This window comes from Achromobacter aegrifaciens (genome assembly GCF_902859735.1).
Taxonomy (GTDB): Bacteria; Pseudomonadota; Gammaproteobacteria; order Burkholderiales; family Burkholderiaceae_B; genus Achromobacter; species Achromobacter aegrifaciens.
In genome coordinates, this window is sequence record NZ_CADIJY010000005.1 from 453,278 (window position 1) to 508,600 (window position 55,323).

The window sequence follows — 55,323 nt, forward strand, 5'->3', positions numbered from 1 at the left end:
GCCGGAACTCCAGCGCCGATATCCTGTTGAAGGGAGGAGCCGAGACCGTGGTGATCTCTCAACCGGTCAGCGGCGCCTGCTGGTCCGCGCTGGTGGACAAGCTGTGCACGGCGTATCGGGATACCTTGACGTGCAGCCGGGATGGCAATCGGATTGTCATCGACCGCAAGCCCTGAAGCAGCGCACCGTATGAGCGGAAAAGGTGTGTCAGACTACGTCCATTCACGGCTATTGGGTGCGAGCACCCGCTTTCCGCATGAATCTCAGCGACCGCCTGAAAGCCTGGGCCAAGCGCATCAAGCGCGACGGCCTGACGCTATGGTTTGCCGGCAAGCACGCCCGCACGCCCTGGTACGCCAAGGCGCTCGGTGTATTCGTTGTGGCCTATGCGCTCAGCCCCATCGACCTGATCCCCGACTTCATCCCCGTGTTGGGTTACGTCGACGATGTGCTGCTGTTGCCCGGCCTGATCTGGCTGGCTATCAAGCTGTTGCCGGCCGACGTGCTGCAGGAATGCAGGGTTCAGGCGGACGCCTGGATGCAATCGCAGGGCAAGAAGCCGCGTAGTGTGGCGGGCGCGGTGATGATCGTGGCGCTATGGCTGGGGATAAGTGTTGCGGCGTGGTTCTGGCTTGCGCCGTATTTTCGCTAGCGCCCACACCGGCGGGCTTGCGCGCAGAACTACGCCGAACCTTCTTCCACGAACCCCAAGGTCCTGAGTTCCGCGATCGCGCCCTTTTCCTCGTCTCGCCGCGCCTTGGGCGCGGCCAGCGAGGCTGTCAGCAGCATGGACCGGGCGGGCGAGCTATCAAAGCCATGCAGCACGCTGGCGATGCCCGGGAACGCCTGGACGAAATCCGCTCCCAGCGCCTCGTGCCCCGGATAATTCCCCTGCTTGTCCACGATGACCTGCGTCTGCGGATCGCGCCGGATCAGGTGCAGCGGCACACCTTCGCAGCGCAGGCCCAACAGCTTGGCTTCGCTGATATCCAAGGCCCAATCCGTCTCGGCGTAGAAGGCGGCGCGCGCGGTTGCGAACTGATCGAGGATGCGCTCGTCCTTGCAGAACGCGGTGGGCGTCAGGTTTAGATTGAGCTTGCCGATCTTGCCCGCCAGTTTGACCCGGCGAAAGAACGAGGCCCACACCAGCAGGATGGGGTTGGTGGACAAGTCCTCGATCAGCACGTCTTCAAACATGCAGGGCTGGATCATCGAGTTGACCGCGCGGCATTTGGAAACGCGCACGTTCTGCACGCGCGACATGCGCTGTGGGGTCTTGACCATGGAAAGGGCGCCGTTGTCGAAGGTGCAGTCGTGGAAGTGCAGATCGCTGAAGTGCGAGCCGCCCTTGTCATACGCCATCAGGAAGGTAGCGCCTTCGGTTTTGTTCATGGACGAGGAGATGTCAGGCTGCGATGTCGCCGGGGAGTCATAGTCTGCCATTTCTAATCCCGGAACAGCAGCATTTCCTACTGCGAGATAGCTTATTTGGTATTCATGTGACATTATTAGAATCTCTTGGATACATTTACCCGTTCCCCTGCGGAGGGCAGGAAGCGGCAGATAACTAAGCTGAAGAAGATGAATCACATGAATAAAAAGATGTTGAAGTTGGCGGCCGCTGCCGCTTGCGTGATGACGGTCGCGGGATGCGCCAATGTGCCGATGGCGCCAGCGGAACAAAATAAGCAGGCCAAATCGTTCCCGGCGCCGGACGAAGGAAAGTCCGGCCTGTATGTCTACCGGGATAGCTTTGTGGGCAAGGCGTTGAAGAAGGACGTGTACGTCAACGGCAAGTGCCTGGGTGAAACCGCCGACCGCGTGTTCTTCTACACGCAGGTGGCCGGCAACGAGCAGCACAAGGTCTCCACCGAATCGGAGTTTTCGCCGAACGACCTGATGGTGATGATGGAGGCGGGCAAGAATTACTTCGTGCGCCAATTCATCAAGGTGGGCGTATTTGTGGGTGGCGCCGGCGTGGAGCAAGTTACGGAAGAGGAAGGTCAGCGGGTGATCTCCAAGTCCGAAGTGAACCTGGCGACCGAAGGCCGTTGCACGGGCTGATCGCAGTCCGCTCCCGCCGCTGTTCTTGCCTACTTGCAATGGAAATGACGATGCGTCTTGGTCTGTTGTTGGCGGCCTTGCTGTTTGCCGCGACGGCCCATGCGGCGAACTATCCCTGCTCAGGAAAGAAGGGTGGCGTGGAGCGTTGCGTCGGAGAACAGTTTTTGTGCCGCGACGGTTCGATCAGCGCATCCAAGCGCGTGTGCTCAAGTCCGGATTCCAGCGCACAGCCACTTGTTTCCAAGCCCTCGGCTTCCGGCTCGAATGGCGCATGCAGCTGCCGTGATGGCCAATACTGCACCGGGCCACGGGGCGGAACGTTTTGCTACACCGATAGCGGAAAGAAGTCCTATCTCAGGAAGTAAGCGCCGCGCTGCTTGAGGCAGTCTCAATAGCTGCCCGCAGGCAGCACGTCCGCCAAATACGCGTTGATATCCGGCGTCTCTCGCAGCGCATGCCTCATCCACGCGCCGCGCTCATGCGCGGTCACTTCCAGCTCCCACACGCAGGCAATGAACGGTCCCTGCACGGGTTGAAACTGTTCGGGCCGATCCAGCGGCGCGGAGTACATCTGTTGGCACAGGATGCCGCCGGATATCCACCAGTCAGCCAGCAGCCAGACCGCTTCTTCGCCCACGTGCACGATGCAGAAGCCCAAGCCCGTGGCGCGCGGATCGCTGGCGGCGTCTTGCAACGCCGCCATTGCGGTCTTGCGAGCGGCTGCGGCCACTTCAGCGGACAGCAGCGCAACGGCTGGATCGGGATTGCGTTGTATCGCGTAGGCCTTGATGGCCAGGCCGTCTTCGCGCCATTGTTCGATGAACGCCATGCGGCGCGGTGCGTAAGGTTCTGCAGGAATCGTTTGGAAAGACATGATGGGCAGCGAGGGTGAACCCGTCGGGGTCATGGAGGCAGGTATTCTTCCAGCAGTCCGCTAGCCCAGCAAGGACAAGGCATCGTCCAGCGACAGCACGGTGGTGCGCGATTCAAACGCCGTCGCAAACAAATGCTCATGCACGATCGGGTCCGGGTCGTAGCAGCAGTCCTTGACCGTCAGCAGGCGGTAGTCCGCGTCGCTGGCATGCGCAATCGATGACAGCATCACGCCGGTGGACGCGACGCCGGCCATGATCAGCGTGTCTATGCTCTGCGCGGAAAGCCGCACTTGCAGGTCGGTGCCGAAGAACACGCTGGCGCGGTGGGCGATGATGATGGGCTCGTCTTCGCGGCGGTCGAGTTCCGGCGAGATGCGGTCGTGGACGAAGCGGCCCAGCTGTTTGATGCCCTGCCCGTTCTTGTTCAAGGGGCTGACTTCAGGATAGCCAGGGCTGAAATGGATCTTGGCGAAATAGACGCTGACGCCGGCGCGCCGCGCGGCGTCGCACAGTTGCCGCGTGTTGCCGAGCAAGGCGGGGGCGACCGATGGGAACAGTTCCATGATGTCGGTCTGGTAGTGCATGACCAGCAAGGCGGTACGCGCCGGGACGATGGCTGGGGTCTGGGTGTTCATGCTCCGCTCCGCAAGGGGTTTGCCACGTTCGCCTTGCGAGGCTCGGCCTGCCGGCCGGGGACCGATGCGTGGCGACGTGATAGGTGCGACAGGAATGACGGCTGACTGTATCACGGCAGTCATGACCCCCATGTTCTCCTGCCTCCATCGCGTCGTGAACGGATTCTGGCCGGTGCGGACCGCGCTACAAAGGCGGAATCCCCGCCGCCTTGACGACTTGCTTCCACCGCACGATCTCGCTGGCGACCATGTCGCGCATGGCGGCCGGGCTGCTGGGCGCGGGCTGGCTTCCCAGGGTTGCGAGCGTTTGCTTCACTTCGCCCTCTTCCAGGGCTTTGCCGATGGCGGAATTCAAGGTTGCCGCGATGTTTTCGGGCAGGCCCGGGGGGCCTGCAATGCCCAACCATGACAGCACTTCGAAGCCCGGCAGGGTTTGCGCGACTGGAGCGATATCCGGAGCCTGCGGCCAGGGTATGGCGCTGGTGACGGCCAGGGCTCTGAGCTTGCCCGCCTTCAGCTGCGGCGTTGCCACGGTCAAGGTATCCACCAGGATGTCGACATCGCCGGACAGCACAGCCTCGACGGGGGCGCCGCCGCCTCGATACGGTATGTGCAGCAACTCCACCTTGCCCTCGGTGGCCAGCAGTTCGCCGGTCATGTGCTGGGTGGATCCCACGCCTACGGACGTGAACGTGATCTTGGCGGGAGCCTTGGCGGCCATGGCGAGCAGATCGGCCAGCGTCCTGGCGGGATGATCCGCCCTTACCGCGATCACGAACGGAAACTTGGACACGGTGGACAGGAAGCTGAAGTCCTTGACCGGATCGTAGGACAGCTCCCTGGAGACCGCCGCGGAGACCGTATGCGCGCCGGTCAGCATGATCAGGGTGTAGCCATCCGGCTTGGCCTTGGCGACCGCATCGCTGGCGATGCGCCCGCCAGCGCCGCTCTTGATTTCCACGACGACTGGCTGGCCCAGGGACTGTGTCAATTGCTTGCCGACCAGACGGGCAACGACGTCGGCGTTACCGCCCGCGCCAAAGCCGTGGATCAGCCGGACCGGCCGGGCCGGATAAGCGTCTTCGGCAAATCCCTGGGGCAGCCAGGCCAGCGCGGGCGCGCAGAGGCCGATCTGTATCAACTGGCGGCGTTTTGTGTTGGTCATGGCGTTGTCTCCATCTGTGGTTTAGCGCCGCTCGAAATGGCGGCTGAAGCCTTTCCAAACATCGTCGTAGTCCGGCTGCAGGTTGGGCGCCGCCAGCGCCTGCGCGGTGGGGCGAAATGCGTGACGGCTCTCGAACATGAAGGCCAGGGTGTCTTTCAGCGCATGCGGCGCGAGATCGGCCTGGCTGGCCTTTTCGAATGTGGCCGCGTCGGGGCCGTGCGGCAGCATGCAGTTGTGCAGGCTGATGCCGCCCGGCACGAAGCCTTCGGCCTTGGCGTCGTAGACGCCTCGCACCAGCCCCATCAGTTCGCTCATGACGTTGCGGTGAAACCATGGCGGACGGAACGTATCCTCGGCCACCAGCCAGCGCGGCGGGAAGATGACGAAGTCGCAGTTGGCCACGCCGGGAGTGTCGGTGTTGGAGGTGAGGACGGTGTAGATGGACGGATCGGGATGATCGAAGCTGATCGAGCCGATGGCCATGAAGTGCGCCAGATCGTACTTGTAGGGCACGAGGTTGCCGTGCCACGCGACCACGTCCAGCGGCGTATGGTCTTGCTGGCATTGCCAGAAGCGGCCGAGGAACTTGTTGACCAATTGGACCGGGCCGTCGTCTTCCTCATAGGCCGCGACCGGCGCCAGGAAATCACGCGCGTTCGCCAGGCCGTTGGAGCCTATCGGCCCCAGTTCGGGCAGGCGGAAGGGACTGCCGTAGTTTTCGCACAGATAGCCGCGTGCCAACACGTCCAGTAGCTCTACGCGAAAGCGCATGCCGCGCGGAACCAGGGCGATCTCGCCGGGGGCGATATCGAGCCTGCCCAGTTCGGTATGCAAGCGCAGCCGTCCGGACTGGGGCACCAACAGCATTTCGCCGTCGGAGTTCATGAGGTAGCGCCTGCGCATGGATTGATTGGCCACGTACACATGCGCGGCGACGCCCACCTGTGCATGCGCGTCGCCGTTGCCGGCCGCCGTTACCACGCCATCGATGAAGTCCGTGGGCGCATCCGGTTCTGCCCAGGGATTCCAGCGCAGCCGGTTGGCGGGCGTGGGCGCGTCGGTGAAAGGACCCGTCTGCCAGCGCGGCACGGGCGTTTCCGCGAATCGGCCATGCATGGCCGCCGGGCGTATGCGGTACATCCAGGTACGCAGATTGAGGTCGCGCGGCATGGTGAAGGCCGAGCCGGACAACAGCTCCGCATACAGTCCATGCGCGACCCGCTGCGGTGAGTTTCGGCCAACCGGCAGCGCGCCCGCGACGGCTTCCGATTCGAAGCGGTTGCCAAAGCCGCTCTGGTACTGCAAGGCTTCAATCTTCGTTGCATTCATGATTGACTCGCATCGTCGTGCCAGGAATGGGTGAAAAAGGGCGCCGGCTTGAGCAGCTTGGACTCCTGGTGCTGCAGCAGCGGAAGCATGCGCTGTACGTAGGCCTGCCATTGCGGATCGGCCGCAAGCCGGGCTCGTCTTGTTTCGCGCTCTTGCAGGTCTTGATAGGCCCACAGGTGCACGATCTGGTTCAAGGCGCCTGCTTCGCTGTAGTAATAGCCGACCATGCGTCCGAGTATGCGGCGCTGCACGGCCAGCCCTTCGGCCTCGTACAAGGCCAGGTAGTCCCGCCATTTGCCAGGGTGGGTGGTGTAGGTGCGTTGTTCAACGATCATGTTCGCACCTCCCGTGCCGGCAGAATGCGGGCCGTGCACTCGCCAAAGCCTATGCGGGCACATCCTGGTCGTTCGCAGTAGCCGCGCAGGATGACCTCGTCCCCGTCCGCCAGAAAGCTCCTGGTCTCGCCATTGGGCAGTCTGATGGGCTCCTTGCCGCCGTGGGTCAGTTCCAGCAGACTGCCCCAGCTGCTGGCCAGCGAACCCGAGACGGTGCCGGAACCCAGCAGGTCGCCCGCGTCCAGGGTGCTGCCATTGCTGGTGTGGTGCGCCACCATCTGTGCATAGGTCCAGTAAAGGTCTGCGGTATTGCCGCGCGAAAGCGTGACCGGCGCGATGCCTTGCCGTGCCATTGCCTCGCTTCGCAGCTGCAGTTCCATGGTGATGTCCAGCGCGCCTAGCGCCTGGTCTGCCGCGCCGTGCAGATGGGGCAGCGGCGCTGGCTCATCCGCGCTGCGAACGCGGGCGGGAATGCGGAAAGGCGCCAACGCTTCCGGTGTAACGATCCAGGGCGCGACACTGGTGGCGAAGCTCTTGGCCAGGAAGGGGCCGAGCGGCTGATATTCCCAGGATTGCATGTCGCGCGCGGACCAGTCGTTCAGCAGCGAGAAGCCGAAGATATATTCCCAGGCCTGCTCCACCGGCACCGGTTGCCAGCGCGCCGATGGCTGGCCGATGTATGCGCCCAGCTCCACTTCGTAGTCCAGCCGTTGGCAGGCTTCATAGGCGGGCGCTTCCTGTCCCGGCGGGCGGAGCTGTCCGCGCGGACGTTCGATGTCGGCACCGCACAAGATGCTGTTGGCGCGGCCGTTGTAGGCGACCGGGACGTAGCGGTAGTTTGGCAGCAAGGGCTGCTCCGGCCGGAACAGCCGGCCTGCGTTGCTGGCGTGATCGATCGAAGCGAAAAAGTCCGTGAATCCCCTGATCTGCACCGGCGTATGCAGGCGGACATCGCGTTGGGGAAAAAGCGGCAGCGTCTGCCTTGTCCTGCGCGCGTCGAGCAAGTGGGATAGCGCCGCCCTCAGCGCCCGGCGCGCCTCGCCGCCCAGCGCCATCAAGGGGTTGAGCACGGGTTCGGCGCAGGCTTGCGCAGCTTGAGCCGCCAGACCCTGCAGCAATGGCGCCGCGGCAGCGACATCAATGATGGCATCGCCTATGCCCACGCCGATGCGCGGGGTGGCGCCGTGGCAGCTGAACGCGGCGAAAGGCAAATTTTGGATCGGAAAATCCGTTCCGGCGGCATTCGCGCTTTCCACCCAGCTGTGCAGGGCCGGGTCGTGGGTATGGTCGCGTTGCGTCATAGCGTATGGCCGCCATCGATGACGATCCGCACACCGGTGCTGGTATTCAGCAGTGTTGCGGCCGCCAGAATTGCCTGGGCTACGTCCTGCGGCGAAACGACGCGTCCCAGGGCCGTGCCTGCGGCATGTTTCTCCAGGTCCGCACGGTTGCGGCCTTCGACGAATCCTGTATCCACTGCGGCAGGCGAAACGCTAAGGAACCGGATGGGGCCGAGCGCGCGGGCCAACGAACGGATCGTCGTGTCCAGGGCGGCTTTGGCGGCGCAGTAGGCGATGTTGCTGCCGGAGCCGGTATATGCGGATACGGAAGAAACGGCCACGACGACTGCCTCGTCGGCGCGCTGCAGCCAGGGTAGAAAGCTGCGCGTGATCGCATACGGTCCGCCCGCATTCGCGGTGAGGATCTCGTTGTAGAGTTCCGGCGTGAGGGTGTGCATGTCGCGGTGCGGAATGCGGCGTGTGTAGCCAGCCGAATGCACCAGTATGTTCAAGCTTCCGAACGCCGTACCCAGTTCCTCGGCCGCGCGCGTCTGGGCATTGGCGTCGTCCAGCGGCACCCGCAACACGAGATGGCCGGCTCCAGGCAGCGATGCGCAAAGCTCCCGGGCGCGGTCCTCGCCGTTCAGGTAGCCGATCGCCACGCGCGCGCCTGCATTGGCCAGCACACGTACCGTCGCTGCTCCTATGCCGCTGCTGCCGCCGGTCACCAATGCAGTTTTTCCGGTCAGCGAGGCCGGCTGGCCTTGCTGGGTGAAGCACTGATCCATGAAAGTCTCCGTTGCTCCTTCTGTCCGTTGTACAGAAAGGCATGCCTCTTTTCTTGTGGCGACTATATGATTTGGAGGAAAATTCCCTGATCGAATTTCCGTTGAGTGGACACGACTTATGCCTGCTAGACCTGCCGAGCCAGGCGTGCTTGAACGTTCCGTGCAATTGCTCAAGCTGCTTGCGACGGCGGGCCGGCGCGGCCTGGCACTCACCCAGTTATCCAAGTCCACCGATATGGCGCACTCCACGGTGCACCGTCTGCTGAGGCAGTTGATGCAGGAGCGGTTAGTTGTGCAGCGTGAAACAGGCAAGGGTTATGCGTTGGGCCCGCTGGCGTTCGAGCTGGGTCTGGCCGCGGCGCCCTCTTACGACTTGCGCGAGCATTGCCAGCCGGGCATGCGGCAATTGGCCGAGGAGCTGGGCGACACGGTCTATCTCAGTGTGCGCAGCGGCATCGAATCCGTATGTCAGGCGCGCGAGGAAGGGCCCTCGCCGATCCGCGTGAACACGCTGTCCATCGGCAGCCGCAGACCGTTAGGTCTGGGCGCCGGCGGGCTGGCCATCTTGTCGCACCTGCCGGCGGCGGAGTACGAGGAAGTGATGTCGCACATCTTGCCGCGCGTACAGACGGAGGCGGGCCTGGACGAGCGCACGTTGCGTGCGGCCGTGGCGCAAACGCGCCGCAACGGCTATTCATTCATACGCAATCGGGTAACGCTGGGCGTCACTGCCGTGGGCGTGCCGATTTTCGATTCGTTGGACCGGCCGATCGCGGCCATCAGCATTGCGGCAATAGACGAGCGGATGCGCGCCGACAGGATTGCGTTGCTGGCCGCGAATTTGCAGCAGCAGGCCCGGTTGATGGGGCGTCTGGCGCCTGTTTGACGGCCGCGTGAGGCGCGGCTTTCCGTCTGGCCTAGACCACCGGCAACTGATTCGTCACGCAGTGAATCCCGCCGCCGCCTGACGCAATGGCGTCGATATCCAGCTGCACCACCTTGCGGCCCGGATACAAACGCGCCAGCAGGTCGCGCGCCTTCGCGTCTGCTTCCGCATCGCCGAATTCCGGTGCAATGACGGCGCCGTTGATAACGAAGTAGTTGATGTAGCCCGCCGCGAAGTCGGAGTTGTCGCGCAGGAACTTGCTGCGCCGGGGCTTGAGCGGCGGGCTCATGGTGTGGATTTCCAGCGGCTTGCCGTCGGCATCCGTTGCGCGCCGGAGGATCTCCAGATGCTTGCGGGTCAGCGCGTAGTCGTAGGACTCGGGGTCCATGTCGAGGTTGGCGACGACGACGCCAGGGCGAGCGAAGCGGGCGTAGAAGTCGACGTGGGCATCGGTGATGTCCTTACCCTTGATGCCGGGCAGCCAGATGATCTTGCGCAGGCCCAGGCAGCGCTTTAGTTCTTCCTCGACTTCCGCCTTGCTCCAGCCGGGGTTGCGGTTGGAATTGATCCAGCTGCTTTCGGTCATGATGCCGGTGCCGCGGCCGTCGACTTCGATGCCGCCGCCTTCGCCGACCAGTTCGCTTTGCAGGTATTCGGTGTCCGTGACCTCGGTGGTTTCAGCGGCGATCTTGGCGTCGGCGGTGTGGCGCTGCTTGTTGCCCCAGCCGTTGAAGTTGAAGTCCACGCGGGTGGCCGCGCCCCGCCCGTCGAGCACGAAGTTGGCGCCGATGTCGCGCATCCAGATGTCATCCAGGCGGGTTTCGACGAAGCTGACGTTGTCGGCGCCGCAATGGCGTTCGGCCAGGCTGCGTTCGCGGGCGCGGCAGAACACGGTGACGGGCTGGTGGGCGGCGATGGCGCGGGCGATGCGGCCGAGCGCGGCCTGGACGTCGGCGGTGAAGTCTTCCCAGATGGCGTCCTGGGCGCCGAAGGCGATGAAGGCGCGGGCCTGGGGCGCGCCTTCGTCGGGCATGTGCCACCGGGGCGCTGGCGCCGCCCGTGCGCCGGGGGCGAGCAGACCCAGGCCCAGCGAGGCGGCGGCCTGGACGCCCATGAGCGTGGCGGTGTGTTGGATGAGTTGGCGGCGGGTGGGCACGTCGGGCTCCTGTAATTCTGGAAGATCGATAAAAAATGGTTATGTTTGAGTCAAAGGTGCGCACCTCTTGAATTGCAGTGTATTTCCCGCCTGACCGCGCGGACTAGCGATATATTTAGTGGAATTCTGATTAGCAGGGCTTATTGATATGCTCAAGCAATGGCCTCCCCTGAACGTGCTGCGCGGCTTCGAGGCGGCCGCCCGGCTGGGCAGCTTCCATAAAGCGGCTGACGAGCTGCATCTAACGCAGTCGGCGATCAGCCAGCAGGTGCGCAGCCTGGAGGACTATCTGGGCCAGCCGCTGTTTTTCCGCCAGGGCCGCGCGGTGTCGCTGACGGATGCGGGCTGGGATCTGCTGGGCACGACGCAGGCCATGCTGCAGCAGTTGGCAGCCGGCATCCGCAGGCTGGACCAGTATCGCAAGCCGAACCAGCTGATCGTGAACACCAGTCCGGCGTTTTCGCGGCACTGGCTGCTGCCCAGGCTGGAAGCCTTCCGCACCCTGCATCCCGAGGCGGACCTGTGGCTGTACACCAGCGATGCCGCGCCGGACATGGGCAAGCAGACCATAGACATCGCGCTGCGCGACGACCTGGGCCCACAGGCCGATTGCGCGTTCCGCGTGCTGGTCGAGGACCGCATGTATCCAGCCTGCCACCCTCGCCTGTTGGCGGCCGAGACGCGCGCCACGCTGCATGGCGAACGCGAGATGGATTGGAGCCATTGGGAAACGCAAGGCGGCACCGACGTGGGCCAGCGCGGCCAGGGCATGAATTTTTCCGACCCTGGCCTGTTGCTGGATGCGGCGCGCGAGGGCCTGGGCATGGCGCTGGTCAGCAGCTTGCTGGCCGACCGCTCGCGCCGCGATGGCTCGCTGGCGGCGTTGACGGAGCAGACCGTGCGCGGTCCGAAATGGGCGTTGCTGGTGCATCGGGACAGCGAGGACGATCCGCTGACGCGCGCGTTCTGCGAGTGGGTGTCCGAAGAACTGGACGCGTCGCGCGAGGACGGCGGCGCGGCAGCCTAGGCCTTGTCTCTCAGGTTGCGATTTTCATCACGGTGTTAAGTTGTAGACCCATCGCCACATGCGGCGCATTCCAGAGCAAGAGATTCCTCGATGTCCCATTTGCAATCTACGCGTCCCGTCGCGCTGGTCACGGGCTCTACCTCCGGCATAGGCGAGGCCATTGCCCGCCGCCTGTCGCGGGACGGTTATGCGGTGGTCGTGCATTCACGCCGTTCGGCTGAAGCCGGCCATGCCTTGGCGCGCGAGCTGGGCGATGCTGTCTACGTGCAGGCGGATCTGGCGAACGATGCCGACCGGGTCCGGCTGGTCCGGGAAGCCGTCGGGGCATGGGGGCGGTTGGACTTGCTGGTCAACAACGCTGGAATCAGCCAAGTCATTCCCCATGCGGACCTGGCCGCGGCCACGCCGGACATCTGGCATGCATTGCATGAGGTCAACGTGGTGGCGCCGTTTCGCCTGGTGGCCGAAGCGCAGGCCGCGTTGCAAGCGGCGGCGGCGCATGGCCGGCCGGCTTGCGTGATCAACGTGAGTTCGCACGCGGGTATCCGGCCCAAAGGCGCTTCCATTCCCTATGCGGCGACCAAGGCGGCGCTCAACCATGTGACGCGCTTGCTCGCGCTTTCGCTGGCGCCGCATATCCGCGTGAATGCGGTTGCGCCGGGCCTGGTGGACACGCCGATGACGGCCGATTGGACGCAGGCGCAAGCCTTGTGGCGCGACAAGGCGCCGATGCGCCGGGCGGCCAGTCCGGAGGATATCGCGCAGGCGGTCTCCATGCTTGCCGCGTCGGATTATCTGACCGGCGAGATCCTGCTTTCCGATGGCGGATTGAATCTCACGTAGCAGCGCAAACCGCACGGGCATCGCAGCCCTTGGGAAGCCGGCTTGCGCGCCCTGCCGGCGTCGACGCCGGCCTTACTTCTGCGCGTACTTCTTGCTGGCTGTGTCGTAGGCGTAGACGACGGCATCGCCCGCGCCCAGTTGGCGGGTCTTGTCCGGGCCGGCGATTTCCGTGCCGCTGCGTTTGACGGTCACGCGCGGCATGTCGCTGCCGCCATGCGCGGAGAAGACCAGTTCGCCCGAGCTGGCCACGCAAGGCATGACGTCGCCTTCGGCGCAGGCCGCGCTATTGTCTTCGCCGGTATTGATGCTGCCCACATAGGTCCAGCCCGCGCCTTCGTCCGGACCCGCCGGATTGAAGACCAGCAGCGCGTAGCCGCTGAAGCTGATGCCGTTGTCGAAGCCTTCGGTGGGCACGGCCAGCAGCAGCTTGCCGGCGGGCGTGCGGTACTCCACCGGCTTGCGGCGGGTGTCGACGTCTTCCGGCTTTTCGTAGGCGCCGAACTCGCCGACCGAGTGCTTCATGCCGCGGAACTTCCAGGGACGTTCGGGCGTGGCGCCGGTCAGCGTGTACGTGGCTTCGGCCAAGTTGACCGGGGTGCCGGGGCCGACCTCGTCTTCGCCCGGCTTGCCGTAGCGTTCGCGCGTGTCCCAGGTGAAGCCGGTGTAGTAGCGCGTGCCGCCCAGTTCGAAGGCGTGGCCGAACCAGAAGGTGGCGATGCTGCCGTTGGCGACTTCGTAGGAATCGGCGCCCTTGCCGTCGATCTGGTAGATGGAATACATCACCGTCGGCGCATCGGGCGGCGCGATGGCGGCGGCCTGGGCGGTGGGCGGCAGCGCCGCCGCGCTGGTGGATTCGGCGGCGGTTGCGGCGGGGCCGGACATGGCGGCCAGGGCGGATGCCAGCAGGCCGGCCATGGCCGTGCGGCGCAGGCGGCCGCGGATGCTGGAGTGGGAACTGGCGCTCAGAGTGGTTTTCATGTTTTGGACAGCTTCTTGTGGGCCTGTGGCCGGATGTCGTTCTTGGTCCTGATGGCGGCATGCCATTGTGTGCGGCGTCATGCTAATGGGCTGTCGTTGCGGGCGCCGGACAACAATTTGCCAATTGTGTCGGACTGCAAAGTTGAGATGCTTATGCGGTCTGACTTGACATGCTACGTGAGAGCGGGAGGTCGTGGCGAGTCGGCTAGACCTGACGAATGCACAGACTACTAGCGTGATTAAGCGGCTTCTGACAGGAGTGTTGTACGTGCTCCTGGCCTTGGCCTTGCCTCATGTCTACGGCACCAGACGGTGCTTCTGTGTTATGAAGCTGTGGTTCTCAACGCTTATCCGAAACATCCTTTTGATGCCATACTCTTCGAAAGACTCAGCTTATGGACCGGTTGTGGTGCTACGAGGCCAACACAAAGGAAGAATAGGCTATTACGATGACGACACATCACACCGTGGAAGGCGATGCGCGGTTGTCATGTTTGCATCTCCACTTATTGCACCGTACCACTCCTATATCCCCATCCATTATCTTGACGCTCCAAATACGCAGCAACTGATGGCACGGTTCGACAAGTTGCTTAGGCTGTTGTCACCATACTATGGTGATGCCGTTCAAGGAGATGCTCGAGTAGAAGTTCTGGAAGAGTTTACCTACGTGTCTACGTTGCTCAATGATCGTATGTTCTCTGCTCAGTTTGAAAAGGGGCCGAAAGGCGCCAGAGTATTCATCTCACACTCTTCGACTGACAAGAGTTTTGTCCGTGGCCTTGCGGTCGACCTTTCTGCGCTTGGTCATCAACCCTGGCTTGACGAATGGGAAATACTTGCTGGAGAGTCGATCGTTGAAAGGGTGGGTGCTGGAGTCGAAGACGCAGACTTGGTGATCGTAGTTCTTTCACGACATGCAATAGCATCTCAGTGGGTAGAAAACGAATGGCAGGCCAAGTACTGGACGGAGGTGCGCGAGCGAAGGGTGGCAGTCATCCCTGTCGTTATCGACGACTGCGAAATTCCAATCCTGCTTCGCACGAAGAAGTACGTAGATTTTAGAGAGAACTATGCGTCAGCCTTGGAACTATTGTCTAAGTCTATTGCTGCGCACTATGGAAAAAAGCTAGCGGGATAACTTTTTCGAGTCAAAACGGGCACTGCTATCGCAGTGCCCATACCTGGCGCTTTCTCTCAGTACGTCGCCCGCAGATTCAGCATCACGCTGCGCGGCTCGCCGTAGTAGTTCGAACCATACGCTGCCCACACGCGCTGGTAATAGACCTTGTCGAACAGGTTGTTCACCGTCAGCGTGCCTTCCAGGTGCTTGTTGAAGCGGTAGCCGGCTTGCGCGGACACGGTGGTGTACGGACGCTGCTCGAACTTCACCGGGCCGTTCAGGCGGTACATGCTGCTGACGCTGCGCACGCCCGCGCCCAGCGACAGGCCTTCCAGCGTGCCGGTGGCGAAGGTGTACTTGGTCCACAGGTTGAAGGTGTGGCGCGGCGTGATGAAGGCGTACTGCTGCGACTTCTGTTCTTCCGTTCCCTTCAGGGTCTTGGTGGTGGTGTAGGCGTAGCCGGCGGTGATGTCCCAGCCTGGCGCGGGGCTGCCGCTGATTTCGGCCTCGAAGCCCTGGCTGCGCATCTTGCCTGCGGCCATGGAGAACAGCGGATTGTTCGGGTCCGTCATCGAGCGGTTCTCGTCTTCCATGCGGAACAGCGCGGCGTGGCCGTTCAGGCGCTTGTCCAGGAATTCGCCCTTCAGGCCGATCTCGAACTGCTTGCCGGTGCGCGGGTCCAGCAGCTGGCCGTTGACGTCGGTGACGGTCTGCGGCGTGAAGATGCTGGTGTAGCTGGCGTAGGCCGACAACTGCTCGTTCAGGTCCACCACCAGGCCCAGATAGGGCGTGAACTTGCCGTTGATCTTGTCGCTGGTGTTGGTGAACTGGTTGAAGTACGCGTTGCGGTTTTGCGTGCGGTTTTCCCACCAGGTGAAGCGGCCGCCAGCGATGATGGTGGCCGCGTCGGTCACGCGCAGATTGGTGCGCGCATACAGGCCGTACTGGTCGGTCTTGCTGTCGTTGCCGTTGGTGAACTGGTAGTCCGGCTTGGGGATGTTGTTGTTGGGGTGGTAGAGGTTGGTGTCGGCGTTGTCGCCGCCGCCGTAGCGGAAGTTCTTGTGGACGTTGCGGTAGTCGGCGCCCACGGTGAGCTCGTGCTGGCGGCCGAAGGCTTCAAAGGGCGTGGCGACGAAGGCGTCCAGGCCGTAGGTCTTCCAGTTGCTGCGGTACTTCCAGCTGACGAGGCAGGTGTCGCCGGTGATCGGGTCCACTGCGCAGTCGGACCAGCCGAACTCGCGGCTGGGCTCGTCCTGTTCGCGGTAGATGCCGCTGACCTTGATGCGTCCGCCATTGGCCAGGCGGTGGTCCACGTCGGCGAAGTACTCGGTGACTTCCTCGGTGATGTGGTTCCAGCTGGGGTCCAGGTTGGTGGAACGGCGCACGTCCAGCAAGCGGCCGTCGGTGTAGCCGGGCAGGCCGAAGAAGGGGCGGCCCTTGTATTGCTGGTAGGTGGCGCCGGCGGTCAGGACGGTGTCGGGCGTCAGGTCGAAGCTCAGGGTGCCGTAGAACAGCGGCTTCTCGGTGTACACGCCGTCGACGAAGGATTTGCGGTCGTCATAGGACGCCACCAGGCGGCCGCGCAGGCGCCCATCGCTGTCCAAAGGGCCGGTGATGTCGGCCTCGGTGTAATAGCGGTCCCAGGAGCCCGTCATGACCTGGCCGCTGAAGGCGAATTCCTTCTGCGCGCGCTTGCGCACCAGGTTCACGGTACCGCCGGGATCACCCGCGCCCTGGTACAGGCCCGAAGGTCCGCGCAGCACTTCGATGTGGTCGTAGATGGCCAGTCCGAAGCCCGAGGACAGGTCGTTGCCGGTGCTGGCCGGCGTGTTCACGCCGTCGACCTGGATCGTGTCCAGCGCATAGCCGCGTGAGTAGAAGTTGCCATGGTTGCCGCCGATGCTGCCCGCTTCCACCGTGATGCCGGTGACGGTGCGCATGGCGTCGTCCAGCGTGGTCAGGTTCTGGTCGTCCAGCAGCTGGCGCGTCACCACCGAGACCGATTGCGGGATCTCGCGCAGGCTTTGCGCGTTCTTGCCGATGGTGACGGCGGGGGCGGTGTAGGACCCCGTGCCTTCGGTGACGGTGAGGTCGCGGCCGGTGACCGTCACGGGCGCCAGGGTGGTGGCATCGCCGGTGGATGCGTCGGCCGGCCGCCGCACCACGAAGCCCGAGCCGCTCTGCACGGCCACCAGGCCGCTGCGCGCCAGCAGGCGGTTCAACGCGACCTGCGGGGTCATGGAGCCGGATACGGCGGGGGCGTTCAGGCCGGCCACCACGTCGGGGCTGAACAGCACCTGCAGCTGCGCCTGCCGGCCCAACGCCACCAGCGCGTCGGCCAGGCTGCCGGCGGGCAGGTCGAAGCTTTGCGCGACGGCGCTTTGCGCATGGGCCGCGGATGGCGCCAGCGCCTGGACCGCCAGCGCGGCGCTCATGGACAGCGCGCACAGCAGCGCGTAACGGCCGGCGCTCAGCCGACGATGAAAATGGCGTTGCGCCATGGACTTTCCCCAGTCTGGAAGTGGATCTTCAACTGGGGAAGACGCGCCAGCCGCCAAAACCCGAACCTGTCTAATTAAAAATAATTCTTAATTCTTGTCTTCAGCGGCTGCCGATCACCGCGGCGCCGTCCGGCCGCCGGTTTACCGTCACCGGCAACAGGCCGGGCAGCATGTCCAGGACGGCGTCCGGCTGGCGCAGATCCAGCGTGCCGGACAGGCGCAAGCCCCGGGCGCGCTCGTCGGCGAAGCGCAGCGGCGTGTCGCGGTACAGGGCCAGATAGCCGGCCAGCTGCTGCAAGGTGGCGTCGTGCATCACCGCCACGCCGCCCTGCCAGGCGCCGATCTCGCTGGCGGGCACCTGCTGGCGGCGCAACAGCCGCGCGTCGGCGCGCGACAGCAGCACCGTGTCGCCGGCCTGAAGCGTCTGCGCGGCGGGCGCGTTGGCGCCTTGGGCGTTCAGTCTGACTTCGCCGCTGCGCACGCCGACCTGCAGCACGTCGGGCAGCAGCAGCACGTTGAACTCGGTGCCGATGTCGCGCAGTTCCGCGTCGCCCGCGGCCACGATCAGCGGCCGGCGGTCGGGGGCGGCATCGATGTAGACCTCGCCGCCCTCGACGCGGATATGGCGTTCGGCCATCGTGTAGCGCACGCTCACGCGGGTGCCGACGTTGGCGTGCAGCCGGGTGCCGTCGGAGAGGTCCAGGCTGCGGGTCTGGGTGGACGCGTTGGCTATGGTCTCGTAGCTGATGGGCACGTATTGGTAGGCGGCGGCCGTGACAAGCAGCATCGCGGCCAGCGCACCGCCCCAGCGCAGGAAGGCGGGGCGCCGCGTCGGCGCTGACCACGCGCGGGGCGGGGACTGCGGCCGGCTGCGCGACGGGTTCTGCGTGTGGCTGGCCGGCTGCGAGTGCACCCGCGCGGCGTCCGGGCGCGGCAGCGCCGCCATGTCCTCCCACACCAGCTCGAGCCGCTCGTACTCTCGCCGATGCTCGGCCGAAGCTTGCAGCCAGGACTGGAAAGCTTGTTCGGCGCCGGCGTCGGACGCGCGCTCCCGGCGGCGCATGAACCATGCGCTCGCGGCCTCTTCGACAGCGGACAAAGGTAGGGATCGGGTCATGGCGTTTCGCCGTGGACACGGCGCTTGCAGTGCGCCAGCGCCAGTTGCAGGTGCTTCTCGACCGCTCGCACGCTGATGCCCATGTGGTCGGCGATGTCCTCGCAACGGAGCTCATCATACCGATAAAGCAGGAAGGCCTCGCGCTGGCGCGGCGGCATCTCGTCGATGGCGGCCTGCAGCAGGCGCAGGCGCTGGCTGGCGTCGGCGCGCGCTTCGGGTTGCAGGCCGGCGGGGGCAGCCAAGCCGACTGCCGTGGGCTCGAAACCCTGGTTGTCCAGGCTGGCCACCACATGTTCATCGCGCACGCTCTCGCGGCGCCAATGGTCGCGCAGCAGGTTGCGGGCGATCTCGTACAGATAGGCGCGCGGCTTCTCCGGCGGCGTGGCGCCGTCATGCGCCGCCAGCCATTTGGCGAAGGTCTCCTGCGCCAGGTCCTGGGCAGCCTCGGGCGAACGCTTGAGCTGCCGGTTCAGGAAACCGACTAGCTCCGCGTTCCACGCCTTGTACGCCTCGGCGATCACGCCGAAGAACCGCTCCCCCATGATGCCCCTGTCGATGTCCGGCGCCGGGTTCTGTGACCTGGGCGCGTAGGCATGGCTTGATCAAATGATAATGATTCTTATTGTATCAAGATTATCAAACGCTGCTGCCGGGGAGCGACGCGGCGAGGAATAGGCGGGGCAATTCTGAAAAGATTGAAAGCACGACCGTGCAGGGCGCCGCCGGCAGAATGACCGGCTTGCCATGGGAAACGTACTCGATGGAGGCGGATGATATGAAGCAGCGAGATCTCTACGCGGAGCTTGCCGAGGGTTTCGACGCGCTGTTCACGGCGCGCACCGCATCAGGGCGCGTGCAAGCTCCTGAGCTTCCTCAGCTCCGGAAACCACCGCATCCACAACCCCGCCACGGCGATGGTGCCGACCCCGCCGATCACCACCGCCGGCACCGCGCCGAACGCCGCGGCCATGACGCCGGATTCGAATTCGCCCAGCTGGTTCGAGGCGCCGATGAATAGCGTGTTCACCGCGCTCACGCGGCCCAGCATATGGTCGGGCGTATTCAGCTGCACCAGGGACGAACGCACCACCACGCTGACCGCGTCCGCCGCGCCCAGCACCACCAGCGCGCCGATGGACAACGGGATCGAGGTCGACAGGCCGAACACCGTGGTAGCCAGTCCGAACAGGATCAACGCGCCGAACAGCAGCCGGCCCACGTGCTCGCCCAGGCTCAGGCGCGCCAGCGTCAATGACATCAGCGCGGCGCCGCAGGCGGGGGCGGCGCGCAGCGCGCCCAGCGCCCAGGGACCGGCGTTGAGGATGTCCTTGGCGAAGATGGGTAGCAAGGCCGTGGCCCCGCCCAGCAGCACGGCGAACAGGTCCAGCGACAAGGTGCCCAGCAGCAGGCGCCGCTGGAAGATGAAGGTGATGCCGGCGAACAGCGTGCGCCAGGTGGTCGGTTCCTTGCGCGGCGGCGCGCGTTCGATGACGAGCGTGGCGATGGACGCGAAGGCCGACAGGTACAGGGCCGCCGCCACGCAATAGATCCACCCTGCCCCCAGCCCGTAGCCGACGCCGCCCAGCGCAGGACCCGCGATCTGCGCGATCTGGCCGCCGGAGGACGCCAGCGCGGTCGCGCGCGGCAACCATTCGCGCGGCACCACGGCTGGGATCAACGTGGCCAGGGTCGGCGCTTCAAAGGCGCGGGCCGAACTCATGATGATGATGGTGGCGTAGATCAGCGTCTTGCCGCCCACGCCATGCAGGGCCGCGATCGCCAGCACCAGCGTGGCCAGCGCTTCCAGCGCCATGCACACCGCCACGATCTTGCGGCGGTCATAGCGGTCGGCCACATGGCCCACCACCAGGGTCAGGACCGCCATGGGCAGGAACTGCGCCAGGCCGATCAGCCCCAGGTCCAGCGCGCTGCCGCTCAGCGCATAGATCTGCCAACCCACCGCGACCGAAACGATCTGAAAGGCCAGCGACGCGCCGATGCGCGCGAACAGGTAATGCAGGAAGGCGGGGCGTTGAAGCGGACTGGGAGAGTCGGGGGCAGGCATGGAGGATGGCGCGATGGGCGCGCGACGGGCGCCGGACCTCGCATTCTAGGGACAAGTCGCTGACGGGAAACTAAGAGCGGCTCATGTGTCCCCGGCGGGGTCCGCCGTCACGCCTTGGGCCAATACGTCCCAAAGCTCCACAAATTGCCTTCCGGATCGCGGCAAGCGAACTCGCGGCTGCCGTAGGCGGTGTCGTAGGGCGGGGTTTCGATGGTGGCGCCGCTGGCCTGGACTTGCGTGTGCAGGGCGTCGGGATCGTCCACGGCCAGATACAGCGCGTCGGTGCGGCGTCCTTGCAGGTCGCCCACCAGCTTGCCGTGGGCGTCGTCGCGGTCCGGGCCCAGCATCAGCATGGAACTGCCATAGGCCAATTCCGCATGTTGCACGGCGCCGTCGTCGCGGTAGACGGCGTGCTCGGTGAACCCCAGCACGCCGGTCAGCCAGCGGATCATCGCATCTGCGTCGCGGCAGCGCAGGGTCGGAAACAGGCGGGGCGCCGCCGATTCGGGTGACTTGGCACTCATCATGGGTACTCCCGTGGATAAGCAGGAGCGCCCATGATGCACCCGCGGGCGGCGCGGAGGATGACGATTTTGTTACTGCGCGCCTGGCTACTCGCCGATGGCGACCAGCTCGGCTCCTTCCGCCACCTGATCGCCCACGCCGTAGAACACTTCCGAGACCTTGCCGTCGGCGGGCGCGGAAATGGTGTGCTCCATCTTCATGGCTTCCATCACCAGCAGCGGCTGGCCCTTTTCCACGGTGTCGCCAGCCTTGACCGAGATCGAGATGATCTTGCCGGGCATGGGAGCCGTAAGGCCGCCGCCGTGTTCGCCCTGGGTGTCCTGCGAATGCGCCAGGGGATCGTACAGGTCCAGCACGTGCACGCCGCCTTCGCCGAAGACGTGGGCTTTTTCGGCGTGCAGCACGACGGTGCCGGCGCTTTCATGGCCGTCCAGCGTGATGCGCAGGCCATAGGCCAGGTTGGGGTTGGCGCTGGCGTGGGCGCGCCACAGGAAGGCTTGCGGGCCCGTGCCGCTGTCCAGGGTCCAGGCGCCGCCTTGGCGGGCGACGGTGACGTGGCGGGTCTCGCCGTTGTCCACCCATTGCAGCTGGCGCTGGTAGCGGCCGCCCAGGCGCCAGCCATCGCGCGAGTCCCAGGGATCGGCGGGCTGCTTGCCGCCGGCGGCGCCCGGCTGCGCCAGGCCCTGGCGCACCAGCACGGCGGCGCAGGCCAGCGCCAGCGTGGCGGGACTGGCGGCTTGGGGTTCGGGCAGCAGCGTGGCGCGCTGGCGTTCGATCAGGCCGGTGTCCAGGTCCGCGGCGGCGAAGGCGCTGTCCTGCATCAGGCGCGACAGGAAGGCCACGTTGGTCTGCACGCCCACGGCCTGCGTCTGGGCCAGGGCCTGCAGCATGCGGGCGCGGGCCTGGTCGCGGTCGGCGCCGTGCACGATCAGCTTGGCGATCATGGGGTCGTAGAACGGCGTGATGGTGTCGCCCATGCGCACGCCGCCGTCGACCCGGATGTCGCCGTTGGCGAACGCGGTGTGCGCCGGCAGCCCCAGGTAGGCCAGCGTGCCGATGGATGGCAGGAAGCCCTTTTCCGGATTCTCGGCGTAGATGCGGGCCTCGATGGCGTGGCCCTGGATGCGCAGGTCTTCCTGGCGCGCGGGCAGCGGCTGGCCGGCGGCCACGCGCAGTTGCCATTCGACCAGGTCGTGGCCCGTGATCATTTCGGTGACCGGGTGCTCGACCTGCAGGCGCGTGTTCATTTCCATGAAGTAGAACCGGCCGTCGGGTTCGGCGATGAACTCCACCGTGCCCGCACCCACGTAGCCCACGGCGCGCGCGGCGGCCACGGCGGCTTCGCCCATGGCGCGGCGGCGCTCTTCGGTCATGCCGGGCGCGGGGGCTTCCTCGATCACCTTTTGGTGGCGGCGTTGAACCGAGCAATCGCGCTCGAACAGGTAGACGCAGTTGCCCTGCGTGTCGGCGAACACCTGGATTTCGATGTGGCGCGGCTTCTGCAGATAGCGTTCGATCAGCACGCGGTCGTCGCCGAAGCTGGAGGCGGCCTCGCGCTGGCAGGAGGCCAGGGCGTCGAGGAACGCGCCCGACGATTCGACCACGCGCATGCCCTTGCCGCCGCCGCCGGCGCTGGCCTTGATCAGCACGGGGTAGCCGATGGCGTCGGCCTGGGTCTTGAGGAATTGCGGGTCCTGGTTGTCGCCGTGGTAGCCAGGCACCAGCGGCACGCCGGCCTTTTCCATCAACGACTTGGCGGCGGACTTGCTGCCCATGGCGGCGATGGCGGAGGCCGGCGGGCCGACAAAGGCGATGCCGGCTTTTTCGGCGGCTTCGGCAAAGGCTTCGTTCTCGGAGAGGAAGCCGTAGCCGGGGTGGATGGCGCCCGCGCCGGTATCGCGCGCGGCTTGCAGGATGGCGTCGGCGCGCAGGTAGCTGGCGCGCGGCTCGGAGCCGCCGATGTATACGGCCTGGTCGCAGGCGGCGACGTGGCGGGCGTTGGCGTCGGCGTCGGAATACACCGCGACGGTGCGGATGCCCATGCGGCGGGCGGTGGCGGCCACGCGGCAGGCGATTTCACCGCGGTTGGCAATCAGCAAAGTGTCGAACATGGATGTCATCCAGGCTGAAATTATTCTTGGGCTGCAATGGGGGCGGCCATGCCGTCCTACATGCGGAACACGCCGAACTTGGTGTCCTCGATGGGCGCGTTCAAGGCCGCCGACAAGGCCAGGCCCAGCACGCGGCGCGTGTCGGCCGGGGCGATGATGCCGTCGTCCCACAGCCGCGCGGTGGCGTAGTAGGGATGGCCTTCGCGTTCGTACTGTTCGCGGATCGGCGCCTTGAAGGCGGTTTCCTCATCTGCCGACCACTGACCGCCGCGGGCCTCGATGCCGTCGCGCTTGACCGTGGCCAAGACGCTCGCGGCCTGTTCGCCGCCCATGACCGAGATGCGGGCGTTGGGCCACATGAACAGCATGCGCGGCGAATAGGCGCGGCCGCACATGCCGTAGTTGCCAGCGCCGAACGAACCGCCGATCAGCACGGTGAACTTGGGCACGTTGGCGGTGGCCACCGCCGTCACCATCTTGGCGCCGTGGCGGGCGATGCCTTCGTTTTCGTACTTGCGGCCGACCATGAAGCCGGTGATGTTCTGCAGGAACACCAGCGGGATCTTGCGCTGCGCGCACAGTTCGATGAAGTGCGCGCCCTTCTGCGCGGACTCCGAGAACAGGATGCCGTTGTTGGCCACGATGCCCACGGGCATACCGTGGATGTGGGCGAAGCCGGTGACCAGCGTGGGGCCGAAGCGCGCCTTGAATTCGTCGAATTCGGAGCCGTCCACGATGCGCGCGATGACCTCGCGCACGTCATAGGGCTTGCGCGTGTCGGCGGGAATGATGCCGTTGAGTTCGCTGGGGTCGTAACGCGGCTCGCGCACGGGGATGGTCGCCAGCGGCTGCGGCTTCTTGCGGTTCAGGCGCGCGACGGCGTTGCGCGCCAGTTGCAACGCATGCATGTCGTTGGCGGCCAGGTGGTCGACCACGCCGGACAGGCGCGTGTGCACGTCGCCGCCGCCCAGGTCCTCGGCGCTGACTTCTTCGCCGGTGGCGGCCTTCACCAGCGGCGGGCCGCCCAGGAAGATGGTGCCCTGGTTTTTGACGATGATGGACTCGTCGCTCATGGCGGGCACGTAGGCGCCGCCGGCGGTGCAGGAGCCCATCACCACGGCGATCTGCGAAATGCCTTGCGAGGACATCTGCGCCTGGTTGTAGAAGATGCGGCCGAAGTGTTCGCGGTCGGGGAAGACCTCGTCCTGCTGCGGCAGGTTGGCGCCGCCCGAATCCACCAGGTAGACGCAGGGCAGATGGTTCTGCGCGGCGATTTCCTGCGCGCGCAGATGCTTCTTGACCGTCATCGGGTAGTAGGTGCCGCCCTTGACCGTGGCGTCGTTGCAGACGATCACGCATTCCGTGCCGGCCACGCGGCCGATGCCGGTGATGACGCCCGCGCCGGGGGCTTCGCCGCCGTACATGCCGTGAGCCGCCATCGGCGACAGTTCCAGGAACGGCGTGCCCGGATCGATCAGATGCTCGACGCGGTCGCGCGGCAGCAGCTTGCCGCGCGCCACGTGCTTGGCGCGAGCGGCTTCGCTGCCGCCCAGCGCGGTATGGGCCAGTTGCTGATTCAGATCGTCCAGCTGCGCCTGCATGGCCTGCGCATTGTCGGTGTAGTCCTGCGACCGCGGATTGATGCGGGATTCGATGATGGGCATGGGGTTCCACCCGTCCTGCTTGTTGGAAATTTGAAGGCGCTCGTGGAGCGGTTTGTCTCGCTGCCCGGTGGGCCGGGCATTCTTGTCGGTTAGGGGCACCGAAGAGGGATTTCGTTGCGCCTTTCCTGCACGGCGCGCGACCGACCCGTCGCGCTAAGACGCCATGCAAGAAAGGCGCAGCGGAATCCATCGAAAGCCGGGAGGCCGAAGCCTCCCGGCGTTGCGTCAGACCATCTCGATCGCCATGGCGACGGCTTCGCCGCCGCCGATGCACAGCGTGGCCACGCCGCGCTTGCCGCCGGTCTTGCGCAGCGCGCCGACCAGGGTGGCCATCAGGCGGGCGCCGGACGCGCCGATCGGGTGGCCCAGGGCGGTGGCGCCGCCGTGGACGTTGACCTTGTCATGCGGCAGCTTGAAGTCGGCCATGGCGGCCATGGTGACCACCGCGAAGGCTTCGTTGATTTCGTAGAGGTCCACGTCCTCGGCCTTCCAGCCGGTCTTGGCGAACAGGTTCTTCAGCGCGCCCACGGGAGCGGTGGTGAACCAGTTCGGCTCTTGCGAGTGCTGGCTGTGGGCGACGATGCGGGCCAGGGGCTTCACGCCCAGCTTTTCGGCGGTGGAGGCGCGCATCAGCACCATGGCGGCGGCGCCGTCGGAGATCGACGAGGAGTTGGCGGCGGTGACGGTGCCGTCCTTCTTGAAGGCGGGCTTGAGCGTGGGGATCTTTTCCGGCATGGCCTTGGTGGGGGCTTCGTCGGTGTCGATCACGGTGTCGCCCTTGCGGCCGGCCACGGTCACGGGGGCGATTTCCCACTTGAAGCTGCCGTCTTCCGACGCGGCGCGGGCGCGGCGCAGCGATTCCAGCGAGAACGCGTCCTGCTGTTCGCGGGTGAAGGAATACTTGGCGGCGCAGTCCTCGGCGAACACGCCCATGGCCTTGCCCTTGTCGTAGGCGTCTTCCAGGCCGTCCAGCGCCATGTGGTCATACACGGTGTTGTGGCCGTAGCGGTAGCCCTGGCGGCCCTTGAGCAGCAGGTAGGGCGCGTTGCTCATGCTTTCCTGGCCGCCGGCGACGACGATGTTGGCGCTGCCCGCGGCCAGCAGATCATGGCCGAACATGGCGGCCTTCAGGCCCGAACCGCAGACCTTGTGGATGGTGGTGCAAGCCACGCCCAGCGGCAGGCCGGCGCCCAGCGCTGCCTGGCGCGCCGGGGCCTGGCCCTGGCCGGCCTGCAGCACGTTGCCCATGATGACTTCTTCGACTTGCTCGGGCTTGATGCCGGCGCGTTCGACGGCGGCCTTGATGGCGATCGAGCCCAGCTCGTGCGCGGCCAGGCCGGACAAGGCGCCCAGCATGCCGCCCATGGGCGTGCGGGCGACGGAAACGATGACGATGGGATCTGACATGGCTAGCTCCTGTGAGGGTCGGGACAGCTCTGGGGTTACGAGGCCGCGGGTTCGCCCGTAGGGCGTTCCGGACGCAGGCGTCTGTCCGTATCGTAAGGGAAAAATTCTTCAATCCGGCCCTGCGCCACATGGGCGCGGCAGGCCTGCCACCACTCCGGTTCCAGCAGGTCGGAATGGTGACGCATGAAGGCGCCGCGCACGCGCGGGTCGCCTAGCAGAAAGCGTCCGAATTCTTCGGGAAAGACATCATTCGGGCCGATGGCATACCAGGGTTCGGACGCCAGCTCCGCCTCTTCGTTGGGGGCGGGCGGAATGCGCCGGAAATTCATTTCTGTCATGCGCTGGATTTCGTCGTAATCGTAGAAAACGACCCGGCCCAGGCGCGTGACGCCGAAGTTCTTGTAGAGCATGTCCCCGGGGAAAATATTGGCCGCCGCCAGTTGGCGGATGGCGTCCCCGTATTCGCGCACGGCCGGGTCCAGCAGCGCATCCGACGCCTGGCGCAGGTAGATGTTCAGCGGGGTCATGCGCCGTTCGATGTAGACATGGCGGATGACCACCGTGTCGCCGGTTTCCTCTATCAGGCTGGGCACCAGCCGGCGCAATTCTTCCAGCAGCGCGGGTGCAAAGCGTGCGCGCGGCAGCGCCACCTGTGAGTATTCCCAGGTGTCGGCCATGCGGCCGACGCGATCGTGCAGCTTCACCATCTGGTACTTGCGGCGCACGGTGGCATGGTCCATGCCGTCCTTGTCGATGCGGTCCTTGATGAGCTTGAACACGTAGGGATAGGACGGCAGCGTGAACACGCACATCACCATGCCCTTGATGCCGGGGGCGATGTCGAAGGCGTCGCGCGAATGGGCCAGGTGGTGCAGGAAGTCGCGGTAGAACAGCGTCTTGCCCTGCTTCTGCAGGCCGATCATGGTGTATAGCTCGGCCTTGGGCTTGCGCGGCAGCAGGCTGGACAGGAAATTCACCACCGCGGCCGGCGTTTCCATGTCCACCAGGAAATAGGCGCGAGTGAAGCTGAACAGCGTGCTCAGGTCGTCGGCGCCCAGCAGCAGCGCGTCCAGCACGACCTGGCCCGCCGGGTTGCGCATCAGCGCCACCGCAAAGGGATACACCGTGCCCTGGTTGATCAAGCGGCCGACGATGTAGGCGCCCTTGTTGCGGAAGAACAGCGAGCCCAGCGCGTGGATCTGGCAGTCGCTGGCGATGCGGCGGCCGACGTGGCGCGGCAGTATCGCGCGCAACTGCTTGACCGCGGCGCGCGCCAGCAGCCGGGTGTCGCGGGGCAGGTCTTCGAAGGGCAGCGCCAGCCCGAAGTCCGCCACCATGCGGATCAGGCTTTTTTCCAGCCCGTCGGTGGCGGGGTAATACACCCGGTACGAGGGGATGCTGCTGTCCAGGTAGTCGGTGGCGATGGCCGGGCGGACGAACAGGAAGGCGTTGTGGAAATAATCGCGGTGCAGGATGCGGCACGACACCGAGTTGAAAAACGTCTCGGCGCATTCGGGCTGGCGGTGGTCGCCCAGCAGGCCCACGAATTCCTGTTTGATCTGCTGCCAGAACGCGGTCTGCTCGTCGCTCAGGTTGGGTGCTGCGCTACCGTTGGCGCCCACCGCGCCTTCGGGGCGGCCGCGCAGCACGCCTTCCAGTTGGGTGGCGCATTCGCGCACCCGCATGTCGTAGTACTCGATGCGCTCGCGCGACAGGCGCTGGATGCCGTGCCAGTCGCCGGATTCGAACAGCGCCTTGGCGCGCTGGGCGCTGTAGCGGAACAGCGCGTAATGGCGGTCGAAGCCCGCCAGGATCAGCCGTGCGACGTCCAGCGGCGAGGGGCCCGGAGCGGGCGCCTGCTCGATGTGCTGGACGTCGGACATGCGGATCATGGCGGCGTCGCTCAGGCGGTTTCGTTGAACAGTTCGCGGCCGATCAGCATGCGGCGGATTTCGCTGGTGCCGGCGCCGATTTCGTACAGCTTGGCGTCGCGCCACAGGCGGCCCACCGGGTATTCGTTGATGTAGCCGTTGCCGCCCAGGATCTGCACGCCCTCGCCCGCCATCCAGGTGGCTTTCTCGGCGGTGTACAGGATCAGCGCGGCGCAGTCCTTGCGCACCTGGCGCACGTGCTCGGCGCCCAGGCGGTCCAGGTTCTTGCCGACCTGGTAGCAGAAGGCGCGGCTGGCCTGCAGCGTGGTGTACAGGTCCGCGACCTTGCCCTGGATCAGCTGGAATTCGCCGATGGCCTGGCCGAACTGCTTGCGGTCATGGATATAGGGGACGACCACGTCCATCACGGCCTGCATGATGCCCACCGGGCCGCCAGACAGCACCGCGCGTTCGTAGTCCAGGCCGCTCATCAGCACCTTGACGCCGCCGTTGACCTGGCCCAGCACGTTCTCTTCCGGGATTTCGCAGTCCTGGAACACCAGTTCGCCGGTATGGCTGCCGCGCATGCCCAGCTTGTCCAGCTTTTGCGCCACGGAAAAGCCCTTGAAGCCCTTTTCCACCAGGAAGGCGGTAATGCCGCGCTGGTGCGCTTCAGGATCGGTCTTGGCGTAGACCACCAGGGTGTCGGCGTCCGGGCCGTTGGTGATCCACATCTTGGTGCCGTTCAGCACGTAGCGGTCGCCCTTCTTGTCGGCGCGCAGCTTCATGCTGACCACGTCGGAACCGGCGCCCGGCTCGCTCATGGCCAGGGCGCCCACGTGTTCGCCAGAAATCAGCTTGGGCAGGTACCTGGCTTTCTGGGCGGCGGTGCCGTTGCGGTTGATCTGGTTCACGCACAGATTGGAGTGCGCGCCGTAGGACAGGCCGATGGAGGCGCTGGCGCGGGAGATTTCCTCCATCACGACCATATGGGCCAGATAGCCCATGTTGGCGCCGCCATATTCCTCGTCGGCCGTCATGCCCAGCACGCCGAGTTCGCCGAATTTGCGCCAGAGGTCCATGGGGAACTGGTCGCTGCGGTCGACTTCTGCGGCGCGCGGCGCGATCTCGGCCAGTGCGAAATTACGCACCGCGTCGCGCAGCATGTCCAGATCTTCGCCCAGGTCGAAGTTCAGGCCGGGAAGGTTCATCGCTGTCTCCGTGATAGTAGGTACTTACTATTTTGTGGGCGCCCGTGTCCGGCGCCAGCTTGCCGCGCGTGGCTCATGATGCGCCGATCGGCCATCGCCGCGCAATGATGCACTGCAAATATTACGTTTACGTAAACGTAAATTGGAGTCGGGTTATCCCTAGGTAATTCAACCCTGCCCAGGGAGTTGCGCTGAGTAAGATGCCAGCCGATCCTTGAATCCTGAATCATTGCGATGGAGTCTGCCGTGCTCGAACTATCCAACCTGGACGAAATTGTGGCGCTGCGGCGCGACATCCACATGCATCCGGAGCTTTGCTACGAAGAGCATCGCACGGCCAAAGTGGTGGCGGACACGCTGCGCGGCTGGGGCATCGAGACCCACACCGGCATCGCCAAGACCGGGGTGGTCGGCGTGATCAAGCGCGGCACGTCGGATCGCGCGATCATGCTGCGCGCCGACATGGACGCCCTGCCCATGCAGGAAGAGAACCAGTTCGAACACCGCTCGCGCCACGACGGCAAGATGCACGGCTGCGGCCACGACGGCCACACCGCCATGCTGCTGGCCGCCGCGCGCCATCTGCAGGCCGAAGGCGGCTTCGACGGCACCGTGTACCTGTGCTTCCAGCCGGCCGAGGAAGGCGGCGCGGGCGGCCGGGCCATGATCCAGGACGGCCTGTTCGAGCGCTTCCCCTGCGAAGCCGTGTTCGGCCTGCACAACTGGCCGGGGCTGCCCGCCGGATCCATCGGCGTCTGTTCCGGCCCGATGATGGCGGCCGCCAACGGTTTCAAGATCACCGTGCGCGGCAAGGGCGGCCATGCGGCCGCGCCGCAGGACTGCAGCGATCCGGTGCCGGCGCTGTTCGCCATCGGCCAGTCGTTGCAGACCATCCTCACGCGCAGCAAGCGTCCGCTGGACGCCGCCGTGCTGTCGATCACCCAGGTGCAGGCCGGCGGCAGCGTGATTAACGTCATCCCCAACAGCGCCTGGCTGGGTGGCTCGGTACGCGCTTACAGCACGGCGGTGGTCGACCTGATTGAACGCCGCATGAACGAGATCGCCGGCAACATCGCCGCCGCGCACGGCTGCGAGGCCGACGTGTTCTTCGAGCGCCGCTATCCGGCGCTGGTGAACACCGTGGCTGAAACCGAGTTCTGCATGGAAGTCATGCGCGAGGTCGTGGGCGAGGACAAGGCAATGGTGATCGAGCCGGCCATGGCCTCGGAAGATTTCGCCTTCCTGCTGCAGGAAAAGCCCGGCTGCTACGTGTTCCTGGGCAACGGCGACGGCGAGCACCGCATGGCCGGCCACGGCCTGGGTCCCTGCATGCTGCACAACGCCAGCTACGACTTCAATGACTCCCTGATTCCGGCTGGCGCGTCGTACTGGGTACGCCTGGCGCAACGCTATCTGGCCTGATGTGCTTCACGCCTTTCGTTTTATCTGACGCAGTGCCACGCAACATTACCAGGACGATATGAAGAAGAAGACATTGCTGATCAAGGCCGCGGGGGCGGCCTTGGCAATCATGGCCAGCGGCGCCATGGCGCAAAACTGGCCGGCCAAGCCCGTGACGCTGGTCGTGCCCTACACCGCCGGCGGCAGCGCCGATGCGATCGGACGCCGCCTGGGCGACGTCCTGCGCAAGGAAAGCAACGTAACCGTCATCGTCGAGAACAAGCCGGGCGCGGGCGCCTCCGTCGGCACCGACTTCGTGGCGCGCGCACAGCCGGACGGCACCACGCTGCTGCTGGCTTCCACCAGCCCGCTGACGATCTTCCCGCATCTGGCCAAGACCAACTATGACCCGATGAAGGACCTGGCGCCCGTGGCCAGCGTGGCGGTAGCGCCCGTTGCCATCGTCGCCACCAAGGCGCTGCCGGTGAAGGACTTCGCCGGCTTGATCGACTACGCCAAGTCGCATCCCGACGGCGTGCGCTACGGCACGCCGGGCCAGGGCACCGTGGCCCACATCGGCATGTCGGCCGTCACGGCGCAGACCGGCACCAAGATGCTGCACGTGCCTTACCGCGGCAACAGCCAGGCGCTGACCGACGGCCTGGGCGGCGTGGTCGAGCTGCTGGTGGTCAATAGCGACGTGGTGCTGCCGCACGTCGCCAGCGGTGCGCTCAAGCCGCTGGCCGTGATGGCGCCCGAGCGCCTGGCCGCATGGCCGGACGTGCCCACCATGGCGGAACTGAAGATGCCGCAGGCGCAGTACTACTCGAACTTCGGCGTGTTCGCGCCGGCCAATCTGCCGCCGGCCGTCGCGCAGCCGCTGCAGGCCGCCTTGGCCAAGGCGGTGGCCAGCGCCGAATTCCAGGAACTGCTGGCCAAGTCCTACCTGCAACCGGGCACCGCCACGGGCGAGGCCTTCGCCAAGCAGGTGCAGGCGGAATTCGCGAACAACGCGCGAGTCATCAAGGAAGGCAACATCAAGGCCGAATAAGCTCTGCCTGGCAAAAAAGCGCGCGACCCCTGGGGGTTAGGCGCGCTTTTTTTTTGAGCCGGCCCAAGACCGCGGACGCTTCGAGAGGCTTGCCGCAGCCTACGCGCTGCGCGGCCCGAACATGATCACCATCATTCCGGCCAGGCACAGCCCCACGCCCAGCCAGTCGCTCATGCTGGGCCGCACGCCGTCCACGGCCCACAGCCACAGCAGCGCCATGCCGATGTACACGCCGCCATACGCCGCATAGACGCGGCCCGAAGCCGTGGGGTGCAGCGTCAGCAGCCAGGCGAACAGCGCCAGGCTGGCGGCCGCCGGCGCGAGCAGCCAGATGGAATGGCCTTTGCGCAGCCAAAGATAAGGCAGATAGCAGCCGACGATCTCGGCCAGCGCCGTCAGGATGAACAGCGCGAGGGTTTGCAGGGCGCCCATGCGCGTCCCGCTAGGGCTTTTGCGCGAGCAGCTCGCGGCATTGCTGTTCCTGCTGCGCGATCTCGCGCAGGGTATCCTCGATGTCGCGGCGCTGTTGTTCCAGCGTGGAGCGGTGCTGTTCCAGCACGCTCAGGTACTGGCGCAGCTGGACCGCGGTGTCGCCCGGCCCGTCGTACATGTCGATCAAGGTCAGGATCTCGGACAATTGCAGGCCCAGGCGCTTGCCGCGCAGGGCCAGCTTCAGGCGCGTGCGGTCGCGCGGCCCGAAGATGCGGTTGCGTCCTTCGCGCGCCGGGCTGACGATCCCCTGGTCTTCATAGAAGCGGATCGTGCGGGGCGTGACGTCGAACTCGCGCGAGAGTTCAGAGATGGTCCAGGTTGACGGGGACATGCGGCGTGTGGCAGTTTACGTAAACGTAAATTATGATGACTTGACCCAATCGTCAAGCGTGGAGGAGAGGCAATGAATCCGAACGAACAGAAACTGCAGTACCCCTGGGCCGATTTCCAGCCCGAAGCCGGCCGTTCGCACGTGGTGGCGGATGGGGTCAAGTGGATCAGGATGCCTCTGCCGTTCGCGCTGGATCATATCAACCTCTGGCTGCTGCGCGACAACATCGACGGCCGCGACGGCTGGACCATCGTCGACTGCGGCATCACCCGCGATGAAGTGAAGACGCTGTGGGAACGCGTGTTCGAGACCGAACTCGAAGGCCTGCCGGTGCTGCGCGTGATCGTCACCCACATGCATCCCGACCACATCGGCCTGGCGCACTGGTTGTGCGAACGCTGGAATGCGCCCCTGTGGATGACGATGACGGACTTCATGGTGGCCTCGCTGTGGTCCTCGCGCCGCGGCGAAGCCGGCGGCGGCCCGGGCGGCCAATCGGCGGTGGACCACTTCGCGCGCCATGGCCTGACTGACCTCGACGCGCAGGAGCAGATCCGCCAGCGCGCCAATTACTACCCCAACCTGGTGCCCGCCGTGCCCGCGCGCTACACCCGCATCCTGCATGGCGACGCGGTGCGCATCGGCGGGCGCGACTGGCGCGTCATCGTGGGCTATGGCCACGCGCCTGAACACGCGTCGCTGTATTCCGCCGACCTGCGCGTGCTGATCTCCGGCGACATGGTGCTGCCGCGCATTTCCACCAACGTCAGCGTGTTCGACTACGAGCCCGACGCCAATCCCCTGCCGCTGTACCTGCGCTCGCTGGACGGCTACGCCGATCTGCCCGAGGACACGCTGGTGCTGCCTTCGCATGGCCGCCCTTTCAAGGGCCTGCACGAGCGCATCGCGCAACAGCACGAACACCATCGCGACCGCTTGGCGGAAGTGCTGGAAGCCTGTGCGGTCCAGCCGCAATCGACCACCGACATCGTGCCGGTGCTGTTCAAGCGCAAGCTCGACCTGCATCAGCTGACCTTCGCCATGGGCGAGGCGCTGGCGCACCTGCATGCGCTGTATTTCGAAGGCAAGCTCAAGCGCGCGCTGGGCGCGGACGGCATCATGCGGTTTTCGGCTGCCTGAGCGCCGTCTCAGTCCAGCGTTACGCCCGTGTCGGCGTTCAGCTTGAGGATGATCGGAAGATAGGTCTGGTACTCGGCCAGGGCTTCGTCGGGCAGGTTCCCGATCGGTTCCAGGTCCATCGCGAGCAGCCTGTCGCGGACCTCGGGGCTCTGCACCGTAGCGCTGACCTCGCGACCCAGCCGCTCGACGATGTGTGCGGGCGTTTGGGCCGGGGCCAGTAGCGTCGTCGGTGCAATGGCCCGGTAAGCGTCATCGTCGTAGCCCGATTCGGCCATGCTTGGGACGTTCGGCAGGCTGCTGATCCGCTTGCTGCCGAGTACGGCCAGGGCCCGTATCTTGCCGGTGGCAAGGGGCTGCTTGAGCGTGAACACGGAGGCCAGGGCAACGTCGATCTGGCCGCCAAGCAACGCCGTCATGATCGGCAGTTCGCCCTTGTAGGGTACGTTCAGGATGTCGATGCCGTAGGTCTTGTTCATGTAGTGCTGAATGAGGTGCGGCGTGGAGCCTGGTCCCCACGATCCCATTCGGAGCGCGCCTGGTTCCTTTCTTGCATACGCGATCAGCTCATCGATGTTCCTGACGGGTAACGCACTGTTGATCACGATCACTCCCGTACCCTTGGCGATATCGGAGACCGGCCGCAACTCGGTGCGCGGATCGTAGGGCAGCTTCTTGAAGAGCACCAGGTTGGCGGTGATCGGGGAGGCCAGCGTCAACAGCAGGGTGTAGCCGTCCGGGGCTGATTTGGCGACGTAATTGGTCGCGATGATGCCGCTTGCGCCAGGCTTGTTCTCCACGAGCACGGGCTGGCCGAGCCGCTTGCCCAGGCCTTCGGCAACCGAGCGTGCGATGGTATCGACCTGCCCGCCGACCTGGTAAGGCACGATCAGATGCAAGGGCCTGGTTGGATAGTCGGTCTGGGCGCGCGCGGACAAGGGCAGGATAGCCAGCGCGGCGGCAAGCAATCCGACCCGTGTGGCAACCGCCGCCAGCGCTTGGGCAGCGGGTTTCCAGTACAAATGTTTGTTTTGATTCATGGCCACTCTCCTTGCGCCGCAAGAGGTGGCTATCGGCGTCCATGCCTAGGCCTGTGTTGGGGCGGTGCGGCAATCTTGGACTGTGGGCGCCGGTCCGCAAACTGCAAATTCCGCATGTACATATGGGAAATACACAGGGCGCGCGCAGCGCAGGTGGGTCGGGAAGGGTTTTCGCCGCCTCTTCAACGCGAGGCGGTCGCCAGCCGCACGGCCAACCCGACAAACACCAGCGCGGCGATCCGGTTCAACCAGCGCTTGGCCGTCACCGAACGCTGCAGCAGTTCCCCGAACGCGCCCGAGAAGAACGCGATGGCGCCGAACACCAGCAGCGTGGACACCATGAACACCGCGCCCAGCTGCATGGTCTGCAAGCCCACGCGGCCCAGCGCCGGTGAGGTGAACTGCGGCAGGAAGGCGAAGAAGAACAGCAGGACCTTGGGATTGGTCAGGTTCATCACGATGCCGCGGCGATACAGCGCACCGGGCTTCATGGGTTCGGGGCGCTTGCCGTCCTCGGGTTCGACCGGCGCGCGCAGGATCTGCCATGCCAGATAGGCCAGGTAGGCGGCGCCCGCAAGCTTCAGCACGGTGAAGGCCATGGGCGAGGCCGCGAACACGGCCGCCAGCCCAACGGCCACGGCGGCCGTATGCCCCAGCAGCCCCGTGCACAGCCCCAGCACCACGAACATGCCGGCCTTGCGTCCCCAGATGGCGGATTGCATCAGCACGAACAGGTTGTCCGGCCCTGGAGTCAGGGCCAGCAGGACGGCAATGCCGAAGAATGCGATCAGGGTGTCGATGGGCAGCATGGGGTTCGCCTGGAACGGTTCGACCGGCTTCGGAAGGCCGGAAGTGGCATCATAAAGGGAAAGACGTGCCCATCATGCATGCCGCATGCGTCCCTGGCGGGGCGTGTGCGACCCGATCAGGAGAGACAACCGCCATGCCACCATCCGCCATGCCGCATTCCCCGCAGCCCTTGCAGGCCGCCGACGCACGCCCCGATGCCGCGCTCGAGGCGTGGCTGCATGCGCGCCACAGCTGCCGCGCCTTCCTGCCCGAACCGGTCGGGCGCGGCACCATCGAGCGCATCCTGGATCTGGCGCAGCGCGCCGCGTCCTGGTGCAACTGCCAGCCCTGGCAGGTGACGATCACGGAAGGCGCGGGTACGGAACGCTTGCGCGACGCGCTGCAACGCCGCGCGGAACAGTCTGGCTTTACGCCGGATTTTCCGTTTCCGCGCGAGTATCAGGGCGAGTACCTGGCCCGTCGGCGCGAATCAGGCTTCCAGCTGTATGGCGCGGTCGGCGTGGCGCGCGGCGACCGCGAGGCATACCGCCGCCAGGAAATGCGCAATTTCCAGCTGTTCGATGCGCCGCATGTGGCCATCATCACCACCGACGAGGCGCTGGGCGAATACGGCGCGATGGATTGCGGCGGCTATGTGGCCAATTTCCTGCTGGCGGCCCAGGCCAATGGCGTGGCGACCGTCGCCCAGGCATCCCTGGCCATGTACCCGGAAGTGCTGCGCGAGGAACTCGGCATCGCCGCGGACCGCCGCGTGGTCTGCGGCATTTCCTTCGGTTATGCCGACACGGCGCACCCCGCCAACAGCTATCGCACCAGCCGCGCCCCGCAATCCGAAACCGTTACCTGGATCGGCGAATAGGGACAGGCTGCGCCTGGCCTGATATGGTTCATCCTGATCGCTTTTATTCCGCCCCTGTCCATACGCAAGCCGTCCACTGAAGATGCCCACCAAACACATCGATACGCTTCTGCAGCACGCAGGCACCGCCCCGTTCAACCCTGAAACCGGCACGGCGCCGGTGCCCCTGCCGCCGATGCGGGCCAGCACGGTGCGCTTCGAGAACCTCGCCGCGCTTGAAAAGGCCCAGCGCGACAAGGCGGCAGGCGGCCGCGCCTCCACCTACGGGCGCATGGGCATGGACACGCATGCGGCGCTGGAAGAAGTCTTCACCCAGCTCGAAGGCGGTACGCATTGCTACCTGGCGTCCTCGGGCCTGTCGGCGATGACCATGGTCATGATGGCCCTGTGCTCGGCCGGCGACCACGCACTGATCTCGGACTGCGTCTATGGTCCGATGCGCGAACTCGACGACGCGGTGCTCAAGCGCATGAACATCGAGATCACCTACTTCGCGGCTGGCGAGGATCTCGACGCGCTGGTGCGTCCCAACACCAAGCTGCTGTACGTGGAGTCGCCGGGATCGCTGTTGTTCGAGATGCTGGACATGGGCGCCATGGCCGCTTTCGCGCAGAGCCACGGGCTGGTGCTGGCCACCGACAACACCTGGGGTTCGGGCTACATCTACCGTCCGCTGACGCTGGGCGCGCAGGTGTCTGTCATCGCCGGCACCAAGTACGTGGGCGGGCATTCGGACCTGATGCTGGGCGCCGTCGTCACCAATGACGAACAGATAGCCCGCAAGCTCAACCGCACGCAGTACGCCATGGGCTATTCGATCAGCGCGGACGACGCCTGGCTGGCCTTGCGCGGCGTGCGCACCATGCCCATCCGCATGGCCCAGCATGCGCGCCATGCCTTGCAGGTGTGCGAGTTCTTCAAGAGCCGTCCCGAGACCGTGCGCCTGTTCCACCCGGCCTGGCCGCAGGATCCCGGCCACGCCCTGTGGCAGCGCGATTGCACCGGCTCCAATGGCATGCTGTCCGTCGAGCTGCGCCTGTCGCCGGCGGCGGCGCGCGTGTTCGTGGATTCACTGACGCTTTTCGGCATCGGTTTTTCCTGGGGCGGCTACGAAAGCCTGGTGCAGCTGGTGTCGGGCAAGGACCTGGCCAAGCACCGCTACTGGGGCGAAGGCGACAACGCCCTGGTGCGGCTGCATATCGGCCTGGAATCGCCGGACGACATCATTGCCGACCTGACCCAGGCGCTGGAAAAAGCCGCGGCCGTCCAGGGCTGAACGACGCAAGGCGCGGGGGCCTCAGGCGGCCGCGCTACGTATCCACGCGCCGATGCGCGCGGCGATGTCGTCGCTGTTGTCGTCCATCATGGGCATGTGCGAATTGCCGGCAATGCCCATGTCGGCCAGGCGCCAGGTTTGTACGCGGGCGCCTTGGCGCGCCAGCTCATCGGCATAGGCCTGGCCGGTGGCGCACAGCTTTTCCCAAAGCGGCGTCGCGTCCAGGTAGTCGCCATAGACGAACAGAAAGGGCTTGTCCGCCACGGCTTGGGCCGTTACCTCGGACGAGTAGCCCGAGGGTTCGATGCCGATGACGCCGCGCACCAGGTCCGGCCGCGCATGCAGCGCGCGGTAGGCGACTTCGCCGCCGTGGCTGTGCGCCATCACCAGGCAAGGTCCGACGCGGTCGAGCACCGCGCAGAATCCCCGTAGGGCCGCATCGTTATTGCCCAGCCAGCGCGGTACCGCGTGGCGGATGAATTCGTCGAACGCGGCGACCGGAAAGCGCTGCCCTTCGAACGCGCTTCGCGCCGCGTAGTCTTCGGCGCGGCCGAAGCGGAACAGCGTCCAGCTTTCCTCGGCATTGCGGATGATGGGCGGCTCGGGCCAAACCTGTGTGAACGGGGCCCAGCCTGCGCGGCCACGCTCGACGTTGTCCACGACGTACACCGCATGTCCCTGCCGAAGAAAGTGCTGCATCCAGCCGGGCCTGCCGTCGGGCGTCTGCTCCCACATCGCGCCCGTCATGCCGCCGCCATGCAGCAGCACGATGGGCAGCGGATGCGCCAGGCGCGCCGGGATGAAGTACTGCACGTAGGCCTGCTCGAAGTGATACAGGCCGTTGGCGTCATACGCCAGCGATGCGCTCTGCGTGAAGGCGATCTCGCGCTGCGGCAGGCCGTCGATACGCACCTGCCGCCCGCCCGCGTAGAAGCTGCCGAAGTCGGCCAGGGCCACTGCCTCGGGCGGCGCTTGCGTCATGGCTTGACCAGAGGGCATTGGCTTTCCGACAAGGGCCAGGCCAGCGCCGCGCCAGGAATGTTGCGCACGATGTTGTAGTAGTCCCAGGGCGCCTTGGACTGCGCCGGCGTCTTGACCTGTGCCAGCATCATGTCGCGCACCACCAGGCCGTCTTCGCGGATGCGCGCGTTCAGGCTGAACGGGTCGTCGATGGGCAGCGATTTCATCTTTGCCATGACGGCATCGGCGTCCACCGTGCCTGCCGCCTTCACGGCTTGCAGGTAATGGCGCACCGAGCCGTAGACGCCTGCCTGCAGGAAGGTGGGCGGACGCCCCACGCGGGCCTCGAACTTCTTGGCGAAGGCGCGCGTGCCGTCGTTCATGTCCCAGTAGGACGGCACGGTCAGGTAGGTTTTCTGCGCGGCTTGCAGGCCCAGGCTGTGCACGTCGGTGATCAGCAGCAGCATGGCCGCCAGCTGCTGCGCGCCGCCGATGCCGAATTCCGCGGCCTGCTTGATGGCCGAGATGGTGTCGCCGCCCGCGTTGGCGATGGCGATGATCTGCGCCTTGGAGGCCTGCGCCTGCAACAGGAAGGATGCGAAGTCCGACGCGTTCAGCGGGTGGTAGACGGTGCCGACGACCTCGCCGCCGTTGGCCTTGACCACGGCCTCGGTGTCGGCCGCCAGCTGCTTGCCAAAGGCGTAGTCGGACGCCAGGATGAACCAGCGCTTGTTGCCCTCGTTGACCACGGCGGTCGCGGTGCCGCGCGACAACGCGTAGGTGGTGTAGGTCCATTGCACGCCGTAGGGCGAGCACTGCGCCTGGGTCAGCGCGGTGGTGCCAGGACTGGAGAACAGCACCAGTTTCTTCTTGTCGCGCGCGATGCCCTGCACCGCCAGCGCGACCGACGAGTTGGGCACGTCCACGATCACGTCCACGCCGTCGGTGTCGTACCACTTGCGCGCCATGCCGCTGCCGATGTCGGGCCGGTGCTGGTGGTCGCCCGAGACCAGCGAAATCGGCTTGCCCAGCAGGGTGCCGCCCATTTCCTCGATGGCCAGGCGGGCGGCTTCGACCGAGCCGCGGCCGGTGGCGTCGGCGGTGACGCCCGCCATGTCCGTGAGTACGCCGATCTTCACGCCGTCGGTTTCGTTGGCTTGCGCCAGGCCGGCGGCCAGCGCCAGGCACAGGCCCAGCATCGCGCGTTTGCGCGGGAATCGCTGCTTCATTTGTCTTCCACCCATTGTGTGCCGCTGTTGCGGCGATTTGTTGTGCGGAAAGTGTAGCGCGGGCTCGGGCGGGAACCGCAAAGAAAAACGCCCCGGCCGGCAGGCTCGGGGCGTTCGGGATTCCGGCTGGAAAGTATCAGTTGCGCGCCAGCGGGATCAAGCGGGTCACTTCCTTCAGCGCGCCTTCGTAGCTGTTGCCCGCCATTACCGGCGAGGTCATGAACTTGCCGCCGACGGCGAACGACGGAGTGCCGTCGATGCGGTAGGCGTCGGCCAGCTGGGTGGCGCGCTGCACCTGCGTCTGCACGCTGAACGAATCGAAGACCGAGTCGAACTTCTCGCGGTCCACGCCCTGCGTGGCGATCCATTCGCCCATCGCCTTCTTGTCGAACAGGCGCTTGTGCTCGCCGTGGATGGCGGCAAAGACCTTGGGGTGCAGATCCGGGCGGTCCAGGGCGAGCAGCGTGTAATAGAGCTGCTGCAACGGCTTCATGCCGGCGTTGAACGCGATCGGAACCTGCTTGAGCACCACGTCCGGCGGCGCGGTCTTGGCCCAGTCTTCAACCATGGGCTCCATGGCGGCGCAGTGCGGGCAGGTGTAGGCGAAGAATTCCAGGACCTCGATCTTGCCCGGGGTGTCCGACGGCAGCGGCGGATTGATGGCGATGGACTGCTGCGTGCCTTGCGCGTGGCTTGCCGGGCTGAAGAATGCCGTGGCGGTCAGCGCGGCCGCGGCCAGGATGCGGATTATCTTGGGGGACAGCATGGATGAGAGGTTCCTGAGTAAAAAGTTACAGACAGGCCCGGGGCCGGATAAGTTCAATGCTTGCGCGCGCGGCGGCCCACATTACTGGCGCACCACCGCGGTTTCGATCTTGTTCTCGCCCAGGCGGCCGCGCGCCCGGTTCATGTCGTCCAGGCGGGCAAAGGGCCCCACCCTGACCCGGTTGATGGGCTTGCCGTTCACTTCGGCCTTTTGCACCGCCACCGGCAGGCCCAGCAGGATGATGCGGGCCTTGAGGGACTCCGCGTCGTTCTCGCCCCGGAAGGCGCCGGCCTGCAGGTAATACGTGCCGTTGGCCGCGGAGGCGGTGGCGGCCGGCTTGGGAGCCGGCGCGGGCGCAGCGGCGGGGGCGGCCTTGGAGATAGGCGTGGGCGCCTGGCTGGGGGCGGCGGACGGCGCGGCCGAAGCCGCGGCGGGCGCCTTGGACGTAGGCAGGGTGGCGATCAGCGCGCCCAGGTCGTCCAGCTTGGCGGGGGTGTCGTCGCCCTTGGAGGCGGTGGGACCCGTGGTCTGGCCGGTACCGGCTCCAGGCAGCGGCGCGGGCGCTGTGGCGGTCGGGCCGGTGGACGGCGTGCCGGCGCCGCCGTCGCGGCCGTACAGGCCGGCGTTGGGGTCCGGCGCCTGGCGCGGATCCGGCAGCTTGCCGTTGTCGCCCTGGCGGCTGGCCCGGTCGACGAAGGGCACTGGCGCCTTGGTGACGTAGAAGGCGACGACGGCGGCCACGATCAGGCCGATGAGCAAGCCGGCCAGCGCGCCGTACAGGGTGCTGCCGCTTTCGCCGGAGGAACGGCGGGTGGTTTTGCGCTTGGTTGCCATGAACCGATGTTACATCCGCTCGGGCGCCGATACGCCCATCAGCTCCAGCCCGTTGGCCAGCACCTGGCGCGTGGTCGAGGCCAGGCGCAGGCGGGCCAGCTTCAGGGCCGTGTCGTCGACCAGCACGCGCTCGGCGTTGTACCAGGCGTGGAAATCCGAGGCGCAGTCGCGCAGCCAGAAGGCGATGTGGTGCGGCGACAGTTCCTGCGCCGCCAGCGCCACCACGTTGGGGAATTCGGCCAGGCGCTGCATCAGCGCGAATTCGGTCGGCGCGGTCAGCAGCGCCGCGTCGGCCTGGGCCACGTCGGCGGCCGGCATGGCGGCGTTGTTGATGACCGAGCAGATGCGGGCGTGCGCGTACTGGATGTAATAAACGGGGTTCTCGTCGCTCTTGGACAGCGCCAGGTCCACGTCGAACACGAATTCCGTGTCGGCGCGGCGCTGGATCAGGAAGTAGCGCACCGCGTCGCGGCCCACCCAGTCGATCAGGTCGCGCATGGTCACGTAGCTGCCGGCGCGCTTGGAGATCTTGACCTCTTCGCCGCCGCGCATGACCTTGACCATCTTGTGCAGCACGTAGGCCGGGTATTCCTTGGGGATGCCCTCTTCCAGCGCCTGCAGGCCGGCGCGCACGCGCGCCACGGTGCCGTGGTGGTCGCTGCCCTGGATGTTCACGGCGCGATGGAAGCCCCGCTCCCATTTGGCCTTGTGGTAGGCCACGTCCGGCACGAAGTAGGTGTAGCCGCCTTCGCTTTTGCGCATGACGCGGTCTTTGTCGTCACCCGTGCCCAGTTCGGTGGTGCGCAGCCACAGCGCGCCACCTTCCTCGTAGGTGTGGCCGCCGGCGATCAGCGCCTTGACGGTCGCTTCGACGCGGCCGGAGGTGTAGAGCGAGCTTTCCAGGTAGTAATTGTCGAATGCCAGGCCGAAGGCCTGCAGGTCCAGGTCCTGTTCGCGGCGCAGATAGGCCACGGCGAAGACGCGGATGTCGTCCAGGTTGTCGACGTTGCCCGTGGCGGTGACGTCCACGCCATCGGAGTGGACGGTCGCGCCGGCCTGGAAGTCGCGCGCGATGTCGGCGATGTAGTCGCCCTTGTAGCCGTCGGCGGGCCACTCGGGGGAATCGGTCGTCAGGCCGCGGGCGCGGGCCTGCACGCTGATGGCCAGGTTCTGGATCTGGTTGCCGGCGTCGTTGTAATAGAACTCGCGGGTGACGTCCCAGCCGATGGCGTCATACAGGCGGCAGATGGCATCGCCCAGTGCGGCCTGGCGGGCATGGCCCACGTGCAGCGGGCCGGTGGGGTTGGCCGACACGAATTCGACCAGGATCTTCTCGCCGTTGCGCGGCGCGCGGCCGAAGGCGGCCCCCTGCTCGGCCACGGCGGCGATGACGGCCTGGCGCGCGGCGGCGGTGATGCGCAGGTTGATGAAGCCGGGGCCGGCGATTTCAGCGGACTCGATCAGGCTGGCGGCGCCGGGTTGCGCCATCAGGGCGTCGACGATGGCCTGGGCCAGTTCGCGCGGGTTGCGGCGGGCCGGCTTGGCCAGCTGCATGGCCACGTTGGTGGCGACGTCGCCGTGGGCGGCGACCTTGGGGCGCTCCAGCAGCACATTTGCCACGGCGTCGGGCAGGCTTTGCGCGACGGCGGCCTGGATCAGGGAGATAAGCTGTTTTTGTTGCTCGAGGAGCATGGGCGTCTGGAGAAGTTCTGAGTTAGTGACGGACGCGCCCGCACAGGCCGGACCTGTCGGGCGGAGCGGACAGGGGCGGCGTAGCCGGGCGGACCGCGCGCGCCGGATTCATGGCCGCGTCAGGTCCCGCTGTCACGGGAATCTCCTGAATCATAGCTTGATTTGGCCATCGGACCGGCCTGCGCCAGGGGCGCGGACGCGGCGGCGGCAGGTCCGGGGGGACGGATGGGGCCGGTCCATCGGGCCTGCTGCCCCGGGCCAGTTGGCAGCCCCCTGGTGTTGCGGTAGTGTATGTAAGTAATCAATGTGGGAGACTGGAATATGCTGATCACCTTTCATTCCAAGGTCGTGGCCGAGGTTCTGATGCTGACCGACCATGCCGGCGCGCTGCTGCTGGCGGCCGGCAAGTCCTTCAAGGACAAGATCCCGGAGCGCGGCGTTTTCACCGTCGAGCAGCTGGGGCCGGCCATCAGCGGCATCGAGCGCGCGATCGACGAATACCAGAGCGCCCATGACGGCTCCGAGGAAGAAGACGAGGACAAGGCCCCGGCCTCGCCCATGGCCCGCATGGTGGGCCTGAAGGAACGCGCCTTTCCCCTGCTGGACATGATGCGCCAGTCCTTGGCGGCAAACGCCGAAGTCACCTGGGAGGTGTCGCGCGGCTGGTAAGCCGGCGAGCCCAATGTCGCCGGGCGGACAATCTGCGCGGCGTTTTTTGCCTACCCTACTCGCCTGACGCCACCCCAAGGAACCCTGACATGCGCAGCGACATCACCATCGTTTTCGACTCCCGCCGTTCGCTTGACCTCTCGGCCAGCGTCGAGCCCTCGCCGCAGCGCCAGAGCGATGCGCGCGACTGGTTCGACAGCGCCTGGGAAACGCTGGGTTGCGAACCGCTGCGTCCCAGCGGCAAGGTCCTGCTGCTGGACAAGGTGCTGGGCGTGGCCGACGCGCTGGGCTACGACACCCTGTCCACCGACGAAAAAGAGGCTCGCGAGTTCGCGGAGCACCTGGCGCTGGCGCTGGAACGCCCGCGCATCACGGTGGATTTGCCGGGGCTGACGGTAGGTTACTGAGCGACCCGGCCTCATCTCCAAGCAAAACTGCCCCCGTAGGGGCAGTTTTCATTTGAGCCGGTCCCGCAGGCGGGACTAGCGGATGCCAGCCCGCATGAAAGATTGCACGAACTGCCGTTGGAACAGCAGGAAGGCGATCAGGAGCGGCGCCGCCGACATCAGCGTTGCGGCCGTGATGACCGACCAGTCGATGCCCTGGTCGGTGGACGAGAACACCTGCAGGCCCACCGTCAGCGGCCGCGATTCGACCGAGTTGGTGATGATCAGCGGCCACAGGAAGTTGTTCCAGTGGTGGCTGACCGATACCAGCCCGTAGGCCACGTAGATCGGCTTGGCCAGCGGCACATAAACCTTCCAAAGCACCTGAAGCGCGTTGGCGCCTTCCATGCGCGCGGCTTCTTCCAGTTCGCGCGGCACCGTCTTGAAGGTCTGGCGCAGCAGGAAGATGCCGAAGGCGGATGCAAAGTAAGGCAGGCCGATGGCGAACACCGTGTCGCGGATGCCCAGCTGGCTCATGGAGCGGTAGTTTTCCACCAGCAGCACGTCCGGCATGATCATCAGCTGCAGCAGCACCAGCATGAAGACGAAATCACGGCCGCGGAACTCGAAGCGCGCGAAGGCGTAGCCGGCCAGCGTCGACAGCACCAGTTGCGCCGCCAGCACCATGGTGACCAGCAGGAAGGTATTGAGGAAATAACGCGGGAACGGCGCCGCGTGCCAGGCGCGCACGAAGTTGTCCAGCGTCAGCGGGGCGAACAGGTCGAAGCGGGTTGCGTAGGCGGGCGGATGGAACGCCGCCCACATGGCATAGGCCAGGGGCAGGATCCACAGCAGGCCGAGCGCCCAGGCGCCCAGGGTATCGAGCTTGTCTTTCATTGATAGTGCGTCCTGCGGTCCAGCCAGCGGAACTTGACCAGCGCGGTCAGCGCCAGCACCACCAGCAACACGACGGTCAGCGTGGCGGCGTAAGCCGTGTCCCAGAAACTGAAACCCACCTGGTAGATGTAGTACAGCAGCAGCGTGCTGGCGTTATCCGGCCCGCCGCGCGTCATGACCACGACGTGGTCCACCAGCCGGAACGCGTTGATCAGGGCATTGATCAGCACGAAGAGGGTGGTGGGCATCAGCAGCGGCCACAGGATGCGGCGGAAGTACTGCCAGCGCGACGCGCCTTCCAGCATCGCGGCCTCGCGCAGCGACGGCGATACTGTCTGCAGGGCGGCCAGGTAGAAGATCATGAAGAAGCCGGACTCCTTCCAGACCGTCACCAGCATCAGCGCGGGCAGCGCGGTCTCGCGGTTGCCCAGCCAGTTGGGGCCTGGCGAGCCGAACAGCTGCATCACCTGGGCGATCAGCCCGTACTGCGGCGTGTAGAAGAACAGCCAGATGTTGGCCACCGCAACCATGGGCAGCACCGTGGGCGTGAAGTAGGCCATGCGCAGGAAACCGCGACCGCTCAGGTTGCGGTTGACCCATAGCGCCATGATCAGCGCGATGCCGATGGACGTGGGGATGGTGCCCAGCGCGAACCACAGGTTGTTCCACAGCGACTGCCAGAACACCGGGTCGTCGAGCATGACGGCGTAATTGTCCAGCCCCACGAAGCGCGCGGGGCGCGCGCCCTTGGGGGTGGAGAAAAAGCTGTGCCATAGCGTCGCCACCGCCGGGTAGTGCGTGAAGGCGGCGAGCAGCACGATGGCTGGCAGCAACAGCAGCCAGCCATAAAGCGCGTTTAAAGAGCGGCTCATCGTGCTTGTCGGCTTTACTTGTAGGGACGCAGTATGCGGTCGGCCTCGCGTTGCGCGTCGGTCAGGGCCTGTTGCGGCGTCTTGGAACCGGTCAGGGCCGCCTGCAGGGCGTCGTTCAGGGTCTTGGTGACGCGCTGGTTTTCATGCGTGGAGAACTCCGCCACGCTGACTTCCAGCTGGTCGCGCGCGACCGCGGCGGCCGGCACTTCCTGCGCGTACTTCTTCATCTTTTCGGTCTGCCAGGCGGCCGGGGTTACGGCCACGTAGCCCGTGGCGATGCTCCAGTCGGCGGCGCGCTCGGGCGTGGTGACCCATTGCGCGAACTTCAGCGCGGCCTGCTGCTGCGCCGGCGTGCCGCTCTTGAAGATATAGAAGTTGCCGCCGCCGGTCGGGCTGCCGCCGCGCTTTTGCTGCGGCATCATGGCCACGCCGAACGGGAAGTCCGCGTTCTTGCGGATGTTGGTCAGGTTGCCTGTCGTGGTCCAGACCATGGCGGCCTTCTTTTCCAGGAAGTCCTTGGGCGTGGTGCCCCAGTCGATGGTGCCGGTCGGCATGATCTTGTGCTTGGCCGAGAGGTCGCGCCAGAACTGCGCGGCTTCCACCACCGCGGGCTTGTCCAGGTAGACCTCGTTGCCGGCCTCGTTCATCAGGATCGCGCCGTTGGGCGTGGTCAGCGCCTGGAACAGCCAGTAGGCGAAGGCGCCGCCCGAGGGGATCTCGATGCCCCACTGCGTGGTATTGCCGGAGGCGTCCTGCTTGGTCAGCTTCTTGCCGTATTCGACCAGTTCGGCCCAGGTCGCCGGCGCGCGCTCGGGATCCAGCCCCGCGGCCTTGAACAGGTCCTTGTTGTAGTACATGACGATGGTCGAACGCTGGAACGGCACGCCCCAGGTATGGCCGCCGGTGCGGCTGTTCTGCATGAAGGCGTCATAGAAGCCGCCCAGCCACTTCTTGTCGGCGTCGCTCTTGGCCAGGCTGTCGATCGGGACGATGGCGTCCTCGTCGATCAGCGTGAACATGTCGGTGGACAGCAGCACCGCCAGCTGCGGCGGCGTGCCGCCCTTGAGCGCGGTCAGCGCCTTGGCGATGGAGTCCTGGTAGGAGCCCGCGTAGATCGGCTTGATCTTGATGTCGGGATTTTCCTTCTGGAAATCCGCCACCATGTCGTCGACGATCTTGGTGATCGGGCCGCCGACCGCGACGGGGTAATAGAACTCCACCTCGACGGGCTTGTTCTGCGCCTGCGCAGGCAGCGACAGGCAGGCGGCGGCCAGGCTGGCGGCCAGGGTTTTCAGTACGATGCGACGCATGTTGGTTTCCTTTCCTGTGTACGGGCCCTAGCGGCCAGCGGAGTTGATGACCGCCGAATCGGCGGCAAAGAAGTGCTGCTGGCCGTCCTGCCAGGACAGGCCCAGTGTTTCGCCCGTGCCGGCGCGCAAGTGACCGCCCACGCGCACGGCCACGCCGCTGGTGTCGCCCACGCGGCAGACCACGATGGAGTCCGCGCCGAAGTACTCCACGCTTTCCACGGTGGCGGGAACGCCGTTGGCGTCGATGCGGATGTGTTCGGGACGCACGCCCAGCTTCACGGCGCCCGCGGGAGCGCCGGCGATGGCGCGGCTCTGCGTGCCGGCGATGATGGTGGCGCCCTGCGCGGAGCTCAGGCCGATCAGGTTCATGGGCGGCGTGCCGATGAAGCGCGCGGCGAATTCGGTGGCGGGCCGCGCATACAGGCCGTCGGGCGTGTCGTGCTGTTCAATCTTGCCGCCGCGCAGCAGCACTACCTGATCGGCCATGCTCATGGCTTCGGTCTGGTCGTGCGTCACGTAGACCATGGTGATGCCCAGGTCTTGCTGCAAGGCGCGGATCTCGCGGCGCATTTCATGGCGCAGCTGCGCGTCCAGGTTGGACAGCGGTTCGTCCATCAGGCACACCGGCGCTTCGGAGATCACGGCGCGGCCCAGCGCCACGCGCTGCTGCTGGCCGCCCGACAATTGCGAGGGCTTGCGGTCCAGCAGATGGTTCAGGCCCAAGAGGCCAGCCACGCGTTGCAGGCGGCGGTCGTAGTCGCGCGCGGGCTCCTTGCGCACCTTGAGACCGAACAGGATGTTCTCGCGCACCGACAGGTGCGGAAACAGGGCGTACGACTGGAACACCATCGAGATGCGGCGCTTGGCAGGCGGCAGCTGGGTGACGTCGCGGTCGCCGATGTGGATGGTGCCAGAGGTCGGCGTGTCCAGCCCGGCAATCATGCGCAAGGTGGTGGATTTGCCGCAGCCGGACGGGCCAAGCAGGACCGTGAAGCTGCCGGCGGGAACCGTGAAGCTCACCCCATGGATCGCGGCGGCGTTGCCATATTGTTTGGTGAGATTATCCAGAACGATGGATGACATGCTGTCTCGAAGATCTAATAGTTAGATCCGCATTGTTGCCTGTTATGAAAACCTTTTCATTGTGCAGCGCAAACATGACGGATGTATGGCAGGACAAACTTTCGTAGTCTAGGGCCTCAGGCAAAGGGGTACGGGCCGGGGTATTCCCCAATGACCGCGTGGTGCGTGACCAGGTTCTTGCCTTGCCACCAATGCAACTGATAACCCGGCGGTTCCATGATGTATTGCAGCGTCGGCCGCGGCCCCAGTTCCAGCGCAAGCTGATGCGCGGTGCCTGGACAGGTGGACGCGATGGTGCCGCCGAAGCGCTGGAAGATCGTGCGGTGCAGGTGGCCGCAAAGCACGCGCTCCACGTTGGGAAAGCGCGCCACGATGCGTTCGAGCTCGGGCGCGCCAGCCAGCAGGCCAATGGCGTCCATATGTTCGATGCCCGTCAGGAAAGGCGGATGGTGCATCAGAACCAACGTGGGCCGGTCGGGCTGTTCGGCCAGGCGCGCGGCCAGCCAGTCCAGGCGGTCCTGGCAGAGTTCGCCATGGCTCTTCATGGGCACCACCGTGTCCAGCGCCAGCATGCGCAACGGATAGGTCTCGATGGCGTATTGGATGAACGGGCTTTCGCCTTGCAGATAGCCGTGGTCGGGGAAGGCCGCGCGCAGCTGGGCGCGGTCGTCGTGGTTGCCGGGCAGCAGGAAATACGGAATCTCCAGCGCCTGCAAGTGGTCGCGCAGAACTTGGTATTCGTGCGGGCGGCCCAGGTCAGTCAGATCGCCCGTGATAAGGACGCAGTCGGGGCGCGGGGTCAGGGCATTGAGCGCGCGCACCGCGGGCGCCAGGAACGCCGCCGGATCGATGATGCCGTAGGCCTTGTCGCCCGGGGTGCGCATGTGCAGGTCGGTGATTTGTGCGATGAGCATGACGCATGTACCGAAGAATAGTGTTGTAGGAAAAGACCTCAGCGGCGCACCGGCGCGGCGGTGCCGCCTACGACGATGCAGTGCGGCAGGCGGTCCGAATGCGGCGGTTGGCCCTGGATCTGCGCCAGCAGGTTCGAGCAGGCCGTCTCGCCAATGCCGTCGCTGGGCTGGGCTACGGTGGTCAGGGGCGGCGTCAGCAAGGCGCCAAAGCGCATGCCGTCGAAGCCGCACACCGAGATATCGGCGGGCACGGATAGCCCCAGGCCCACCAGGTCCGCGATGACGGCCGTGGCCAGCAGGTCGTTGGAACAGAACAAGGCGGTGGGCGCCTGCTTGCCGCGCAGCGCAGCCTTCAGGGCATCCAGGTCGCTGCCCGTGTGCGAACTCATGGAGATGTGCTGGATGTCGTCCAGGCCCAGGCGCTTGGCGCAGGCGCGCGCGCCCGTCAGCCGGCGGCGGGCGCGGTCCGATGCAGTCAGCGGGCCCGTGACCAGCGCGATGCGGCGATGGCCCAGCGCGGCCAGGTGGGCCACCATGTCGCTGGCGGCGGCGCGATTGTCGACCGACGCGAAGGGATGGGCACCGGACTCGTTGTAGACCAGCACGTAGGGTATGCCGGCATGGTCCAGGTCATCCAGCGTGGCGCTTTTGGCGGCGTCGGCGACCGTCAGGATCAGGCCGTCGACCTGATGGTCCATCAGGCCCTGGACCGCGGCGGATTCCACCGCAGGATCGTAGCCTGTGGCGGTCAGCATGACGCTGTAGCCCGATTCCCGCGCGCGCCGTTCCGCGCCTTCGAAGCACTCGGCGAACACGGGATTGGATAGCGTGGGCAGTATCAGGCCGATGGTGCGCGTGCTGCCTGAACGCAGGCTGCGGCCCACGCGATTGGGCCGGAAGCCCGCGCGCTTGGCGACGTTGCGGATATGTGCGAGCGTGTCGGGATGAACGATCTCGGGCTGGTTGAACGCGCGCGAAACCGTTGCCGGGGAGACCCCGGCCTTGCGGGCCACTTCAATGATGGAAAAGCGGGGCGACGAGCGCGAGGCCATGGCGGGAGTGCTGCCGAGATTCGTGAAAACGATTTCATATTACTCGACAAATATGACCTTTGTATTGCACGGGTTTGCGCTATGCTGATGCCGACGCAACAATAAATTGCCATGGCGCGGCATGCGATTTCCCCGGGAAAAAGCGGCTTTTTCGGTGTTTATCCCAATTGACGCAGCGCGCACAATGGCTGGAGTCGGTCCATCCGAACTGCGCGGCAATATGCCGCGCATAAAGGCGGATCCTCGGTCAAAGGGGACCGGGTGCGTATTTAGCTGCCGTGCGACACGCGCGGTACCGGTAAAGAGGAAAGGACCATGTCTACTGCCTTGAACAGACTTGGCGCGCTGGAAGCCGCGCGCAAGCTGCAACGGCGCGAATTGACTGCAGAGCAATTGGTGCGCGCATGCTTTGCGCGCATCGAGCAACGCGAAAGCACCATCCACGCCTGGACCGCGCTGCAAAAGCAGGCCGCGCTGGATCGCGCGCAGGAATTGGACCGCGGCGCGCTGCGCGGCGTGCTGCATGGCCTGCCCATGGGCGTGAAGGACCTGTTCGACACCGTCGACCTGCCCACGCGCTATGGCTCGCCCATCTATGAACGCCACCATCCGGGCCTGGACGCGGCCTCGGTGGCGCTGTGCCGGGGCGCAGGCGCGATCGTCGTCGGCAAGACCGTGACGACTGAATTCGCCACCTATTTGGCAGGCCCCACGCGCAATCCTCGCAACGAAGCCTACTCGCCCGGCGGTTCGTCCAGCGGTTCGGCCGCGGCGGTGGCCGACGACATGGTGCCCTTCGCATTGGGTACGCAGACCGCGGCTTCCATCATCCGCCCTGCTTCCTATTGCGGCATCGTGGGCTTCAAACCCACCTTTGGCAGCATTTCCCGCGCGGGCGTCAAAAGCCTGGCGGAGTCCCTGGACACCATCGGCGGTTTCGCGCGTTCGGTGCCGGACGTGGCATTGTTTGCTTCCGTCCTGATGCGCGATCCGCGCATGCTTGATCTGGCCTATGACGGCAAGCCGCGTATCGGCATGTACCGCAGCCTGCAATGGCGGCATGCGCTGCCCGAAACCAAGGAAGCCTACGCGCAGGCCGCGGCCATCCTGTCGCGCGCCGGCGCCGTGGTCGAAGAATTGCCGCTGCCGCCCGAGCATTGCGTTCTGGTGCAGCTGCATGCGGACATCATGGCGTTTGAAGCTTCGCAGGCGCTGGCCTACGAGCGCCTGGAGCATGCGGCGCAGCTCAGTCCCAAGATCCAGGCCATCCTGGAAGCGGGCTCGCGCATCACCGCTGAAGAACACCAGAAGAACCTGATGCGCGTCGCCGAGTCGCGCGCGCGCGTGGACACGTGGTTCGACAAGTACGACGTGCTGCTTGCGCCCAGCGCCAGCGGCGAGGCGCCGTTCGCGGACCTGGGTACGGGCGATCCGCAGTTCTCGCGCGCGTGGACGGTATTCGGCCATCCTTCCCTCAGCCTGCCCTTCGCCACCGGCCCGCAGGGCTTGCCCGTCGGGTTGCAGCTGGTCGGCGCGCGCTATAGCGACCACCGCACGCTGGCAATCGCCGCTTGGGTCCATCAGCGGCTCCTTGCGGCCACCGCGCCAGATATCGGCGCGGCCGACATCTGGCCACGCGGATAAGCGCGGCGCGCGTCCAAAGAAAAAGCCAGCCCGATAAGGCTGGCTTTTTTTACGCCGGATTGCGGATCACGCGGTTTCGGCGGTTTCTTGCTCGGTTGCGGTCACGGCGCCGGCATTGATGTGGCGGTTGACGGCGCTCAGCACGGCCTGGAAGGAAGCCGTCACGATGTCGCGGTCGATGCCCACGCCAAAGCCCGTGCTGGATTCGCCGACGCGCAGTTCGACATAGGACGCGGCGCGCGTGTCGGTGCCGGTGCCAATGGCGTGCTCGTGGTAGTCCATGATGCGCACGGGCACGTCCAGCGCGGCTACGAAGGCCGAGATGGCGCCGTCGCCCTTGCCCGTCACGATGCGGCGTTCGCCGTTGTATTCCAATTCAGCTTCGATGCTGAAGTGCTGGCCTTCGCCTGCCGACGGATTGCCGTCGATGCGGTGGCGCACCAGCTTCCACGGCGACTTCTGCTCGAGGTATTCGCGGTTGAAGATGGTGTGCACGTCGTCGGCCGTGACTTCGCGGCCGGTTTCGTCGGTGACGCGCTGGATGGCGCGGCTGAATTCGATCTGCAGGCGGCGCGGCAACACCAGGCCGTGTTCCTGTTCCAGCAGGTACGACACGCCGCCCTTGCCCGACTGGCTGTTCACGCGGATGACGGCGTCGTAGCTGCGGCCGAGGTCGGCCGGGTCGATCGGCAAGTAAGGCACTTCCCAGACGGCGTCGGCCTGTTGCTGGGCAAAGCCCTTCTTGATGGCATCCTGGTGTGAGCCCGAGAACGCGGTGAAGACCAGGTCGCCCGCGTACGGGTGGCGCGGGTGAACGGGCAACTGGTTGCAGTACTCGGCGCAGCGGCGCACTTCGTCGATGTCCGAGAAGTCCAGCCCCGGATGCACGCCCTGCGTGTAGAGGTTCAAGGCCAGGGTGACGAGGTCGACGTTGCCGGTGCGCTCGCCGCTGCCGAAGAGGCAGCCTTCGATGCGGTCGGCGCCGGCCATCACGGCGAATTCGGCGGCGGCCACGGCGGTGCCGCGGTCATTGTGCGGGTGCACGCTGAGCACGATGCTGTCGCGGCGCGCCAGGTTCTTGTGCATCCATTCGATCTGGTCGGCGTACAGATTGGGGCTGGTGGCCTCGATGGTGGCGGGCAGGTTCAGCACCATCTTGCACTCGGGAGTGGGCTGCCATACGTCGGCCACGGCGTTGGAGACTTCCAGCGCGAACTCGGGTTCGGTGGTGCTGAAGACTTCGGGCGAGTACTGGTAGCGCCATTGCGTTTCCGGGTGCTGCGCCATGTACTGCTTCACCAGGCGCGTGCCGGTGGTGGCGATGTTCTTGATTTCGTCCTTGCTCATGTTGAACACGACCTTGCGGAACGCCGGGGCGCAGGCGTTGTACAGGTGGACGATGGCTTGCTTGGCGCCGGCGGCGGATTCCACCGTGCGGCTGATCAGGTCTTCGCGCGACTGGGTCAGCACGATGATGGTGACGTCGTCAGGAATGCGCTTTTCGTTGATGAGCTTGCGCACGAAATCGAAGTCGGTCTGCGAAGCGGACGGGAAGCCCACTTCGATTTCCTTGAAGCCGATCTTCACCAGCTGTTCGAAGAAGCGGAGCTTGCGCTCGACGCTCATCGGCTCGATCAGGGCCTGGTTGCCGTCACGCAGGTCCGTGCTCATCCAGATCGGCGCCTTGGTGATGCGGCGGCTGGGCCAGGTGCGTTCGGAAAAGTCGCGGGTAAAGGGCGCGAAGGGGACGTATTTGGTGGCGGGGTTGGCAAGCATCATTACTACACCTCGATCGGTTTCTTTTGAATCCCGGGAATGCTTCCCTAGGCGGCTGCGCGACCGGATTGCGGTCTTGCGCCAGGATTTGCCGTGATTGACCGGCAGGATTCAGAGATAAAAGGGGGAAATCGCGTGTGGCAAGCGTGGTTGCCGAGCTACCACGGGGACACTAGGCCCGGCAACCGATCGGTAGGTATAGCGATAGCGCGTAGGAGGAGAAACGAGCGCGCAGGCCGGCAACCGGAGCGTCGTAGCGTCCGGTGGCAATCGCGAAGGGGGTGCGGTGAGCGGCCATAGGTTGCTAGTCAAACACATTTTTGCCGAATGCGCAACTGAACACTCTTTTGTGTTGAGGTGAAATATATGCCGGTGGCAACGCATTTTGCTGAAGAATATTCGGCAAAACGAGGTTGGACGGGGGCGGGAGGCACGCTATGGGGTTGCCAGGCCAGGCGTACGGCTGAAGCAAAAAAACAGGCCGCCTGTCGGCGGCCTGCTATGGCAATGGAGGGAGGACGGACGGGCTTACCGGGCCGGGCCGATGCGCGGTTCCACGTAGCGTTCGCTGCGTGCTTCGCGGCGGACCTCGTCGCGCGGATCGCGCGGCTGGCGGTCGGACGGCTCCAGGATGCGGGCCTGTTCCGCGACCATGGCGATCTTGCCGGCGCGGTTGTGGCGGATTTCAGACAGGGAGCGGCGCAGATCGCCCACCGTGAAGGGCTCCTGGCGATCGCCCCAGGTCCAGCGCAGCACGCCCAGCGTTTCTTCGGTCAGGTTGGGCGCCAGGTCGGCCAGCACGCTGGTTTCGACCGGGGTGGCGCTGCCGGAAGCCAGGCTGGCGGACAGCCAGGCGCGCAGCGTGAAGAACACGATCAGGGTCCAGATGCCGGCCACCACCCACCAGATGTAGGGGTTGACCTTCTGCACCATGTCCACGGTCGGCTGCCCCAGGGAATGCAGGAACTCGTAGTTCACGGTGCGGCCGAAATTCAGTATCCAGTTGGCGGCGAGATACCAGATGACCACAGCGACGGCGATGACGATCGCACGCATTACGAGTCGGGGAAGCGCCAGTTTGAGCAGGGTCTGGCCAATGAGGCGGCAGTCCTGGCGGACGCTTGCGGGCGAAGTCAGATTCATCATGCAAAATATTGTACCTATGACCCGTCCAATTTTAGAACTGCGACCAGGTCAGCATTTGACGCTGACGCCACAACTGCAGCAATCGATCCGATTGTTGCAGCTGTCCACGCTCGACCTCGAAGCCGAGATTTCGCAAGTGCTGGCGGAGAACCCGCTCTTGGAGCGGCAGGACGAAGCGCCGTCGGCCGAGGCGCCGGCCGAGTCCGACCGCGAGTCCTCGGTGCAGGATGACGAGCCCGCCGCCGAACGCGACTCGCCGGTGGATGAAATGCCGGGTTCGGGCGGGGTCTACCCCGACGAAGACTCCAGCCGGCCCGAGGCCGCTCGGCCGGATACGCTGCGCGAGCACCTGCTGGGCCAACTGATGTTGACGCGCGCCGCGCCGCGCGACGCCGCGCTCGCCGGTCTTCTGATCGACGAGCTGGACGAAAACGGCTACCTGGGATCACCGCTGGAGGAAATCCTGGACTGGTTGCCGCCCGAACTGGAACCGGACATCGACGAGCTGAAGGCGGCCTTGTCGCTTTTGCAGTCTTTCGATCCGCCCGGCATAGGCGCGCGCGACATGGCGGAATGCCTGCTGTTGCAGCTACGCAACCCGGATCTGGATCGACTGCCTGAAGCCGCGAATGCCGCGGTCCTGGCTTGCGCGCGCCAGATCTGCGCGCAGCACCTGGCCTTGCTGGCGACGGGAAACGCCGCGCGCCTGTGCGCGGCCGTGGGCTGCGACGAAGCCACGT

The 55,323-nt window shown here is 65.7% G+C and carries 54 protein-coding genes (2 of these 54 only partly in view); 17 read left to right on the forward strand and 37 right to left on the reverse strand.

What is annotated here, in order from left to right; all coding sequences use genetic code 11:
* Together HV766_RS18210 and HV766_RS18215 are read left to right on the forward strand one after the other, a co-directional pair.
* Positions 1-176, forward strand: the 3' portion of a protein-coding gene (locus HV766_RS18210; protein ID WP_125471036.1) for a hypothetical protein. Its footprint begins 322 nt before the window's first position; the window shows 176 of its 498 coding nt (coding positions 323-498); its start codon lies off the left edge, out of view; its stop codon occupies positions 174-176.
* A gap of 80 nt (positions 177-256) precedes the next feature.
* The gene (locus HV766_RS18215; protein WP_175181637.1) at positions 257-652 is read left to right on the forward strand and encodes a YkvA family protein; all 396 of its coding nucleotides are present in this window, start codon (positions 257-259) and stop codon (positions 650-652) included.
* 29 nt (positions 653-681) lie between these two features.
* Here the strand turns inward: HV766_RS18215 and HV766_RS18220 are convergent, their stop codons facing one another.
* On the reverse strand, positions 682-1,392 hold the full coding sequence (locus HV766_RS18220; protein ID WP_175181638.1) for a hypothetical protein: 711 nt from the start codon (positions 1,390-1,392) through the stop codon (positions 682-684).
* Positions 1,393-1,590: 198 nt separating this feature from the next.
* Here HV766_RS18220 and HV766_RS18225 point away from each other — a divergent pair, with 198 nt between their 5' ends.
* Positions 1,591-2,064 (forward strand): DUF2846 domain-containing protein, encoded by a 474-nt coding sequence (locus HV766_RS18225; protein ID WP_175181639.1) that lies wholly within the window; start codon positions 1,591-1,593, stop codon positions 2,062-2,064.
* Positions 2,065-2,114: 50 nt separating this feature from the next.
* Entirely contained in the window at positions 2,115-2,429 is a 315-nt protein-coding gene (locus HV766_RS30385) for a YdcA family protein (protein WP_082401093.1), read from the forward strand.
* A gap of 23 nt (positions 2,430-2,452) precedes the next feature.
* On the opposite strand, the gene HV766_RS18230 is transcribed toward HV766_RS30385, so the two are convergent.
* The 7 genes from HV766_RS18230 to HV766_RS18260 all read right to left on the reverse strand — a co-directional run bounded on the left by HV766_RS18230 (position 2,453) and on the right by HV766_RS18260 (position 8,471).
* On the reverse strand, positions 2,453-2,893 hold the full coding sequence (locus tag HV766_RS18230; RefSeq protein ID WP_175181640.1) for a hypothetical protein: 441 nt from the start codon (positions 2,891-2,893) through the stop codon (positions 2,453-2,455).
* Between the two features lie 105 nt (positions 2,894-2,998).
* Positions 2,999-3,574: a cysteine hydrolase family protein gene (locus HV766_RS18235; protein ID WP_054455657.1), complete on the reverse strand. Its 576-nt coding sequence runs from the start codon at positions 3,572-3,574 to the stop codon at positions 2,999-3,001.
* Between the two features lie 184 nt (positions 3,575-3,758).
* A complete protein-coding gene (locus HV766_RS18240) occupies positions 3,759-4,739 on the reverse strand; it encodes a Bug family tripartite tricarboxylate transporter substrate binding protein (RefSeq protein ID WP_175181641.1) in 981 nt (326 codons plus the stop codon).
* Between the two features lie 21 nt (positions 4,740-4,760).
* Entirely contained in the window at positions 4,761-6,068 is a 1,308-nt protein-coding gene (hmgA, locus tag HV766_RS18245) for a homogentisate 1,2-dioxygenase (protein WP_054455653.1), read from the reverse strand.
* Entirely contained in the window at positions 6,065-6,403 is a 339-nt protein-coding gene (locus HV766_RS18250; protein ID WP_054455651.1) for an NIPSNAP family protein, read from the reverse strand. The genes hmgA and HV766_RS18250 overlap by 4 nt, the downstream gene beginning before the upstream one ends.
* A complete protein-coding gene (gene fahA / locus HV766_RS18255; protein ID WP_054455649.1) occupies positions 6,400-7,704 on the reverse strand; it encodes a fumarylacetoacetase in 1,305 nt (434 codons plus the stop codon). Before fahA ends, HV766_RS18250 begins: the two co-directional genes overlap by 4 nt.
* Complete coding sequence (locus HV766_RS18260; RefSeq protein WP_175181642.1) at positions 7,701-8,471, reverse strand: SDR family NAD(P)-dependent oxidoreductase; 771 nt, start codon at positions 8,469-8,471, stop codon at positions 7,701-7,703. The genes fahA and HV766_RS18260 overlap by 4 nt, the downstream gene beginning before the upstream one ends.
* A 145-nt stretch (positions 8,472-8,616) precedes the next feature.
* Between HV766_RS18260 and HV766_RS18265 the strand changes: the two genes are divergently transcribed.
* Entirely contained in the window at positions 8,617-9,357 is a 741-nt protein-coding gene (locus tag HV766_RS18265; protein WP_175181643.1) for an IclR family transcriptional regulator, read from the forward strand.
* 31 nt (positions 9,358-9,388) lie between these two features.
* Here HV766_RS18265 and HV766_RS18270 read toward each other — a convergent pair whose 3' ends face one another.
* Positions 9,389-10,513, reverse strand: coding sequence for an agmatine deiminase family protein (locus HV766_RS18270; protein WP_175181644.1), 1,125 nt, complete (start codon positions 10,511-10,513; stop codon positions 9,389-9,391).
* A gap of 148 nt (positions 10,514-10,661) precedes the next feature.
* Between HV766_RS18270 and HV766_RS18275 the strand changes: the two genes are divergently transcribed.
* Both HV766_RS18275 and HV766_RS18280 read left to right on the forward strand, forming a co-directional pair.
* Positions 10,662-11,540, forward strand: coding sequence for a LysR substrate-binding domain-containing protein (locus tag HV766_RS18275; RefSeq protein WP_175181645.1), 879 nt, complete (start codon positions 10,662-10,664; stop codon positions 11,538-11,540).
* 90 nt (positions 11,541-11,630) lie between these two features.
* A complete protein-coding gene (locus HV766_RS18280; RefSeq protein ID WP_175181646.1) occupies positions 11,631-12,383 on the forward strand; it encodes an SDR family NAD(P)-dependent oxidoreductase in 753 nt (250 codons plus the stop codon).
* A gap of 72 nt (positions 12,384-12,455) precedes the next feature.
* Here the strand turns inward: HV766_RS18280 and HV766_RS18285 are convergent, their stop codons facing one another.
* Positions 12,456-13,361, reverse strand: a complete 906-nt coding sequence (locus tag HV766_RS18285) for a hypothetical protein (RefSeq protein WP_175181647.1) — start codon at positions 13,359-13,361, stop codon at positions 12,456-12,458.
* 490 nt (positions 13,362-13,851) lie between these two features.
* Here HV766_RS18285 and HV766_RS18290 point away from each other — a divergent pair, with 490 nt between their 5' ends.
* A complete protein-coding gene (locus HV766_RS18290) occupies positions 13,852-14,502 on the forward strand; it encodes a toll/interleukin-1 receptor domain-containing protein (RefSeq protein ID WP_175181648.1) in 651 nt (216 codons plus the stop codon).
* A 56-nt stretch (positions 14,503-14,558) separates the two neighbouring features.
* Here HV766_RS18290 and HV766_RS18295 read toward each other — a convergent pair whose 3' ends face one another.
* The 10 genes from HV766_RS18295 to HV766_RS18340 all read right to left on the reverse strand — a co-directional run bounded on the left by HV766_RS18295 (position 14,559) and on the right by HV766_RS18340 (position 28,956).
* Positions 14,559-16,985 (reverse strand): TonB-dependent siderophore receptor, encoded by a 2,427-nt coding sequence (locus HV766_RS18295; protein WP_054455637.1) that lies wholly within the window; start codon positions 16,983-16,985, stop codon positions 14,559-14,561.
* A gap of 100 nt (positions 16,986-17,085) precedes the next feature.
* A complete protein-coding gene (locus HV766_RS18300) occupies positions 17,086-18,102 on the reverse strand; it encodes a FecR family protein (protein WP_175181649.1) in 1,017 nt (338 codons plus the stop codon).
* Positions 18,099-18,644, reverse strand: coding sequence for an RNA polymerase sigma factor (locus HV766_RS18305; RefSeq protein WP_175181650.1), 546 nt, complete (start codon positions 18,642-18,644; stop codon positions 18,099-18,101). Before HV766_RS18305 ends, HV766_RS18300 begins: the two co-directional genes overlap by 4 nt.
* A gap of 302 nt (positions 18,645-18,946) precedes the next feature.
* Entirely contained in the window at positions 18,947-20,167 is a 1,221-nt protein-coding gene (locus HV766_RS18310; protein ID WP_175181651.1) for an MFS transporter, read from the reverse strand.
* A 107-nt stretch (positions 20,168-20,274) separates the two neighbouring features.
* The gene (locus HV766_RS18315; RefSeq protein ID WP_225589257.1) at positions 20,275-20,694 is read right to left on the reverse strand and encodes a VOC family protein; all 420 of its coding nucleotides are present in this window, start codon (positions 20,692-20,694) and stop codon (positions 20,275-20,277) included.
* Positions 20,695-20,778: 84 nt separating this feature from the next.
* Positions 20,779-22,803, reverse strand: a complete 2,025-nt coding sequence (locus tag HV766_RS18320) for an acetyl/propionyl/methylcrotonyl-CoA carboxylase subunit alpha (RefSeq protein ID WP_175181652.1) — start codon at positions 22,801-22,803, stop codon at positions 20,779-20,781.
* Positions 22,804-22,859: 56 nt separating this feature from the next.
* Positions 22,860-24,467 carry a carboxyl transferase domain-containing protein gene (locus HV766_RS18325; protein WP_175181653.1) on the reverse strand — a complete coding sequence of 536 codons (1,608 nt, stop codon included), beginning with the start codon at positions 24,465-24,467 and terminating at the stop codon, positions 22,860-22,862.
* A gap of 225 nt (positions 24,468-24,692) precedes the next feature.
* Positions 24,693-25,874 carry an acetyl-CoA C-acetyltransferase gene (locus tag HV766_RS18330; RefSeq protein WP_054455626.1) on the reverse strand — a complete coding sequence of 394 codons (1,182 nt, stop codon included), beginning with the start codon at positions 25,872-25,874 and terminating at the stop codon, positions 24,693-24,695.
* Positions 25,875-25,909: 35 nt separating this feature from the next.
* On the reverse strand, positions 25,910-27,766 hold the full coding sequence (gene aceK / locus HV766_RS18335) for a bifunctional isocitrate dehydrogenase kinase/phosphatase (protein WP_054455624.1): 1,857 nt from the start codon (positions 27,764-27,766) through the stop codon (positions 25,910-25,912).
* Positions 27,767-27,777: 11 nt separating this feature from the next.
* Positions 27,778-28,956 carry an isovaleryl-CoA dehydrogenase gene (locus HV766_RS18340; protein WP_125471016.1) on the reverse strand — a complete coding sequence of 393 codons (1,179 nt, stop codon included), beginning with the start codon at positions 28,954-28,956 and terminating at the stop codon, positions 27,778-27,780.
* A 246-nt stretch (positions 28,957-29,202) separates the two neighbouring features.
* On the opposite strand from HV766_RS18340, the gene HV766_RS18345 reads away from it, so the two are divergent.
* Both HV766_RS18345 and HV766_RS18350 read left to right on the forward strand, forming a co-directional pair.
* Positions 29,203-30,378, forward strand: a complete 1,176-nt coding sequence (locus tag HV766_RS18345) for a M20 aminoacylase family protein (protein ID WP_082401115.1) — start codon at positions 29,203-29,205, stop codon at positions 30,376-30,378.
* A 58-nt stretch (positions 30,379-30,436) separates the two neighbouring features.
* On the forward strand, positions 30,437-31,408 hold the full coding sequence (locus tag HV766_RS18350; RefSeq protein WP_175181654.1) for a Bug family tripartite tricarboxylate transporter substrate binding protein: 972 nt from the start codon (positions 30,437-30,439) through the stop codon (positions 31,406-31,408).
* A gap of 99 nt (positions 31,409-31,507) precedes the next feature.
* On the opposite strand, the gene HV766_RS18355 is transcribed toward HV766_RS18350, so the two are convergent.
* The gene (locus HV766_RS18355) at positions 31,508-31,840 is read right to left on the reverse strand and encodes a YnfA family protein (protein WP_054455615.1); all 333 of its coding nucleotides are present in this window, start codon (positions 31,838-31,840) and stop codon (positions 31,508-31,510) included.
* Between the two features lie 10 nt (positions 31,841-31,850).
* Positions 31,851-32,231: a MerR family transcriptional regulator gene (locus tag HV766_RS18360; RefSeq protein WP_054455614.1), complete on the reverse strand. Its 381-nt coding sequence runs from the start codon at positions 32,229-32,231 to the stop codon at positions 31,851-31,853.
* Positions 32,232-32,303: 72 nt separating this feature from the next.
* Here HV766_RS18360 and HV766_RS18365 point away from each other — a divergent pair, with 72 nt between their 5' ends.
* Positions 32,304-33,371: an MBL fold metallo-hydrolase gene (locus HV766_RS18365; protein WP_119449837.1), complete on the forward strand. Its 1,068-nt coding sequence runs from the start codon at positions 32,304-32,306 to the stop codon at positions 33,369-33,371.
* A gap of 8 nt (positions 33,372-33,379) precedes the next feature.
* On the opposite strand, the gene HV766_RS18370 is transcribed toward HV766_RS18365, so the two are convergent.
* Together HV766_RS18370 and HV766_RS18375 are read right to left on the reverse strand one after the other, a co-directional pair.
* Positions 33,380-34,408, reverse strand: coding sequence for a Bug family tripartite tricarboxylate transporter substrate binding protein (locus HV766_RS18370; protein WP_082401086.1), 1,029 nt, complete (start codon positions 34,406-34,408; stop codon positions 33,380-33,382).
* A gap of 182 nt (positions 34,409-34,590) precedes the next feature.
* Complete coding sequence (locus HV766_RS18375) at positions 34,591-35,217, reverse strand: LysE family translocator (RefSeq protein ID WP_054455611.1); 627 nt, start codon at positions 35,215-35,217, stop codon at positions 34,591-34,593.
* Positions 35,218-35,351: 134 nt separating this feature from the next.
* On the opposite strand from HV766_RS18375, the gene HV766_RS18380 reads away from it, so the two are divergent.
* A complete protein-coding gene (locus HV766_RS18380; RefSeq protein ID WP_054455609.1) occupies positions 35,352-36,077 on the forward strand; it encodes a nitroreductase in 726 nt (241 codons plus the stop codon).
* 82 nt (positions 36,078-36,159) lie between these two features.
* A complete protein-coding gene (gene metC, locus HV766_RS18385; protein ID WP_166738306.1) occupies positions 36,160-37,353 on the forward strand; it encodes a cystathionine beta-lyase in 1,194 nt (397 codons plus the stop codon).
* Between the two features lie 21 nt (positions 37,354-37,374).
* Here the strand turns inward: metC and HV766_RS18390 are convergent, their stop codons facing one another.
* From HV766_RS18390 to argS, 5 genes are all read right to left on the reverse strand, one after another.
* Complete coding sequence (locus tag HV766_RS18390; RefSeq protein ID WP_175181655.1) at positions 37,375-38,352, reverse strand: alpha/beta hydrolase; 978 nt, start codon at positions 38,350-38,352, stop codon at positions 37,375-37,377.
* Positions 38,331-39,542: an ABC transporter substrate-binding protein gene (locus tag HV766_RS18395; RefSeq protein WP_119449842.1), complete on the reverse strand. Its 1,212-nt coding sequence runs from the start codon at positions 39,540-39,542 to the stop codon at positions 38,331-38,333. Before HV766_RS18395 ends, HV766_RS18390 begins: the two co-directional genes overlap by 22 nt.
* A gap of 136 nt (positions 39,543-39,678) precedes the next feature.
* Positions 39,679-40,308, reverse strand: coding sequence for a thiol:disulfide interchange protein DsbA/DsbL (locus HV766_RS18400; protein WP_054455603.1), 630 nt, complete (start codon positions 40,306-40,308; stop codon positions 39,679-39,681).
* A gap of 81 nt (positions 40,309-40,389) precedes the next feature.
* Positions 40,390-41,142: an SPOR domain-containing protein gene (locus HV766_RS18405; RefSeq protein WP_175181656.1), complete on the reverse strand. Its 753-nt coding sequence runs from the start codon at positions 41,140-41,142 to the stop codon at positions 40,390-40,392.
* A gap of 9 nt (positions 41,143-41,151) precedes the next feature.
* The gene (gene argS / locus HV766_RS18410; RefSeq protein ID WP_175181657.1) at positions 41,152-42,834 is read right to left on the reverse strand and encodes an arginine--tRNA ligase; all 1,683 of its coding nucleotides are present in this window, start codon (positions 42,832-42,834) and stop codon (positions 41,152-41,154) included.
* Between the two features lie 321 nt (positions 42,835-43,155).
* Here argS and HV766_RS18415 point away from each other — a divergent pair, with 321 nt between their 5' ends.
* Both HV766_RS18415 and HV766_RS18420 read left to right on the forward strand, forming a co-directional pair.
* Positions 43,156-43,503, forward strand: a complete 348-nt coding sequence (locus HV766_RS18415; RefSeq protein ID WP_054455597.1) for a DUF1840 domain-containing protein — start codon at positions 43,156-43,158, stop codon at positions 43,501-43,503.
* Between the two features lie 89 nt (positions 43,504-43,592).
* On the forward strand, positions 43,593-43,910 hold the full coding sequence (locus tag HV766_RS18420; RefSeq protein ID WP_054455595.1) for a hypothetical protein: 318 nt from the start codon (positions 43,593-43,595) through the stop codon (positions 43,908-43,910).
* Positions 43,911-43,985: 75 nt separating this feature from the next.
* Here HV766_RS18420 and HV766_RS18425 read toward each other — a convergent pair whose 3' ends face one another.
* From HV766_RS18425 to HV766_RS18450, 6 genes are all read right to left on the reverse strand, one after another.
* Positions 43,986-44,786 carry a carbohydrate ABC transporter permease gene (locus HV766_RS18425; protein ID WP_042795754.1) on the reverse strand — a complete coding sequence of 267 codons (801 nt, stop codon included), beginning with the start codon at positions 44,784-44,786 and terminating at the stop codon, positions 43,986-43,988.
* The gene (locus HV766_RS18430) at positions 44,783-45,658 is read right to left on the reverse strand and encodes a carbohydrate ABC transporter permease (protein WP_054455593.1); all 876 of its coding nucleotides are present in this window, start codon (positions 45,656-45,658) and stop codon (positions 44,783-44,785) included. Before HV766_RS18430 ends, HV766_RS18425 begins: the two co-directional genes overlap by 4 nt.
* A gap of 14 nt (positions 45,659-45,672) precedes the next feature.
* Positions 45,673-46,968, reverse strand: coding sequence for an ABC transporter substrate-binding protein (locus HV766_RS18435; protein ID WP_054455591.1), 1,296 nt, complete (start codon positions 46,966-46,968; stop codon positions 45,673-45,675).
* Positions 46,969-46,995: 27 nt separating this feature from the next.
* Positions 46,996-48,051, reverse strand: a complete 1,056-nt coding sequence (locus HV766_RS18440) for an ABC transporter ATP-binding protein (protein WP_175181658.1) — start codon at positions 48,049-48,051, stop codon at positions 46,996-46,998.
* Positions 48,052-48,167: 116 nt separating this feature from the next.
* Entirely contained in the window at positions 48,168-48,965 is a 798-nt protein-coding gene (locus HV766_RS18445) for a phosphodiesterase (RefSeq protein ID WP_175181659.1), read from the reverse strand.
* Between the two features lie 38 nt (positions 48,966-49,003).
* Positions 49,004-50,017 (reverse strand): LacI family DNA-binding transcriptional regulator, encoded by a 1,014-nt coding sequence (locus HV766_RS18450; RefSeq protein ID WP_088143668.1) that lies wholly within the window; start codon positions 50,015-50,017, stop codon positions 49,004-49,006.
* 315 nt (positions 50,018-50,332) lie between these two features.
* On the opposite strand from HV766_RS18450, the gene HV766_RS18455 reads away from it, so the two are divergent.
* On the forward strand, positions 50,333-51,661 hold the full coding sequence (locus tag HV766_RS18455; protein WP_054455583.1) for an amidase: 1,329 nt from the start codon (positions 50,333-50,335) through the stop codon (positions 51,659-51,661).
* A gap of 66 nt (positions 51,662-51,727) precedes the next feature.
* Here HV766_RS18455 and leuA read toward each other — a convergent pair whose 3' ends face one another.
* Together leuA and HV766_RS18465 are read right to left on the reverse strand one after the other, a co-directional pair.
* Positions 51,728-53,440, reverse strand: a complete 1,713-nt coding sequence (leuA, locus tag HV766_RS18460) for a 2-isopropylmalate synthase (protein WP_175181660.1) — start codon at positions 53,438-53,440, stop codon at positions 51,728-51,730.
* Between the two features lie 525 nt (positions 53,441-53,965).
* Positions 53,966-54,583 (reverse strand): hypothetical protein, encoded by a 618-nt coding sequence (locus HV766_RS18465; RefSeq protein WP_119449845.1) that lies wholly within the window; start codon positions 54,581-54,583, stop codon positions 53,966-53,968.
* A gap of 16 nt (positions 54,584-54,599) precedes the next feature.
* Between HV766_RS18465 and rpoN the strand changes: the two genes are divergently transcribed.
* Positions 54,600-55,323, forward strand: the 5' portion of a protein-coding gene (gene rpoN / locus HV766_RS18470) for an RNA polymerase factor sigma-54 (protein WP_441294103.1). Its footprint extends 704 nt past the window's final position; the window shows 724 of its 1,428 coding nt (coding positions 1-724); it begins with the start codon at positions 54,600-54,602; the stop codon falls past the right edge of the window.

Coding starts and splice junctions, on each gene's coding strand:
- HV766_RS18440 (WP_175181658.1), bottom strand. CDS start 48,051: ATGTCATCCATCGTTCTGGATAATCTCACCAAACAATATGGCAACGCC.
- HV766_RS18240 (WP_175181641.1), bottom strand. CDS start 4,739: ATGACCAACACAAAACGCCGCCAGTTGATACAGATCGGCCTCTGCGCG.
- HV766_RS18400 (WP_054455603.1), bottom strand. CDS start 40,308: ATGCTGTCCCCCAAGATAATCCGCATCCTGGCCGCGGCCGCGCTGACC.
- HV766_RS18310 (WP_175181651.1), bottom strand. CDS start 20,167: ATGCCTGCCCCCGACTCTCCCAGTCCGCTTCAACGCCCCGCCTTCCTG.
- HV766_RS18425 (WP_042795754.1), bottom strand. CDS start 44,786: ATGAAAGACAAGCTCGATACCCTGGGCGCCTGGGCGCTCGGCCTGCTG.
- HV766_RS18300 (WP_175181649.1), bottom strand. CDS start 18,102: ATGACCCGATCCCTACCTTTGTCCGCTGTCGAAGAGGCCGCGAGCGCA.
- HV766_RS18320 (WP_175181652.1), bottom strand. CDS start 22,803: ATGTTCGACACTTTGCTGATTGCCAACCGCGGTGAAATCGCCTGCCGC.
- HV766_RS18275 (WP_175181645.1), top strand. CDS start 10,662: ATGCTCAAGCAATGGCCTCCCCTGAACGTGCTGCGCGGCTTCGAGGCG.
- hmgA (WP_054455653.1), bottom strand. CDS start 6,068: ATGAATGCAACGAAGATTGAAGCCTTGCAGTACCAGAGCGGCTTTGGC.
- metC (WP_166738306.1), top strand. CDS start 36,160: ATGCCCACCAAACACATCGATACGCTTCTGCAGCACGCAGGCACCGCC.
- HV766_RS18365 (WP_119449837.1), top strand. CDS start 32,304: ATGAATCCGAACGAACAGAAACTGCAGTACCCCTGGGCCGATTTCCAG.
- aceK (WP_054455624.1), bottom strand. CDS start 27,766: ATGATCCGCATGTCCGACGTCCAGCACATCGAGCAGGCGCCCGCTCCG.
- HV766_RS30385 (WP_082401093.1), top strand. CDS start 2,115: ATGCGTCTTGGTCTGTTGTTGGCGGCCTTGCTGTTTGCCGCGACGGCC.
- HV766_RS18390 (WP_175181655.1), bottom strand. CDS start 38,352: ATGCCCTCTGGTCAAGCCATGACGCAAGCGCCGCCCGAGGCAGTGGCC.
- HV766_RS18430 (WP_054455593.1), bottom strand. CDS start 45,658: ATGAGCCGCTCTTTAAACGCGCTTTATGGCTGGCTGCTGTTGCTGCCA.
- HV766_RS18395 (WP_119449842.1), bottom strand. CDS start 39,542: ATGAAGCAGCGATTCCCGCGCAAACGCGCGATGCTGGGCCTGTGCCTG.
- HV766_RS18350 (WP_175181654.1), top strand. CDS start 30,437: ATGAAGAAGAAGACATTGCTGATCAAGGCCGCGGGGGCGGCCTTGGCA.
- leuA (WP_175181660.1), bottom strand. CDS start 53,440: ATGATGCTTGCCAACCCCGCCACCAAATACGTCCCCTTCGCGCCCTTT.
- HV766_RS18250 (WP_054455651.1), bottom strand. CDS start 6,403: ATGATCGTTGAACAACGCACCTACACCACCCACCCTGGCAAATGGCGG.
- HV766_RS18315 (WP_225589257.1), bottom strand. CDS start 20,694: ATGATGAGTGCCAAGTCACCCGAATCGGCGGCGCCCCGCCTGTTTCCG.
- HV766_RS18370 (WP_082401086.1), bottom strand. CDS start 34,408: ATGAATCAAAACAAACATTTGTACTGGAAACCCGCTGCCCAAGCGCTG.
- HV766_RS18260 (WP_175181642.1), bottom strand. CDS start 8,471: ATGGATCAGTGCTTCACCCAGCAAGGCCAGCCGGCCTCGCTGACCGGA.
- HV766_RS18435 (WP_054455591.1), bottom strand. CDS start 46,968: ATGCGTCGCATCGTACTGAAAACCCTGGCCGCCAGCCTGGCCGCCGCC.
- HV766_RS18415 (WP_054455597.1), top strand. CDS start 43,156: ATGCTGATCACCTTTCATTCCAAGGTCGTGGCCGAGGTTCTGATGCTG.
- HV766_RS18420 (WP_054455595.1), top strand. CDS start 43,593: ATGCGCAGCGACATCACCATCGTTTTCGACTCCCGCCGTTCGCTTGAC.
- HV766_RS18360 (WP_054455614.1), bottom strand. CDS start 32,231: ATGTCCCCGTCAACCTGGACCATCTCTGAACTCTCGCGCGAGTTCGAC.
- argS (WP_175181657.1), bottom strand. CDS start 42,834: ATGCTCCTCGAGCAACAAAAACAGCTTATCTCCCTGATCCAGGCCGCC.
- HV766_RS18445 (WP_175181659.1), bottom strand. CDS start 48,965: ATGCTCATCGCACAAATCACCGACCTGCACATGCGCACCCCGGGCGAC.
- HV766_RS18280 (WP_175181646.1), top strand. CDS start 11,631: ATGTCCCATTTGCAATCTACGCGTCCCGTCGCGCTGGTCACGGGCTCT.
- HV766_RS18285 (WP_175181647.1), bottom strand. CDS start 13,361: ATGAAAACCACTCTGAGCGCCAGTTCCCACTCCAGCATCCGCGGCCGC.
- HV766_RS18325 (WP_175181653.1), bottom strand. CDS start 24,467: ATGCCCATCATCGAATCCCGCATCAATCCGCGGTCGCAGGACTACACC.
- HV766_RS18230 (WP_175181640.1), bottom strand. CDS start 2,893: ATGGCGTTCATCGAACAATGGCGCGAAGACGGCCTGGCCATCAAGGCC.
- HV766_RS18220 (WP_175181638.1), bottom strand. CDS start 1,392: ATGAACAAAACCGAAGGCGCTACCTTCCTGATGGCGTATGACAAGGGC.
- fahA (WP_054455649.1), bottom strand. CDS start 7,704: ATGACGCAACGCGACCATACCCACGACCCGGCCCTGCACAGCTGGGTG.
- HV766_RS18450 (WP_088143668.1), bottom strand. CDS start 50,017: ATGGCCTCGCGCTCGTCGCCCCGCTTTTCCATCATTGAAGTGGCCCGC.
- HV766_RS18215 (WP_175181637.1), top strand. CDS start 257: ATGAATCTCAGCGACCGCCTGAAAGCCTGGGCCAAGCGCATCAAGCGC.
- HV766_RS18330 (WP_054455626.1), bottom strand. CDS start 25,874: ATGTCAGATCCCATCGTCATCGTTTCCGTCGCCCGCACGCCCATGGGC.
- HV766_RS18235 (WP_054455657.1), bottom strand. CDS start 3,574: ATGAACACCCAGACCCCAGCCATCGTCCCGGCGCGTACCGCCTTGCTG.
- HV766_RS18340 (WP_125471016.1), bottom strand. CDS start 28,956: ATGAACCTTCCCGGCCTGAACTTCGACCTGGGCGAAGATCTGGACATG.
- HV766_RS18405 (WP_175181656.1), bottom strand. CDS start 41,142: ATGGCAACCAAGCGCAAAACCACCCGCCGTTCCTCCGGCGAAAGCGGC.
- HV766_RS18290 (WP_175181648.1), top strand. CDS start 13,852: ATGTTTGCATCTCCACTTATTGCACCGTACCACTCCTATATCCCCATC.
- HV766_RS18225 (WP_175181639.1), top strand. CDS start 1,591: ATGAATAAAAAGATGTTGAAGTTGGCGGCCGCTGCCGCTTGCGTGATG.
- HV766_RS18295 (WP_054455637.1), bottom strand. CDS start 16,985: ATGGCGCAACGCCATTTTCATCGTCGGCTGAGCGCCGGCCGTTACGCG.
- HV766_RS18305 (WP_175181650.1), bottom strand. CDS start 18,644: ATGGGGGAGCGGTTCTTCGGCGTGATCGCCGAGGCGTACAAGGCGTGG.
- HV766_RS18375 (WP_054455611.1), bottom strand. CDS start 35,217: ATGCTGCCCATCGACACCCTGATCGCATTCTTCGGCATTGCCGTCCTG.
- HV766_RS18355 (WP_054455615.1), bottom strand. CDS start 31,840: ATGGGCGCCCTGCAAACCCTCGCGCTGTTCATCCTGACGGCGCTGGCC.
- HV766_RS18380 (WP_054455609.1), top strand. CDS start 35,352: ATGCCACCATCCGCCATGCCGCATTCCCCGCAGCCCTTGCAGGCCGCC.
- HV766_RS18455 (WP_054455583.1), top strand. CDS start 50,333: ATGTCTACTGCCTTGAACAGACTTGGCGCGCTGGAAGCCGCGCGCAAG.
- HV766_RS18465 (WP_119449845.1), bottom strand. CDS start 54,583: ATGATGAATCTGACTTCGCCCGCAAGCGTCCGCCAGGACTGCCGCCTC.